Annotated in this window: 59 protein-coding genes (1 of these 59 cut by a window edge); 24 read left to right on the forward strand and 35 right to left on the reverse strand. The window is 71.6% G+C overall.

The genetic code is table 11. From position 1 onward, the window contains the following. The coding region (locus ACH45E_RS42505) for a hypothetical protein (RefSeq protein WP_361455534.1) at positions 1-233 on the reverse strand (233 nt) is incomplete at its 3' end. 126 nt (positions 234-359) lie between these two features. After that, entirely contained in the window at positions 360-1,010 is a 651-nt protein-coding gene (locus ACH45E_RS42510; protein WP_361455531.1) for a DNA-3-methyladenine glycosylase, read from the reverse strand. A 139-nt stretch (positions 1,011-1,149) separates the two neighbouring features. On the opposite strand from ACH45E_RS42510, the gene ACH45E_RS42515 reads away from it, so the two are divergent. The 3 genes from ACH45E_RS42515 (at position 1,150) to ACH45E_RS42525 (ending at position 3,190) form a co-directional block, all read left to right on the forward strand. Next, positions 1,150-1,932, forward strand: a complete 783-nt coding sequence (locus tag ACH45E_RS42515; RefSeq protein WP_361455528.1) for a sporulation protein — start codon at positions 1,150-1,152, stop codon at positions 1,930-1,932. Positions 1,933-1,983: 51 nt separating this feature from the next. Beyond that, complete coding sequence (locus ACH45E_RS42520) at positions 1,984-2,523, forward strand: YbhB/YbcL family Raf kinase inhibitor-like protein (protein WP_361455526.1); 540 nt, start codon at positions 1,984-1,986, stop codon at positions 2,521-2,523. Between the two features lie 154 nt (positions 2,524-2,677). Next, positions 2,678-3,190 carry an HNH endonuclease gene (locus ACH45E_RS42525; protein WP_361455523.1) on the forward strand — a complete coding sequence of 171 codons (513 nt, stop codon included), beginning with the start codon at positions 2,678-2,680 and terminating at the stop codon, positions 3,188-3,190. 71 nt (positions 3,191-3,261) lie between these two features. Here the strand turns inward: ACH45E_RS42525 and ACH45E_RS42530 are convergent, their stop codons facing one another. The 3 genes from ACH45E_RS42530 to ACH45E_RS42540 all read right to left on the reverse strand — a co-directional run bounded on the left by ACH45E_RS42530 (position 3,262) and on the right by ACH45E_RS42540 (position 5,621). Continuing rightward, positions 3,262-4,215, reverse strand: coding sequence for an SPFH domain-containing protein (locus ACH45E_RS42530; RefSeq protein ID WP_361455520.1), 954 nt, complete (start codon positions 4,213-4,215; stop codon positions 3,262-3,264). Between the two features lie 129 nt (positions 4,216-4,344). After that, positions 4,345-4,776, reverse strand: coding sequence for an NfeD family protein (locus ACH45E_RS42535; protein ID WP_361455517.1), 432 nt, complete (start codon positions 4,774-4,776; stop codon positions 4,345-4,347). Positions 4,777-4,823: 47 nt separating this feature from the next. After that, on the reverse strand, positions 4,824-5,621 hold the full coding sequence (locus ACH45E_RS42540; protein WP_361455514.1) for an ABC transporter ATP-binding protein: 798 nt from the start codon (positions 5,619-5,621) through the stop codon (positions 4,824-4,826). A gap of 150 nt (positions 5,622-5,771) precedes the next feature. Here ACH45E_RS42540 and ACH45E_RS42545 point away from each other — a divergent pair, with 150 nt between their 5' ends. After that, entirely contained in the window at positions 5,772-6,560 is a 789-nt protein-coding gene (locus ACH45E_RS42545; RefSeq protein WP_361455511.1) for a hypothetical protein, read from the forward strand. Positions 6,561-6,725: 165 nt separating this feature from the next. On the opposite strand, the gene ACH45E_RS42550 is transcribed toward ACH45E_RS42545, so the two are convergent. From ACH45E_RS42550 to ACH45E_RS42560, 3 genes are all read right to left on the reverse strand, one after another. Beyond that, positions 6,726-6,974 carry a chaplin gene (locus tag ACH45E_RS42550; RefSeq protein WP_361455508.1) on the reverse strand — a complete coding sequence of 83 codons (249 nt, stop codon included), beginning with the start codon at positions 6,972-6,974 and terminating at the stop codon, positions 6,726-6,728. Positions 6,975-7,089: 115 nt separating this feature from the next. After that, positions 7,090-7,731 (reverse strand): response regulator transcription factor, encoded by a 642-nt coding sequence (locus tag ACH45E_RS42555; RefSeq protein ID WP_361455505.1) that lies wholly within the window; start codon positions 7,729-7,731, stop codon positions 7,090-7,092. After that, positions 7,724-8,869 (reverse strand): GAF domain-containing sensor histidine kinase, encoded by a 1,146-nt coding sequence (locus tag ACH45E_RS42560; protein WP_361455502.1) that lies wholly within the window; start codon positions 8,867-8,869, stop codon positions 7,724-7,726. The genes ACH45E_RS42555 and ACH45E_RS42560 overlap by 8 nt, the downstream gene beginning before the upstream one ends. Positions 8,870-9,108: 239 nt before the next feature. Between ACH45E_RS42560 and ACH45E_RS42565 the strand changes: the two genes are divergently transcribed. From ACH45E_RS42565 to ACH45E_RS42575, 3 genes are all read left to right on the forward strand, one after another. Then, positions 9,109-9,804, forward strand: coding sequence for an SDR family oxidoreductase (locus ACH45E_RS42565; protein WP_361455499.1), 696 nt, complete (start codon positions 9,109-9,111; stop codon positions 9,802-9,804). Further along, positions 9,801-10,907: an S-adenosylmethionine:tRNA ribosyltransferase-isomerase gene (locus ACH45E_RS42570; RefSeq protein WP_361455496.1), complete on the forward strand. Its 1,107-nt coding sequence runs from the start codon at positions 9,801-9,803 to the stop codon at positions 10,905-10,907. The genes ACH45E_RS42565 and ACH45E_RS42570 overlap by 4 nt, the downstream gene beginning before the upstream one ends. A 324-nt stretch (positions 10,908-11,231) precedes the next feature. Continuing rightward, complete coding sequence (locus tag ACH45E_RS42575) at positions 11,232-11,996, forward strand: transglycosylase SLT domain-containing protein (RefSeq protein ID WP_361455493.1); 765 nt, start codon at positions 11,232-11,234, stop codon at positions 11,994-11,996. Positions 11,997-12,088: 92 nt separating this feature from the next. Here the strand turns inward: ACH45E_RS42575 and ACH45E_RS42580 are convergent, their stop codons facing one another. Continuing rightward, positions 12,089-14,623 (reverse strand): FHA domain-containing protein, encoded by a 2,535-nt coding sequence (locus ACH45E_RS42580; protein ID WP_361455490.1) that lies wholly within the window; start codon positions 14,621-14,623, stop codon positions 12,089-12,091. Between the two features lie 239 nt (positions 14,624-14,862). Between ACH45E_RS42580 and ACH45E_RS42585 the strand changes: the two genes are divergently transcribed. Both ACH45E_RS42585 and serB read left to right on the forward strand, forming a co-directional pair. After that, positions 14,863-16,596, forward strand: a complete 1,734-nt coding sequence (locus ACH45E_RS42585) for a streptophobe family protein (protein WP_361455487.1) — start codon at positions 14,863-14,865, stop codon at positions 16,594-16,596. A 120-nt stretch (positions 16,597-16,716) separates the two neighbouring features. Further along, complete coding sequence (serB, locus tag ACH45E_RS42590) at positions 16,717-17,940, forward strand: phosphoserine phosphatase SerB (protein WP_361455484.1); 1,224 nt, start codon at positions 16,717-16,719, stop codon at positions 17,938-17,940. 43 nt (positions 17,941-17,983) lie between these two features. Here the strand turns inward: serB and ACH45E_RS42595 are convergent, their stop codons facing one another. From ACH45E_RS42595 to ACH45E_RS42610, 4 genes are all read right to left on the reverse strand, one after another. Then, a complete protein-coding gene (locus ACH45E_RS42595) occupies positions 17,984-18,502 on the reverse strand; it encodes a histidine phosphatase family protein (protein ID WP_361455481.1) in 519 nt (172 codons plus the stop codon). A 104-nt stretch (positions 18,503-18,606) separates the two neighbouring features. Beyond that, entirely contained in the window at positions 18,607-18,813 is a 207-nt protein-coding gene (locus tag ACH45E_RS42600) for a hypothetical protein (RefSeq protein ID WP_361455478.1), read from the reverse strand. 172 nt (positions 18,814-18,985) lie between these two features. Beyond that, the gene (locus ACH45E_RS42605; protein WP_361455475.1) at positions 18,986-19,102 is read right to left on the reverse strand and encodes an SGM_5486 family transporter-associated protein; all 117 of its coding nucleotides are present in this window, start codon (positions 19,100-19,102) and stop codon (positions 18,986-18,988) included. Between the two features lie 68 nt (positions 19,103-19,170). Next, positions 19,171-20,484 carry a CynX/NimT family MFS transporter gene (locus tag ACH45E_RS42610; RefSeq protein ID WP_361455472.1) on the reverse strand — a complete coding sequence of 438 codons (1,314 nt, stop codon included), beginning with the start codon at positions 20,482-20,484 and terminating at the stop codon, positions 19,171-19,173. 70 nt (positions 20,485-20,554) lie between these two features. On the opposite strand from ACH45E_RS42610, the gene ACH45E_RS42615 reads away from it, so the two are divergent. Continuing rightward, entirely contained in the window at positions 20,555-21,247 is a 693-nt protein-coding gene (locus ACH45E_RS42615) for a FadR/GntR family transcriptional regulator (RefSeq protein ID WP_361455469.1), read from the forward strand. Here the strand turns inward: ACH45E_RS42615 and ACH45E_RS42620 are convergent. The 3 genes from ACH45E_RS42620 to fabG all read right to left on the reverse strand — a co-directional run bounded on the left by ACH45E_RS42620 (position 21,225) and on the right by fabG (position 23,234). After that, a complete protein-coding gene (locus tag ACH45E_RS42620; protein ID WP_361455466.1) occupies positions 21,225-21,575 on the reverse strand; it encodes a hypothetical protein in 351 nt (116 codons plus the stop codon). The genes ACH45E_RS42615 and ACH45E_RS42620 overlap by 23 nt on opposite strands. Positions 21,576-21,756: 181 nt before the next feature. After that, positions 21,757-22,524 (reverse strand): enoyl-ACP reductase FabI, encoded by a 768-nt coding sequence (fabI, locus tag ACH45E_RS42625; RefSeq protein ID WP_361455463.1) that lies wholly within the window; start codon positions 22,522-22,524, stop codon positions 21,757-21,759. Between the two features lie 5 nt (positions 22,525-22,529). Next, positions 22,530-23,234, reverse strand: coding sequence for a 3-oxoacyl-[acyl-carrier-protein] reductase (fabG, locus tag ACH45E_RS42630; RefSeq protein WP_361455460.1), 705 nt, complete (start codon positions 23,232-23,234; stop codon positions 22,530-22,532). A 293-nt stretch (positions 23,235-23,527) separates the two neighbouring features. Between fabG and ACH45E_RS42635 the strand changes: the two genes are divergently transcribed. Genes ACH45E_RS42635 through tyrS form a run of 3 tightly spaced genes read left to right on the forward strand, consistent with a single transcriptional unit; the run spans position 23,528 to position 27,764 of the window. Beyond that, on the forward strand, positions 23,528-25,051 hold the full coding sequence (locus ACH45E_RS42635) for a TldD/PmbA family protein (protein WP_361455457.1): 1,524 nt from the start codon (positions 23,528-23,530) through the stop codon (positions 25,049-25,051). Next, the gene (locus ACH45E_RS42640; protein ID WP_361455454.1) at positions 25,048-26,442 is read left to right on the forward strand and encodes a metallopeptidase TldD-related protein; all 1,395 of its coding nucleotides are present in this window, start codon (positions 25,048-25,050) and stop codon (positions 26,440-26,442) included. Before ACH45E_RS42635 ends, ACH45E_RS42640 begins: the two co-directional genes overlap by 4 nt. Positions 26,443-26,495: 53 nt before the next feature. Then, positions 26,496-27,764: a tyrosine--tRNA ligase gene (gene tyrS / locus ACH45E_RS42645; RefSeq protein WP_361455451.1), complete on the forward strand. Its 1,269-nt coding sequence runs from the start codon at positions 26,496-26,498 to the stop codon at positions 27,762-27,764. 71 nt (positions 27,765-27,835) lie between these two features. Here the strand turns inward: tyrS and ACH45E_RS42650 are convergent, their stop codons facing one another. Further along, positions 27,836-28,120, reverse strand: coding sequence for a GlsB/YeaQ/YmgE family stress response membrane protein (locus ACH45E_RS42650; RefSeq protein ID WP_361455448.1), 285 nt, complete (start codon positions 28,118-28,120; stop codon positions 27,836-27,838). Positions 28,121-28,337: 217 nt separating this feature from the next. Here ACH45E_RS42650 and ACH45E_RS42655 point away from each other — a divergent pair, with 217 nt between their 5' ends. Next, the gene (locus tag ACH45E_RS42655; protein WP_361455445.1) at positions 28,338-28,733 is read left to right on the forward strand and encodes a DUF3099 domain-containing protein; all 396 of its coding nucleotides are present in this window, start codon (positions 28,338-28,340) and stop codon (positions 28,731-28,733) included. Between the two features lie 216 nt (positions 28,734-28,949). Continuing rightward, complete coding sequence (locus tag ACH45E_RS42660) at positions 28,950-29,168, forward strand: hypothetical protein (protein ID WP_361455442.1); 219 nt, start codon at positions 28,950-28,952, stop codon at positions 29,166-29,168. 18 nt (positions 29,169-29,186) lie between these two features. Here ACH45E_RS42660 and moaA read toward each other — a convergent pair whose 3' ends face one another. The 3 genes from moaA to ACH45E_RS42675 form a co-directional block, all read right to left on the reverse strand. After that, a complete protein-coding gene (gene moaA, locus ACH45E_RS42665; protein ID WP_361455440.1) occupies positions 29,187-30,176 on the reverse strand; it encodes a GTP 3',8-cyclase MoaA in 990 nt (329 codons plus the stop codon). Positions 30,177-30,338: 162 nt separating this feature from the next. Then, positions 30,339-31,964: a cation acetate symporter gene (locus ACH45E_RS42670; RefSeq protein ID WP_361455437.1), complete on the reverse strand. Its 1,626-nt coding sequence runs from the start codon at positions 31,962-31,964 to the stop codon at positions 30,339-30,341. Continuing rightward, complete coding sequence (locus ACH45E_RS42675) at positions 31,961-32,317, reverse strand: DUF485 domain-containing protein (RefSeq protein WP_361455434.1); 357 nt, start codon at positions 32,315-32,317, stop codon at positions 31,961-31,963. Before ACH45E_RS42675 ends, ACH45E_RS42670 begins: the two co-directional genes overlap by 4 nt. 258 nt (positions 32,318-32,575) lie before the next feature. On the opposite strand from ACH45E_RS42675, the gene ACH45E_RS42680 reads away from it, so the two are divergent. Beyond that, on the forward strand, positions 32,576-34,111 hold the full coding sequence (locus tag ACH45E_RS42680; protein ID WP_361455431.1) for a S8 family serine peptidase: 1,536 nt from the start codon (positions 32,576-32,578) through the stop codon (positions 34,109-34,111). A 59-nt stretch (positions 34,112-34,170) separates the two neighbouring features. Further along, complete coding sequence (locus ACH45E_RS42685) at positions 34,171-35,544, forward strand: CoA transferase (protein WP_361455428.1); 1,374 nt, start codon at positions 34,171-34,173, stop codon at positions 35,542-35,544. A gap of 23 nt (positions 35,545-35,567) precedes the next feature. Here the strand turns inward: ACH45E_RS42685 and ACH45E_RS42690 are convergent, their stop codons facing one another. The 6 genes from ACH45E_RS42690 to ACH45E_RS42715 form a co-directional block, all read right to left on the reverse strand. Then, the gene (locus ACH45E_RS42690) at positions 35,568-36,614 is read right to left on the reverse strand and encodes a zinc-dependent alcohol dehydrogenase family protein (RefSeq protein WP_361455425.1); all 1,047 of its coding nucleotides are present in this window, start codon (positions 36,612-36,614) and stop codon (positions 35,568-35,570) included. A gap of 73 nt (positions 36,615-36,687) precedes the next feature. Next, a complete protein-coding gene (locus tag ACH45E_RS42695; RefSeq protein ID WP_361455422.1) occupies positions 36,688-37,398 on the reverse strand; it encodes a VIT family protein in 711 nt (236 codons plus the stop codon). Between the two features lie 24 nt (positions 37,399-37,422). After that, complete coding sequence (locus tag ACH45E_RS42700; protein WP_361455419.1) at positions 37,423-38,673, reverse strand: amidohydrolase family protein; 1,251 nt, start codon at positions 38,671-38,673, stop codon at positions 37,423-37,425. Continuing rightward, positions 38,670-39,953: an amidohydrolase family protein gene (locus ACH45E_RS42705; RefSeq protein WP_361455416.1), complete on the reverse strand. Its 1,284-nt coding sequence runs from the start codon at positions 39,951-39,953 to the stop codon at positions 38,670-38,672. The genes ACH45E_RS42700 and ACH45E_RS42705 overlap by 4 nt, the downstream gene beginning before the upstream one ends. 12 nt (positions 39,954-39,965) lie before the next feature. Then, positions 39,966-40,850 carry an SDR family NAD(P)-dependent oxidoreductase gene (locus tag ACH45E_RS42710; RefSeq protein ID WP_361455413.1) on the reverse strand — a complete coding sequence of 295 codons (885 nt, stop codon included), beginning with the start codon at positions 40,848-40,850 and terminating at the stop codon, positions 39,966-39,968. Beyond that, positions 40,850-41,656, reverse strand: a complete 807-nt coding sequence (locus tag ACH45E_RS42715; RefSeq protein WP_361455410.1) for an acetoacetate decarboxylase family protein — start codon at positions 41,654-41,656, stop codon at positions 40,850-40,852. Before ACH45E_RS42715 ends, ACH45E_RS42710 begins: the two co-directional genes overlap by 1 nt. A 162-nt stretch (positions 41,657-41,818) precedes the next feature. Between ACH45E_RS42715 and ACH45E_RS42720 the strand changes: the two genes are divergently transcribed. The 5 genes from ACH45E_RS42720 (at position 41,819) to ACH45E_RS42740 (ending at position 46,677) form a co-directional block, all read left to right on the forward strand. Further along, positions 41,819-42,823, forward strand: a complete 1,005-nt coding sequence (locus tag ACH45E_RS42720; protein WP_361455407.1) for a DEDDh family exonuclease — start codon at positions 41,819-41,821, stop codon at positions 42,821-42,823. Between the two features lie 127 nt (positions 42,824-42,950). Next, complete coding sequence (locus tag ACH45E_RS42725) at positions 42,951-43,184, forward strand: hypothetical protein (protein ID WP_132854627.1); 234 nt, start codon at positions 42,951-42,953, stop codon at positions 43,182-43,184. A 49-nt stretch (positions 43,185-43,233) separates the two neighbouring features. Continuing rightward, positions 43,234-44,028 carry an SURF1 family protein gene (locus tag ACH45E_RS42730; protein WP_361455403.1) on the forward strand — a complete coding sequence of 265 codons (795 nt, stop codon included), beginning with the start codon at positions 43,234-43,236 and terminating at the stop codon, positions 44,026-44,028. Positions 44,029-44,089: 61 nt separating this feature from the next. Next, complete coding sequence (locus ACH45E_RS42735) at positions 44,090-45,916, forward strand: glycoside hydrolase family 15 protein (RefSeq protein ID WP_361455400.1); 1,827 nt, start codon at positions 44,090-44,092, stop codon at positions 45,914-45,916. 5 nt (positions 45,917-45,921) lie between these two features. Continuing rightward, positions 45,922-46,677: an SDR family oxidoreductase gene (locus ACH45E_RS42740; protein ID WP_361455397.1), complete on the forward strand. Its 756-nt coding sequence runs from the start codon at positions 45,922-45,924 to the stop codon at positions 46,675-46,677. A gap of 37 nt (positions 46,678-46,714) precedes the next feature. Here the strand turns inward: ACH45E_RS42740 and amaP are convergent, their stop codons facing one another. The 5 genes from amaP to ACH45E_RS42765 are packed head-to-tail and all read right to left on the reverse strand — an operon-like array spanning position 46,715 to position 49,069. Further along, the gene (amaP, locus tag ACH45E_RS42745; RefSeq protein ID WP_361455394.1) at positions 46,715-47,302 is read right to left on the reverse strand and encodes an alkaline shock response membrane anchor protein AmaP; all 588 of its coding nucleotides are present in this window, start codon (positions 47,300-47,302) and stop codon (positions 46,715-46,717) included. Next, the gene (locus ACH45E_RS42750; protein WP_361455391.1) at positions 47,299-47,955 is read right to left on the reverse strand and encodes a DUF6286 domain-containing protein; all 657 of its coding nucleotides are present in this window, start codon (positions 47,953-47,955) and stop codon (positions 47,299-47,301) included. The genes amaP and ACH45E_RS42750 overlap by 4 nt, the downstream gene beginning before the upstream one ends. Further along, a complete protein-coding gene (locus ACH45E_RS42755; RefSeq protein ID WP_361455388.1) occupies positions 47,952-48,332 on the reverse strand; it encodes an Asp23/Gls24 family envelope stress response protein in 381 nt (126 codons plus the stop codon). Before ACH45E_RS42755 ends, ACH45E_RS42750 begins: the two co-directional genes overlap by 4 nt. Beyond that, positions 48,329-48,523, reverse strand: coding sequence for a hypothetical protein (locus tag ACH45E_RS42760; RefSeq protein WP_361455385.1), 195 nt, complete (start codon positions 48,521-48,523; stop codon positions 48,329-48,331). The genes ACH45E_RS42755 and ACH45E_RS42760 overlap by 4 nt, the downstream gene beginning before the upstream one ends. Before the next feature lie 48 nt (positions 48,524-48,571). Continuing rightward, on the reverse strand, positions 48,572-49,069 hold the full coding sequence (locus ACH45E_RS42765) for an Asp23/Gls24 family envelope stress response protein (RefSeq protein ID WP_361455382.1): 498 nt from the start codon (positions 49,067-49,069) through the stop codon (positions 48,572-48,574). Positions 49,070-49,156: 87 nt separating this feature from the next. Here ACH45E_RS42765 and ACH45E_RS42770 point away from each other — a divergent pair, with 87 nt between their 5' ends. Further along, on the forward strand, positions 49,157-49,891 hold the full coding sequence (locus ACH45E_RS42770; protein WP_361455379.1) for a nucleopolyhedrovirus P10 family protein: 735 nt from the start codon (positions 49,157-49,159) through the stop codon (positions 49,889-49,891). A 203-nt stretch (positions 49,892-50,094) separates the two neighbouring features. Here the strand turns inward: ACH45E_RS42770 and ACH45E_RS42775 are convergent, their stop codons facing one another. The 3 genes from ACH45E_RS42775 to ACH45E_RS42785 form a co-directional block, all read right to left on the reverse strand. Continuing rightward, positions 50,095-50,907, reverse strand: a complete 813-nt coding sequence (locus ACH45E_RS42775; RefSeq protein WP_361455376.1) for an enoyl-CoA hydratase/isomerase family protein — start codon at positions 50,905-50,907, stop codon at positions 50,095-50,097. Between the two features lie 106 nt (positions 50,908-51,013). Beyond that, positions 51,014-51,235 carry a helix-turn-helix domain-containing protein gene (locus tag ACH45E_RS42780; RefSeq protein ID WP_004002281.1) on the reverse strand — a complete coding sequence of 74 codons (222 nt, stop codon included), beginning with the start codon at positions 51,233-51,235 and terminating at the stop codon, positions 51,014-51,016. Positions 51,236-51,570: 335 nt separating this feature from the next. Then, complete coding sequence (locus ACH45E_RS42785) at positions 51,571-53,169, reverse strand: ABC-F family ATP-binding cassette domain-containing protein (RefSeq protein ID WP_361455373.1); 1,599 nt, start codon at positions 53,167-53,169, stop codon at positions 51,571-51,573. Between the two features lie 476 nt (positions 53,170-53,645). Here ACH45E_RS42785 and ACH45E_RS42790 point away from each other — a divergent pair, with 476 nt between their 5' ends. Next, entirely contained in the window at positions 53,646-54,059 is a 414-nt protein-coding gene (locus ACH45E_RS42790; protein WP_361455543.1) for a VOC family protein, read from the forward strand. A 20-nt stretch (positions 54,060-54,079) separates the two neighbouring features. On the opposite strand, the gene ACH45E_RS42795 is transcribed toward ACH45E_RS42790, so the two are convergent. Beyond that, positions 54,080-54,808 carry the 3' portion of a hypothetical protein gene (locus ACH45E_RS42795; RefSeq protein WP_399042708.1) on the reverse strand. Its footprint extends 690 nt past the window's final position, so the window shows 729 of its 1,419 coding nt (coding positions 691-1,419); its start codon lies beyond the right edge, outside the window; its stop codon occupies positions 54,080-54,082.

Consider the following 54,808-nt stretch of genomic DNA (forward strand, 5'->3'; position numbering starts at 1 on the left):
GAACGGTCGCTTCCTTTGTACTCACCCGAGAGACTCTCTCGTGGCTTTCCTCCGGGCGCTTCCCTTCGGTCTTGCGTTTCCGACTCTATCAGATCCTTTCGGCGTCCGATTCCCGGTCGGCGGGATTTGCCGCAGGCCTTCTCGCTTTCGCTCGTCGGCCTTTCGACATTCACTACGTTAGCCGATTCCCTCGCGAACTCATAATCGAGTTCCGCCGGTTCGAATTCGGGCATGCGGGCACGCCGAAAACGTCCCCAGCAGAGGGGAGTCGTAGGTAGTGGGTTGGCCGCTCCGGCTGCTGGCGATTGCCGTACCCGGTTCAGCGGCTCGGGCCACATTACGCACCCCGCCCACGCGAGTCAACTTCGACGGCGCCGTGGCACATGGGCCCGATAGGGGCTCACGGTCGGGTCGTCAGCGATCCAGAAGCGCCAGGGGTGGATGTCCCCGTTGCCACCGTCGCCGGCGACTCCGGTGCGCGGACCGTTGCGTACCTGGTCGGAGGGGACAGGGGCCCCGCTCAGGATCCGCAGGGGCGTCTCCCCCGCGGCACAGGCGTCCGTGCCGTCGAGGGCCCGGTCGACGCCCAGGGCCGTGGCGAGGCGGGCCGGGCCTTTGGCCAGTTCCTTGTCGTTCCGGGCCGAGAGTCGACGTCTGCGGGCAAGTTCCTTGCCCTCGATGATCTCGCCGGCGCGCAGCAGGACCGCGCTGGCGATGCCGTCGGGGCCGCACACCAGGTTCATGCAGAACCACATGCCGTACGTGAAGTAGACGTACACGTGTCCGGGCGGACCGAACATCACGTCGTTGCGGGCCGTGCGGCCTCGATAGGCGTGGGAGCCGGGATCGTTCATACCGTCGTACGCCTCGACCTCCGTGAGGCGCACCGCGATCGGGCCGTCCGCTGTCGTACGGACGAGGATGCGGCCCAGCAGGCCGGGCGCGACCTCGAGGACGGGCCGGTCGAAGAACTTCCTGGGCAGGGGCGTACGGTCCGAGGGCGCGATCATGCCGTACGAGCGTAGTCCAGACGAGTGGATCCCAAGGGCTGGTCAAGGTTCTGTCGGCTTGCCAGGGTGTGGGCGCGGAACCGGTCGTGCGTCGATCGCGTTTCTAGGGATCAAGGATCCGTTCGCAAAGGGAGAGTCAATGGCGTTCAAGAAGCTGCTCGCGAGCCTCGGGGCCGGCGGGGCGTCGGTCGAGACGGAGCTGGCCGAGGTCAACGTGGTGCCCGGTGGTGTCGTCCAGGGTGAGGTGCGGATCCACGGCGGGTCCGTGAACCAGAACATCGAGGGTCTGTCCGTCGGCCTGCAGGCGCAGGTCGAGGTGGAGAGCGGCGACGAGGAGTACAAGCAGAACATCGAGTTCACCAAGCTCCGGCTCGGCGGGGCCTTCGAGCTCCAGGCCGGGGCCGTGCACGCGGTGCCGTTCGGGCTGGAGATCCCGTGGGAGACGCCGATCACGATGATCGACGGGCAGTCGCTGCGCGGGATGCACATCGGTGTGCGGACCGAGCTGGAGATCGCGCGTGCGGTGGACTCGGGTGACCTCGACCCGATCAACGTGCACCCGCTGCCTGCGCAGAAGGCGATCCTGGACGCCTTCATCCAGCTGGGCTTCCGCTTCAAGAACGCGGACATGGAGCGCGGCCACATCCGGGGCACCCGGCAGAAGCTGCCGTTCTACCAGGAGGTCGAGTTCCACCCGCCGACGCAGTACCGGGGTCTGAACCAGGTCGAGCTGAGCTTCGTGGCCGACGAGCACGCCATGGACGTGGTGCTGGAGATGGACAAGAAGCCGGGGCTGTTCAGCGAGGGCAGCGACACCTACCGGTCCTTCCAGGTGGGGCTGCACGACTACCAGGGGACCGACTGGGCTGCGTACCTCAACCAGTGGCTGTCCGAGGTCGGCAGCAAGCGCAACTGGTTCTAGACCCCTAGGCTCGGAGTTGACTGACTCCAGAACCGTTCAGGAGGTACCGAGGTGACCGAGCTCAAGAGGCGGCCGCTCCCCCATGACTTCCACCCGCCCGTGCCGTCGTTCACGGTGACGAGCGAGGACGTCCAGGAGGGCGCGACGCTCCAGGACGCTCAGGTACACGCGGCCGGCAACACCTCACCGCAGCTGCGGTGGGAGGGCTTCCCGGCGGAAACCAAGAGCTTCGCCGTGACCTGCTACGACCCCGACGCCCCTACGGGCAGCGGGTTCTGGCACTGGGTCGTGTTCGACATTCCGGCCTCGGTGACCGAGCTGCCGGCGGGTGCGGGCGGCGGCAAGTTCGAGGGGCTGCCCGAGAGTGCCGTGCACGCGCGGAACGACTACGGGACGAAGGACTTCGGCGGTGCCGCGCCGCCGCCCGGGGACGGGCCGCACCGGTACGTCTTCACGGTGTACGCGGTGGACCAGGAGAAGCTCGGTCCGGATTCCGACGCTTCGCCTGCCGTGGTCGGTTTCAACCTGCGGTTCCACGCCATCGCACGGGCCCAGCTCGTCGGTGAGTACGAGATTCCCGGGAATGGCTGATTGAGCCCAGCGTTCATGGAACGTTTGCCCGCCTCTGGTCTTGGAATTGATCAGAGGCGGGCATTTTTTATTGCGTTGTCCATCTCGGCGCGCCCGTCCAGAGTTGATCCAAGCCCGCCGGGGGGTGGGCCGGTGCACATGGGAGGTGGGCTGGATGCGTGACACGCTGGTGCTGAACGCTAGCTTCGAGCCGCTGTCGACGGTGACCTTGAACCGAGCCGTCGTGCTGGTTCTGACGGCCAAGGCCGTCGTCGAGCAGGCCCACCCCGAACTGCGCATGCGGGGCGCCGATGTGGACATACCCGCGCCCCGGGTGATCAGGCTGTGCAGATACGTACGGGTGCCGTTCCGAAGACAAGCGCCGTGGTCGAGACGGGGTGTGCTGGTACGGGACCAACACCGGTGCGCGTACTGCGGGCGGCGGGCGACCACCGTGGACCACGTGGTGCCGCGGGCACAGGGCGGGCAGGACACGTGGCTGAACACGGTCGCCGCGTGCGCGGAGGACAATCACCGCAAGGCCAACCGGACGCCGGACGAGGCGGGAATGGCGCTGCTGCGGCAGCCGTTCGAGCCGACGCCGGCCGATGCGATGCTCTTGGCCTTGGGGCAGGAGGACTTGGGTGCGCTGCCCGAGTGGCTGGCGCAGAGCGCGGCGGCGGCCTAGGCCGTCGCGCTGGTACGTGAGTGGGGCCCGCCTTCGTGGAGAAGGCGGGCCCCACTCACGTACGCCACAGGTCAGTCGATCGACGGCTTCTCGCGGCGCTGGTCCGGGACGTTGCCGGAGTTTCCGGAGTTGCCGCCGGAACCGCCCGACAGCGGGCCGAAGTTGCCCATCGCGCCGGACAGGCCCTTGAGGGCGTCGCCGATTTCGCTGGGGACGATCCAGAGCTTGTTGGCGTCGCCCTCGGCGATCTTCGGGAGCATCTGGAGGTACTGGTAGGAGAGGAGCTTCTGGTCCGGGTCTCCGGCGTGGATCGCCTCGAAGACCGTGCGGACGGCCTGCGCCTCGCCCTCGGCGCGCAGGGCGGCGGCCTTGGCCTCACCCTCGGCACGCAGGATCTGGGACTGCTTCTCGCCCTCCGCGGTGAGGATGGCGGCCTGGCGCGTACCTTCGGCGGTGAGGATCGCGGCGCGCTTGTCACGGTCGGCGCGCATCTGCTTCTCCATCGAGTCCTGGATGGAGGTGGGCGGTTCGATGGCCTTGAGCTCGACGCGGTTGACGCGGATGCCCCACTTGCCGGTGGCCTCGTCGAGGACGCCGCGCAGGGCCGCGTTGATCTCCTCACGGGAGGTCAGGGTCCGCTCGAGGTCCATGCCGCCGATGATGTTGCGGAGTGTGGTGACCGTGAGCTGTTCGATGGCCTGGATGTAGCTGGCGACCTCGTAGGTCGCGGCCCGGGCGTCGGTCACCTGGTAGTAGATGACGGTGTCGATGTTGACGACCAGGTTGTCCTGGGTGATCACCGGCTGCGGTGGGAAGGGCACGACCTGTTCGCGCAGGTCGATGCGGTTGCGGATGGTGTCGATGAACGGGACGACGATGTTGAGGCCCGCGTTCAGTGTCCGCGTGTAGCGGCCGAAGCGCTCGACGATGGCGGCGCTGGCCTGTGGGATGACCTGGATGGTCTTGATCAGGGCGATGAAGACCAACACCACCAGAATGATCAGGACGATGATGACCGGTTCCATCGTGTTCCCCGTACCCTTCTCCGCCTCGGCGCCTTGGAAGATCCTACGGCTGTTGAAGATCTTGCTGGTCGAGTCTGACAGACCGTCGTGGAACTCGCGCGGTGTTCGCCCCAGTTGAGTCCTGCGAGGTCAGATGACGATCGCGGTGGCTCCTTCGATGTCCACGACGTCCACCTCCTGGCCCACCTCGTAGGCGCGTTCGGTGTGCAGAGAGCGCGCGGACCACACCTCTCCGGCGAGCTTGATCCGGCCGCCGGAGCCGTCGACGCGCTCCAGTACGACGGCTTGCTTCCCCTTCAACGCGTCGATGCCCGTGGCGAGTCCGGGGAGCTGTCTGCCGTGCCGGGCCGCGATGGGCCGTACGACGGCGATGAGAGCGACCGAGACGATGACGAAGGCGAGGACCTGGATCACGACGCCGAGGCCGAGGCCGGCGAAGACCGCGGCCGCGACGGCGCCCACCGCGAACATGCCGAACTCGGGCATCGCCGTGACCACGAGCGGGATTCCGAGCGCTGCCGCGCCGACGAGCCACCACACCCATGCGTCGATGTCGTTCACATGGTCATGGTAGGGCCGCGGGTCTGCCGCGGACAGGGCGCGCCGGGTCAGGACAGGGGCAGGCCCTGGGCGGTCCAGCGCTCGCCGACCTGCTCGACGACGAGCGGGAGGCCGAAGCAGAGGGAGAGGTTGCGGGAGCTGAGTTCGAGCTCCAGCGGGCCCGCGGCGAGGACCTTGCCCTGACGGATCATGAGGACGTGCGTGAAGCCGGGGGCGATTTCCTCGACATGGTGGGTCACCATGATCATCGACGGAGCGATGGGGTCGCGGGCGAGGCGGCCGAGGCGGCGGACCAGGTCCTCGCGGCCACCGAGGTCGAGTCCGGCGGCGGGCTCGTCGAGGAGCAGCAGTTCGGGGTCGGTCATCAGGGCGCGGGCGATGAGGGTGCGCTTGCGCTCGCCCTCGGAGAGGGTGCCGAAGCGGCGGTCGAGGTAGTCGCTCATGCCGAGGCGGTCGAGGAAGGCGCGGGCGCGCTGCTCGTCGATCTCGTCGTACTCCTCCTGCCAGCCGGCCGTCATGCCGTACGCGGCGGTCAGCACGGTCTGCAGGACGGTCTGGCGCTTGGGCAGCTTCTCGGCCATGGCGATGCCGGCCATGCCGATGCGGGGGCGCAGCTCGAAGACGTCGGTGCCGGGCTTGCCGAGGGTCTCGCCGAGGATGGTGGCGGTGCCCTGGCTGGGGAAGAGGTAGCTGGAGGCGACGTTCAGGAGGGTGGTCTTGCCGGCGCCGTTGGGGCCGAGGATGACCCAGCGCTCGCCCTCCTTGACCGACCAGGAGACCTGGTCCACCAGAGCTTTGCCCTCGCGGACCACGGATACGTCCTGAAGCTCCAGAACATCGCTCATGAGCGCGTTGTCTCCCCTTGCAGTGTGGCCGGTCTCGGCTGTCGCGTACGCCTGTGGCTCGGTCCGCCGCGCCGGTGGGCGCAGCCCATATGAAATCTACGCCACGAGTGCGGCGCTCCATTCCATCGGTCCGGTCCTTAGGGTGGGGGCATGCTCTCGGAACCACGTGCAGGACGACTCGCCGCCTGGGGAAATGCCCTTTTGGCCGGACTTGTCTCACCGGATGACGCCGTGCTCGCCATCGTCGGGGAGGACGCCGTCCACCGGGTGGAGGGGCTGCCGGGCGAGTCGGCGCCGGTCGGTCTCACGCTCGCGCTGGGGCGACTGCGGGCGCTGGGGACGACCGGGCTGCGGGTCGCGCTGCCCCGGCCCGGGCATCCGCTGGGGCTGAGCGGGCCGCCGGAGTTCAACGCGCGGGCTCTGGAGTCTCAGGAGGCGGTGATCGGTCACGGCGCCGCTCTCGGGCTGGTGCCGGAGGTGTACGAGGCCGGGCCGGCCGGTGATGTGCATGTCGAGGTGGTCTGGCACGTGCTTCCCGTACGGGAGGCCCCGCCGGCCGATGTGCCGTCGCTGGGTGAGGCCGAGCGTGAGCTGGCGGAGGCCTTGCGGGACGCCACCGAGGTGCTGTCGCGGCTGGACGTCGCCGGGTCTGGGCCGGTGGCGGAGGCGGCGATCGACGCGTACCGGGCTCGCGCCGAGCGGGGGCGGGAGGTGTTGGCGCCGGGGTATCCGCCGCGGGCGGTGCGGGTGCTGGAGCTGGCGCAGCGGGTGGGGTTGCTGGTGTCCCTCGCGCATGACAACGGGCACGGGGGTGCGGTGAGCTCCGCTGAGATGGCGGCGCGGGGGGAGGCGTTGCGGCCTGTTGAGCGGACGGCTCGGCGGGCGCTGGTCGCGGCGTACAACTCCGTTGTGGAGGAGCGGGAGCGGGGGGTTCGGTAAGTGCTCGGGTGCGGGAGCGTGGGGGTGCGTGTCCGTTGCTGGGGGCGCTGCCCCCAGACCCCCGTATCGGCCTGAACGGCCTCGTCCTCAAACTCCCCCAGACGGGCTGAGCAAGCCAAAGGCCCCCCGGTGCACTCGGGAGGCCTGGGTCTGGGGCGGGCGGAGTCAGTGGTTGATGCCCAGGTTGCCGAAGGCCGGGTTCAGTGCGCCGATGACGTTCACGGTGTTGCCGACCGCGTTCACGGGGACGTGCACCGGGGCCTGGATGACGTTGCCCGAGACGACGCCCGGCGAACCCTTGGCCTCGCCGCCGGCCCAGGCGCCGCCGGTGGTGGCGGAGGCCATTCCGGCACCGGCCGCGAGCAGACCGCCGGCCACCATCGTCACGGCCGCTGCCTTCTTCAGGTTCTTCACTTCTTCAACCCCTCCTCGGTGAGCACCGCGGCAGTCGCCGCAGCACGCACTGGAGAACGCCGGAGATCGCCGGAGGATGCGCCGTCAGGGCGGCATTCGCACGATGGTATGAATCTCAGCCCGTCACACCATGACGTACCGCCCACAACGCCGCCTGCGTGCGGTCCGCCAGGTCGAGTTTCATCAGGATGTTCGAGACGTGCGTCTTGACGGTCTTCTCGGAGAGGACGAGGGCGCGGGCGATCTCCCGGTTGGAGCGGCCGTCGGCTATGAGGCCGAGCACCTCGCGCTCCCGTTCGGTGAGCGAGCCGCCCCTGCCCTGGCCCGAGTTGGCCTCCTCCTGGGACAGCAGGACGTCGGCGACCTCCGGCTGGAGCAGGATGTGGCCGGCGTGGACGGAGCGGATGGCGCCGGCGAGCGCGTCGGGGTCGACGTCCTTGTACACGTATCCGGCGGCGCCCGCGCGCAGGGCCGGGACCACCGTGCGCTGTTCGGTGAAGCTGGTGACGATCAGCACGCGCGCGGGGTTGTCGAGTTCGCGGAGCCTGCGCAGTGCGTCGACGCCGTCCATGCCCGGCATCTTGACGTCCATCAGGACGACGTCGGGCCGGAGTTCCTCGGCGCGGTCGACTCCCTCGGCGCCGTCGGCCGCCTCGCCCACCACCTCGATGTCGTCCTGGACCTCCAGGAAGGTGCGCAGGCCCCGGCGGACGACCTGGTGGTCGTCGACGAGCAGCACCCTGATCGCGTCAGCCACCGGGGACCTCCATCTCGATCGCGGTGCCCTTGCCGGGCGCCGATTCCACGGTGAGTCTGCCGCCGACGCCGCTCGCCCGGTCCCGCATGGAGACCAGACCGAGGTGGCGGCCCGCGCGGCGGACGGACCGCGGTTCGAAGCCGCGGCCGTCGTCGGTGACGCGCAGGACGGCTCCGGAGCCGCGCCGGTCCACGGTCACGTCGACGTGCTCGGCCCCGGAGTGCCGCAGGGCGTTGTGCAGGGCTTCCTGGGCGACGCGCAGCATGGCCTCCTCCTGGGCGGCCGGCAGGGCGCGGAAGCTGCGGGCGGCGAACGTCACGCGTGCGCTGTGGGCGCGGTCGAGGACCTGTGTCTGGGTGCGCAGGGTGGCGACCAGGCCGTCCTCGTCGAGGGCGGCGGGGCGCAACTCCACGACCGCGGCGCGCAGTTCGTCGGCGGCCTCGGCGGCGAGCGCCGCCACCTGTTGCAGCTCGCCCTTGGCGCGGCCCGGGTCGCGGTCGACGAGCGCGGCCGCCGCCTGGGCGGTCAGGCGCAGGGAGAACAGCTTCTGGCTGACCGCGTCGTGCAGCTCGTGTGCGAGGCGGGAGCGTTCCTCGGCGATGGTCAGTTCGCGGCTGCGTTCGTAGAGGCGGGCGTTGGTGAGAGCGATCGCGGCGTGCTGGGCGAGGATGGCGAGCAGTTCCTCGTCCTCTTCCGTGAAGCCGCAGCCTCCCTGTGGTTTCTCACAGGTCTTGTTGGCCAGGAACAGCGCGCCGATGACCTCGTCGCCGTCCTTGATCGGCAGGCCCAGGAAGTCGGACATCTCGGGGTGCGCGGACGGCCAGCCCTCGAAGCGCGGGTCCTCGCGCACGTCGGCGAGGCGCTCGGGACGGGCCTCGTCCAGCATCGCGGCGAGGATGCCGTGCCGGCGCGGGAGCGGGCCGATGGCCTTCCACTGGGCCTCGCTGACGCCGTCGACGACGAACTGGGCGAAGCCGCCGTGGTCGTCCGGGACGCCGAGGGCGGCGTACTGCGCGTCGAGCAGCTCGCGGGCCGAGGCGACGATCGTCTTGAGGACGTCCCGCACCTCGAGGTGCCTGCTCATGGCCAGCAGCGCGGAGCTCACCGCGGCGAGGCCGGACCTGGGGCCTTGACTCATGACCTCACGGTACCGGCGGGGTGTGACAGTGCGGATGGGTCCGACGACGGCATCGGCCGGGCCGGTGGACCTAGGGCGGGTGGCGTAGGCCCGCGGCCTAGGACGCGGGTCCCGGACCGGTGGCGTAGGGCGAAGGGACCCACCGCATTGGGGCCCGCGTCCGAGGCGGCCCGGGCCCTGCCGTTCCTACGTTGAGGTCACCGCCGATGGAGGCGGCCGAGAACGAGGGGACGGTTGTCATGCCGGTAGGGATCATCACGGGGGCCTCGAAGGGTCTGGGGCGGGCGCTCGCCGAGGCGCTGGCCGCGCGGGGCTGGGATCTGGTGCTGGACGCCCGGGGCGCCGAGGCGCTCGGCGCGGCGGCCAAGGCCGTGGCCGGGCACGGCACGCGGGTGGAGGCGCTGGCGGGGGACGTCACGGACGCCGGGCACCGGGCCGAGCTGGTAGGTGCGGCGGTCAAGCTGGGGGGTGTCGACCTGCTGGTGAGCAACGCGAGCGCGCTGGGCGCCGAGCCGCTTCCCCGGCTGGAGCGGCTGCCGCTGGAAGGGTTGCGGCGCGCCCTGGAGGTGAATGTGGTGGCCGCGCTGGGCCTGGTCCAGAAGGCGCTGCCGCTGCTGCGGGAGTCCGCGGCGGGCACGGTGATCACGGTCAGCTCGGACGCGGCCGCGGAGGCGTACGAGACGTGGGGCGGCTACGGGGCGTCGAAGGCGGCCCTGGACCAGCTGGTGGCGGTGCTCGGCGTGGAGGAGCCCGGGCTGCGGGTGTGGGCGGTCGATCCCGGCGACATGGCGACGGATCTGTATTCGGCGGCCGTACCGGACGATGACGATCCGCGTCCGGCTCCCGCCGGTGTCGTACCGGCGTTCCTGCGGCTGCTGGACGAGCGGCCGGCGAGCGGGCGGTACGCGGCGCCGGCTCTGGTGGAGGGGCGATGACCACCGCGGTGCGGGTTCCCGAGGAGCTGTCGGCGCGGGTGCCGGCCGAGCAGCGGGGGCCCGGCCTCGACCGGGATGCCGTACGGCTGCTGGTCTCGCGCGGTACCGAGGTGGCACACCACGTGTTCGCCGAGCTGCCGCGGCTGCTGCGGGCCGGGGACCTGCTGGTGGTGAACACCTCGCCCACGCTGGCCGCCGCGGTGGACGGGCGGCTCGGGCACGCGCGCGTGGTGGTGCACTTCTCCACGCGCGGGGACGACGGGCGGTGGGCGGTCGAACTGCGGGAGCCGGACGGGCTCGGTACTACACGCGCGCGTGCGGGAGGGCCCGCGGGTGCGGAGGTGGGGTTGCCGGGCGGGGCGCGGCTGGTGCTGGAGGAGCCGCTGAGCGGGCGCGGTGAGCGGCTGTGGTGGGCGCGTCCGGACGGTGCGGAGGTCCTGGGGGTGCTGCGGGAGCACGGGCGGCCCATCCGTTACTCCTACACGGAGCGGGACCAGCCGCTGTCCGCGTACCAGACGGTGTTCGCGCTGGCGTCGGACGACGGGGCGGGCAGCGCGGAGATGCCGAGTGCCGCCCGGCCCTTCACGGCGCGGCTGGTGGCGGAGCTGGTGAGCCGGGGGGTGCGGTTCGCGCCGGTCACGCTGCACACGGGGGTGGCGTCGGCGGAGGCGCATGAGCCGCCGTATCCGGAGCGGTTCGCGGTGCCGGAGGCCTCGGCGCGGCTGATCAACGCCGCCCGGGGCGGCGACGGGCGGGTCATCGCGGTCGGGACGACGGCCGTGCGGGCCGTGGAGTCGGCGGCGGGTCCGGACGGGGTGGTGCGGGCGGCACGGGGGTGGACCGATCTGGTGGTCACGCCCGAGCGCGGGGTGCGGGTCGTCGAGGGGCTGCTGACCGGGCTGCACGAACCGGAGGCCTCGCATCTGCTGATGCTGGAGGCGGTGGCGGGGCGGGCGGCGATCGACCGCGGATACGAGGCGGCGTTGCGGGGGCGCTATCTGTGGCACGAGTTCGGCGATGTGCACCTCATCCTCCCGGAGAACCGGGCGGCGGACCGGGCGGCGGACCGGGCAGCAGACCGGGCGGCAGAGGCCCTCACGTAGAGCATTGCTCGCGCAACTGTTGGTGAGGAAGCTGTGGGACCGATGTGAGCCCGCACATAGGGCGCACATCACGTACGAACGGACATAGGAGATAAAGGGTCCATCCATGAACGGGGCAGACGTTCCAGTCTGTCCCGTTTTGCCCCTCCCTGATCCACTATCCAGGGTCGTACGTCACACCTTTGCCTGCCCGTTTTGCGGCCGCTAAGAATTGCCTCCGTCGCTCAGCGCCGTGGGTTCCGCCCGCGGCGTTCGTGCGGGAACGGAACCGACTCCCGCGCAAGCCGAGAGCGACCTCCGCGCAATTCGAAGAGGTCCAAAAACATGCAGCAGAACTTCCGCATCCGTCGTCTCAGTCCGACCCTGACCAAGCACCGCAAGATCGCCATCGCCGGCGTCTCCACCCTCGGTGCCGCGGCCATCGCCTTCTCGGCGGTGCCGAGCAGCGCGAAGACGATCACGACGGGTGCCCCGGCGTCCGCGCCCCAGGTCACGTACAGCTCCGAGCGGATCCAGGACGTCAAGGGCGCCGTCACCGACCAGCTCGCCACCCAGACCGTGAAGGTCGAGGCCATCACGGCGAAGAAGCAGGCCGCGCTGGACACGGCGACGAAGAAGGCAGCCGCGGTCACGGCGAAGAAGACCGCCGCCGCAGCCGCCGCCAAGAAGGCCGCCCAGGAGCGCGCCGCCAAGGCGCGTGCCGTGCAGGCTGCCGCCAGCCGGTCCGCCGCGCGCCCCGCCGTCAAGCCGGCCGCCGCGAAGAGCTACGCCAACAACCTGGACGGCTGGATCCGCCAGTCCCTGGACATCATGAAGGCCAAGGGCATCCCGGGCAGCTACAGCGGCCTGCACCGCAACATCATCCGAGAGTCCTCCGGCAACCCCCGCGCCATCAACGACTGGGACGTCAACGCCATCAACGGCATCCCGTCGAAGGGCCTGCTCCAGGTCATCCCGCCGACCTTCGCCGCGTACCACGTGGCCGGCACCTCGTGGAACATCTACGACCCGGTCGCCAACATCACCGCCGCCTGCAACTACGCGGCCGACAAGTACGGCTCGATGGACAACGTCAACAGCGCGTACTGAGGTCGGCGCGGACCTCTTCAGATCGCAGTAGACGAAAAGGGCGGCACCCCGTTGCGGGTACCGCCCTTCGTCGTCGTACGGCCCGGATCCGGCTACTTGCGCATGACCTCGGGCTCGTGGCGGCGCAGGAAGCGGGCCACGAGGAAGCCGCAGAGCACGCCGAGGGCGATCAGCGCGACCATGTCCATGCCCCAGGCGGACGCCTGGTGGTCCCACAGCGGGTCCGTGTTGGTCGGGTCGTCCGCGTTCGGGGCGATGTTGTTGAAGTCCAGCGTGGCGCCCGCGGCGGCCACCGCCCAGCGGGACGGCATCAGGTACGAGAACTCGTTGACGCCGAGCGTGCCGTGCAGGGTGAACAGGCAGCCGGTGAACACGACCTGGATGATCGCGAACATGACCAGCAGCGGCATGGTCTTCTCGGCGGTCTTCACCAGTGAGGAGATGACCAGGCCGAACATCATCGAGGTGAAGCCGAGCGCCATCACCGGCAGGCACAGCTCGAACAGCGTGGAGCCACCCAGGACGAGGCCCCGGTCGGGGATCTCCCGGCTGGAGAAGCCGATCAGGCCGACCATCAGGCCCTGCAGTACGGTGACCGCGCCCAGCACGACCACCTTGGACATCAGGTACGCCGACCGGGACAGGCCGGTCGCCCGCTCCCGCTCGTAGATGACCCGTTCCTTGATCAGCTCACGCACGGAGTTCGCCGCACCCGCGAAGCACGCGCCCACGGCGAGGATGAGCAGGACCGTGGTCGCCGTGCCGTTCGGGACGGGCACGTGCGTCCTCGGGTTCACCGGGTTGACCAGCAGGCCCTTGTCCGAGTCGATGAGCAGGCTGACCGCGCCGAGCACCGCCGGCAGGATCACCGTCAGCGCCAGGAAGCCCTTGTCGGAGGCGATGACCGCCACATACCGCCGGATCAGGGTCACCAGCTGCGAGCCCCAGCCCTGCGGCTTGGGCGGCTTCATCGCCTGCGGCGGGGGCATGGGTACGGACTGTGGGGCGACGGCGTCGATGTCCGCGGCGTACATCTGGTAGTGCTGCGAGCCCTTCCAGCGGCCCGCCCAGTCGTAGTCGCGGTAGTTCTCGAAGGCGGAGAAGACATCGGCCCAGGTGTCGTAGCCGAAGAAGTTCAGCGCCTCCTCGGGCGGGCCGAAGTAGGCGACCGCGCCGCCCGGCGCCATCACCAGCAGCTTGTCGCACAGCGCCAGCTCGGCCACCGAGTGGGTGACGACGAGGACCGTACGGCCGTCGTCCGCGAGGCCGCGCAGCAGCTGCATGACGTCGCGGTCCATGCCCGGGTCGAGGCCGGAGGTCGGCTCGTCCAGGAAGATCAGGGACGGCTTGGTGAGCAGCTCCAGGGCCACCGAGACGCGCTTGCGCTGACCGCCGGAGAGGGAGGTGACCTTCTTGTCCTTGTGGATGTCCAGCTTGAGCTCGCGCAGCACCTCGTCGATGCGGGCGTCGCGCTCGGCGGCCGTGGTGTCGGCCGGGAAGCGCAGCTTGGCCGCGTACTTGAGGGCCTTCTTGACGGTCAGCTCCTTGTGCAGGATGTCGTCCTGCGGGACCAGACCGATGCGCTGGCGCAACTCGGCGAACTGCTTGTACAGGTTCCGGTTGTCGTACAGGACCTCGCCCTGGTTGGCGGGCCGGTAGCCGGTGAGCGCCTTCAGGAGGGTGGACTTGCCGGAGCCGGACGGGCCGATGACCGCGATCAGGGACTTCTCCGGGACGCCGAAGGAGACGTCCTTCAGGATCTGCTTGCCGCCGTCGACCGTCACGGTCAGGTGGCGGGCGGAGAAGGAGACCTCACCGGTGTCGACGAACTCCTCGAGGCGGTCGCCGACGATGCGGAAGGTGGAGTGGCCGACACCGACGATGTCGGTCGGGCCGAGCAGCTGCGTGCCGCCCTTGGCGATCGGCTGGCCGTTGACGTACGTGCCGTTGTGCGAGCCCAGGTCGCGGATCTCGAAGCGGCCGTCGGGCGTGGCGTGGAACTCCGCGTGGTGGCGGGAGACCTGGAGGTCGGAGACGACCAGCTCGTTCTCCAGCGCGCGGCCGATGCGCATCACACGGCCCAGGGAGAACTGGTGGAACGTGGTCGGGCTGCGGTCGCCGTAGACCGGCGGCGCCCCCGCGTCACCGCTCTGCTGCTGTGGAATCTGCTGCGGTACCTGCTGCTGAACGGGCGCGGCCTGCTGCGGCTGCTGCCAGCCGGCCTGCGCGGGCTGCGGCTGGGGCGGCTGCTGCGGCGGGGCCTGCTGGGCCCAGCCGGGGCCCGCGCCCTGCGCCGCGTACGGCTGCTGCCGGGGCTGCGCGACCGCCGCCGCGGCGGCGGAGAGGTTCAGGCGCGGTCCGTCGGTCGCGTTGCCGAGGTGCACCGCCGAGCCGGGGCCGATCTCCGTCTGCTGCGGGATCCGCTGGCCCTGCACGAACGTGCCGTTGGTGCTGCCGTGGTCCTCGATGACCCAACTGCGGCCGTTGAAGCTGACCGTGGCGTGCCGCCAGGAGACCCTGGCGTCTTCGAACACGATGTCCCCCTGCGGATCGCGTCCGAGGGTATAGGTCCGGGACGCATCGAGCGTCCAGGTCCGTCCGTTTGATTCCAGTACGAGTTCCGGCACTCCATGCCCCACTGAGTTGTCCCCCGAGTTTCCCCCAACACAGGGAGTCTAGGGATGTCGAACATCGTGGGGAACTATTTCAGGCTCCGCCCTCTGACCGAAAGTCGGGCCTTGCGAAGAGCGCCGACGAGCGCTTCAACTCATCCCGTTGACGGGGTTGAAACCGGCCCGGAGAGTGGTAATCCCACGCGAGGGGGACACAGCGGCCGCCGGCCGCGCCGCGGATCGGGGGGTCTGCCATGAGCTCTGCCACGGAAGTCGGGACCGCGCGACACGGCACGAGGCTGCTGCCGTGGGGCGACATCCTGCTGTCGGCGGTCGCCGCCGTCAGCTGGGCGCTGATAGGGATGGCGGGGACGGCCGCGCTCGGGCTGCACCTCCTGCGGGCGGACACGGCGGGCTCACTGGGCCCGATGACCGCGGCTGTTGTGGCCCTGGGGGCCGGTGGTTCGGTCTCCCCGTCCGGCGATGTGTCGGCGTTCGGCCTGAAGGGCGCTCAGGCGCACACCGCCATAGAGATCACGCCACTCGGGGTGAGCCTGGTGGGCGCCCTGCTGTTGTCGTGGTTCTTCCTACGGTCCCTGCGAGCGGCCGGAGTTGTGATCGCCCCCGCCGAACTCCTGGCGCGCGCGGGCGCGGTGCTGGCACTGTTCGTGGCGATGCTGGGCGGGCTGGCCTGGGCGGGGCACGACGTCATCACGATCGACGGCGGCTCACTCGGGCTCGACCAGCTGCCGGGCGCGGGCGGCGGCAAAGGCGGCGGGGTCAGCATCCCCGGTCTCGGCGACCTCGGGGACATCGGCGGGCTGCTGCCCGACCGGATCGGCGACCTGATCCACGCCAAGGCGGCGGTCGGCTTCACCGTGGACACCGCGCCCACCGTGCTCGGCGGCCTCGGCTGGTGCGCCGGAACCCTGCTGATCGCCCTGCTCGCCTCGCGCCGCACCCCGCTGCCGAGCGGCTGGGAGGCCGTGCACCGGGTGGTACGGCCCGCGGCCTCGGCGCTCGTCACCGTGCTCCTCGTGGCCGTCGGGGCGGGCCTCGCGGCGGCGGCGTACGCGGCGATCGGCGACGACCACCCGGCGCGGATCGCGGGCGCGGCGCTCCTCGGCGCGCCGAACGGCGTGTGGCTCGGCGTGCCCATCGGTCTGTTCGTGCCGTGGGACGGCAGGGCGACGGGCGCGCTGGTGGGGCTGCTGCCCGACCCGCTGGACAAGCTCCTCGGCCCGGGGTCCGGCCGGTCGGTGACCCTGGGGAGCCTCGCCGACCTGGACGGGCGGGTATGGCTGCTGGGGGTCGCGGCGGCCCTGATGATGCTGCTGGCGGGCGTGCTGACGGCGGTACGGACCCCGGTGGAGGCCGGGTCCGGGGCGGGCGGTTTCGTGGGGCGGTGTGCGCTGCGGCTGGGCGTCGCCACCGCGCTGACGCTGCCGCTGCTGGCCTGGCTGGCCGATGTCTCCGTGGACGCCTCGCTGTCGGTGCTGGGGTTCGACGCGTTCGGCGCCGGGGTCCAGCTGCACGGCCATCTGGGCATGGCCCTGCTCCTCGGGGCCGCATGGGGCGCGGGGGCGGGGGCGGCGGGGGCGCTGCCGGCCCTGGCTTTCGGGGCGGCTGGCCGGAGGGCGTCGGTGCTGGCACTGGGTGACGAGCGCGCGCGGCCTTCGGGCTCTTCGGGGCCGGGTGGGTCGTCGGGGCCCTACGCCCCCGGCACGCCGTACCGTCCGCCGAACCCGGGCACCAATCCCTATCTGCGGATCCCGGAGGCGCTGCGGAAACCTGAGGACGCGAAGGGTGCGTACGGTCCCGGAGAGTCGCCGACGTCTTCGGCATCGTCGTCGTCGGCCGCGTCGGCGTCGGCGTCCGGTGACGTGTACGGCTCCCCCACCGTGGCCCGGCCGGTCGGCCCGCCCCCGCCTCCGCCCCCACCGTCTCCTCCGCCGCCTCCGCCGGGGAAGCGGAGAGGGCGGCCGTGAGGTGAACCGGTCGTGGCCCGCCCGTCGGCATCCGGCAACCGGAGCGACACCTACTGTTCCTGTCCGCTGGGCGGACCGCGCGGGCGGTAGGCACTGGGTGCCGGATACGGTGGATACACCATGAGCGCTTCGCAGACTGCCGCCTCGCAGACCTCTGACGTCCCCACCCTCCTCGTCAAGATCTTCGGCAAGGACCGGCCGGGCATCACGGCCGGCCTCTTCGACACCCTTGCCGCCTTCTACGTCGACGTGGTCGACATCGAGCAGGTCGTCACGCGTGGCCGCCTGGTGCTGTGCGCGCTCGTGACACAGCCGCCCCCCGGTCTGGAGGGTGATCTGCGGGCCACCGTGCACAGCTGGGCCGAGTCGATGAAGATGCAGGCGGAGATCATCTCCGGTCGTGGCGACAACCGGCCGCGTGGTCTCGGGCGCTCCCTGGTGACCGTCCTCGGGCATCCCCTCACCGCCGAGTCGACCGCCGCGATCGCGGCCCGGATCGCCAAGACCGGCGGCAACATCGACCGTATCTTCCGGCTCGCCAAGTATCCGGTGACGGCGGTGGAGTTCGCGGTGTCCGGTGCGGAGACCGAGCCGCTGCGCACCGCCCTGGTCACCGACGCGGCGGCGCTCGGCGTGGACGTCGCGGTCGTGTCGGCGGGGCTGCACCGGCGGGCGCAGCGCCTGGTGGTGATGGACGTCGACTCCACGCTGATCCAGGACGAGGTGATCGAGCTCTTCGCCGCGCACGCCGGCTGCGAGGAGAAGGTCGCCGAGGTGACGGCGGCCGCGATGCGCGGGGAACTGGACTTCGAGCAGTCGCTGCACGCGCGCGTGGCCCTGCTGGAGGGCCTGGACGCCTCGGTGGTGCAGAAGGTACGGGCCGAGGTCCGGCTGACTCCGGGGGCCCGCACCCTGATCCGGACGCTGAAGCGGCTCGGCTACCAGGTCGGTGTCGTCTCGGGGGGCTTCACGCAGGTCACCGACGATCTGAAGGACCGGCTCGGGCTGGACTTCGCCCAGGCCAACACGCTGGAGATCGTCGACGGCAGGCTGACGGGCCGGGTCACCGGCGAGATCGTGGACCGGGCCGGCAAGGCCCGGCTGCTGCGCCGGTTCGCCGCCGAGGCCGGTGTCCCGTTGTCCCAGACGGTGGCGATCGGCGACGGCGCCAACGACCTGGACATGCTGAACGCGGCGGGACTGGGCGTGGCCTTCAACGCCAAGCCGGTCGTCCGTGAGGCCGCGCACACCGCGGTGAACGTGCCCTTCCTGGACACGGTCCTGTACCTGCTGGGCGTCACCCGTGAAGAGGTCGAGGCGGCGGACACGCACGACGAGGGCTGAGCCGCCCCTGGGCGTGCCGCGTGCGCGGCACGCCCAAGGAGTGTCACTCGGAGGGAGCCCAGTAGTCGACGAGTGTGGCCTTGCCCGGTTCCAGGCTCTTCCAGGAGCCGGTGAAGGTCAGAACGGCGAAGGCGGCGGCGGGGAAGCCGCGGCGGTTCATCCGTTCGCGGGCATCGTTCTCGTCGGAGGCGGCCAGGATGTCGGCGAGTCCGTGGATGCCCGGGTTGTGGCCGATCATGATCGCGTTCTGTGTGTCGTCGTCGACTTCGTTGAGCACGGCGATCAGCTCACCGGGTGAGGCCTCGTAGACCCGCTCCTCATAGATGGTTTTCGGCCGCTCCGGGAACTCGTGGACGGCGAGCTTCCAGGTCTCGCGGGTCCGGACGGCGGTCGAGCACAGGGCCAGATCGAGGTGGAGGCCGGTGTCGGCCAGCTTGCGGCCGGCGACTGCGGCGTCCATGCGGCCCCGCTCGGCGAGCGGCCGCTCATGGTCGTTCACTTGTGGCCAGTCGGCTTTCGCATGCCGGAAGAGGACAATCCTGCGGGGTTCTGCGACGCTCATGGCACCCAGCTTCGCATGAAACAGGCCATGGGGCGCAGGGAGTTGACATGCGGATTTACGGGCGGAAGGCGTCCCTCGGCCTGGCGGACGGGGGCCTGGCGGGTCTAGCGGGTGACCAGCTGCTGGGCCCGTTCGACGAGGTGGGTGAGGGCCGGGTCGCCGGTGGCCGCCTGGGCATGCGACGGGTTGAGTATCAGCATCAGCAGGGCGACGAAGGCGAGCGCGGGCAGGGCGAGGGCCCACCAGGGCAGCCGGATGTCGACGCCGCCCATGGTCGCCGGGTGGGGCCGGGTGTGCGTACGGGCCGACATGCTCGCCTCCGCGGGTCTTCGAGTGTCCGTGGTCCGCTTGTCGCGGCCACATCTCGAAGTTACGGAATCCGCGCCCGTCGGCCCATCCGGTGACCCACCCACTCGACCCTGACCCTGGCCCCCTAGGGGATGGTGGTGCTACCCCCACCATGGCGGCCGGGAGGGGGCGGGGTCAGGGGGACGCGATGGTCGCGATGATGGCGATGATCACGAAGATGGCGAAGAACGAGCCGAAGACGATCAGCATCTTCTTCTGGCCGTTCTGGGGGTTCGGATCGAGCACTGGCATGGGGCCAGTCTCGCACCCCCGGCCCGCGGCGGATCCGCCGGGGTGAGGCCCGTACCCCGAGTGGCGGATCAGCGTGCCGCCTCGTCCTCCACCGTCCGGTCCCGGCCCGCCAGGACGCCCACGGCCATCTGCGGCAGCATGAGGCCGGCCATGAGCGCGATCGGCAGGCCCCAGCCGCCGCTGCTCTGGTACAGCACGCCGACCAGGAGCGGCCCGGGGATGGAGATCAGGTAGCCGGTGCTCTGCGCGAAGGCGGACAGCTGGGCGACGCCCGCGCCGGTGCCAGCCCGCATCCCCACCATCGTCAGCGCCAGCGGGAAGGCGCAGTTGGAGATGCCGAGCAGCAGAGCCCAGGCCAAGGCGCCGCCGGCCGGTGCGAGGTACAGGCCGGCGTACCCGGCGAGGCCGCAGGCGCCGAGCGCCAGCACGATCGGGCCCTGGTGCGGCAGCCGGGCGGCCAGGCGCGGGATGACGAAGGCCAGCGGCACGCCCATCACCATGGTGAGGGCGAGCAGCAGTCCGGCCGTGCCCGCGGCGACGCCGGCGTCCCGGAAGATCTGCGGCATCCAGCCCATCGTGATGTAGGCGGCGGTGGCCTGGAGCCCGAAGAAGACCGCCAGCGCCCAGGCGGTACGGCTCCGGGTGATGCGCAGCGCCGGTCCCCGCCGCTCCTGGTGGGCCTGGCGCGCGGGCGCCCGGCCGGCGGGGGCCGGCCCCCGGTCCCGTACCAGTGGCAGCCAGGGCAGCACCGCGACGGCGGCGAGGGCCGCCCACGCGGCGAGCCCGGAGTGCCAGTTGCCGCCCAGCGTGTCGGTCAGGGGCACGGTCGCCGCGGCGGCGACCGAGGTTCCGGCGGCGAGTGCCATCGAGTACAGGCCGGTCATGGTGCCCACGCGGTCGGGGAACCAGCGCTTGACGATGACCGGCATCAGGACGTTGCTGACCGCTATGCCCATGAGGGCGAGTGCGCTGGCGGCCAGGAATCCGCCGGTGCCCCCGGTATAGGGCCGTATCAGGAGCCCCGCGGCGATGGCGACCATGCCGGCGCACACCACGGCGGAGGGGCCGAAGCGGCGGGCGAGGCGCGGGGCGGTGACGCCGAAGACGGCGAAGCACAGCGGCGGGACGGAGGTGAGGAGTCCGGCCACGGCGCCGCTCATGCCGAGGTCGCCGCGGACCTCCTGCAGCAGGGCGCCGAGACTGGTGATGGCGGGGCGGAGGTTCACCGCGGACAGCACGATGGCGACGACGACCAGACGCGTCGCCCACGCGCGCGTGAGGGGCGCGGCCGAACCGGATCCGCCGGCGGCCGTCGGGGGGCGGGGTGTGCGGGGTGTGCGGGATGTCGTACGTGTTTCCTCGCGTGCCATGCGGACCATCATAGAATCATAGGATGATTGGTTGTCCATCCTTGGGTCGCTCGCTCCCCGTCCGCCTGTGCGAAGGTGTGCCATGCCCCTGAGCCATCCCCGTCGTTCCGCGCTGTCCGAGCAGGTCATCGCCGAGCTGCGCAACCAGATCACCTCGGGCGAGTGGCCGGTCGGTTCGCGCATCCCCACGGAGCCCGAGCTGGTCGAGCAGCTCGGGGTCGCCCGCAACACGGTCCGCGAGGCCGTCCGCGCGCTCGCGCACAACGGCCTGCTGGACATCCGGCAGGGCTCGGGCACCTATGTCGTGGCCACCAGTGAGCTGGCGGGCGTGATGCACCGCCGCTTCGCCGGCGCCGACCCGCGGCACATCGCCGAGCTGCGCTCCACACTGGAGTCATCGGCGGCGAGGCTGGCCGCCGAGCGGCGCACCGAGAAGGACCTCAAGCAGCTCGACGCGCTCCTGGTACGGCGCGAGGAGGCCTGGGAGTCGGGTGACGCGGAGGCTTTCGTGACGGCGGACGCGACCTTCCACCTTGCCGTGGTGGCCGCCTCCCACAACGACGTCATGACGGCGATGTACGCGGACCTGGGCGAGGTGCTGCGGGACTGGCTGCGCGCGGACGTCGGCGCGGAGCTCACGCCCGAGGCGCACATGGACCACACCCGGCTCGTGGACGCCATCCGCGCGGGCGATGCGCAGGCGGCCGCCACGGAGGCCGCGAGCTATCCCTTCCTGTGCCGTCCGGGGCGGTTCAGCTCACCTTCTGGTGGCTGATCCACACCGAGCGGACCTCCTTCCAGCACCGACCCGCCAGCCGGACGGTCATCGCGGGGTCGGTGTCGACGGGATCGCCGTCGGTGTCGAGGTCCCACCAGCGGTCGCACTCGATGTGCAGGCGCACGCGGTCGATGCCGACGTACGGGTTGTGGCAGTACGCCACCACCTGCGAGCCGCTGACGGCCGTACGGCACTCCGCCCCGAACAGCTCCGGGAACGGCTGCTTGCCGCCCTTCACGCGCGCGTGCGGCATCGCCTCGTACGGCAGGGAGAGCACGAGAGCCACTGCTACGGTCACCGAGGTCAGGCTGCGGGACAGGCGCACAAGAAGACCTCCTCGGCCGTGCTGGGGAGGGCATTCGCGAGGTGGACGCGCAATCCAGAGTGCGCCGCCCCGCACCGGGGCGCCCGGCTGGTGGGCCGAACGGGTGAAGCCAAAAAGCCCCGAGGCCCGCACCCCGGCAAGGGGTGCGGGCCTCGGAACGGTAAAGCCCCAGCGGCAGCGGTCAGGCGCCGACGGCGTGCAGACCGCCGTCCACGTGGACGATCTCGCCGGTGGTCTTCGGGAACCAGTCGCTCAGCAAGGCGACCACGCCGCGGCCGGCCGGCTCCGGGTCCTTGAGGTCCCACTCCAGGGGCGCGCGGTTGTCCCACACGGACGCCAGCTCCGCGAAGCCCGGGATGGACTTGGCGGCCATGGAGCCGATGGGACCGGCGGAGACGAGGTTGCAGCGGATGTTCTGCTTGCCCAGGTCGCGGGCGATGTAACGGCTGGTGGCCTCCAGGGCGGCCTTGGCCGGGCCCATCCAGTCGTACTGCGGCCAGGCGAACTTGGCGTCGAAGGTGAGGCCGACGACGGAGCCGCCGTTCTGCATCAGCGGCAGGCAGGCCATGGTCAGCGACTTCAGGGAGTACGCCGAGACGTGCATGGCGGTGGCCACGGACTCGAACGGCGTGTTGAGGAAGTTGCCGCCGAGCGCGTCCTGGGGCGCGAAGCCGATCGAGTGCACGACGCCGTCGAGGCCGCCGAGCTCCTCGCCGACGACGTCGGCCAGACGCGCGAGGTGCTCGTCGTTGGTGACGTCGAGCTCGATGACCTTGGTGGGCTTGGGCAGCTTCTTGGCGATGCGCTCGGTCAGCGTGGGCCGCGGGAAGGCGGTCAGGATGATCTCGGCGCCCTGCTCCTGGGCCAGCTTGGCGGTGTGGAAGGCGATGGAGGACTCCATCAGCACACCGGTGATCAGGACGCGCTTGCCCTCGAGAATTCCGCTCATGGTGATCAGTGACCCATTCCCAGTCCGCCGTCAACGGGAATGACGGCTCCAGTGATGTACGAGGCGTCGTCCGAGGCGAGGAACCGCACCGTCGCGGCGATCTCCTCCGGCTGCGCATAACGACCGAGCGGCACCTGCGACACGATGCTCGTGCGCTGCTCGTCGGTGAGCGCCTTGGTCATGTCGGTGTCGACGAAGCCGGGGGCGACGACATTGAACGTGATGTTGCGCGAGCCGAGCTCACGGGCGAGGGAGCGCGCGAAGCCGACCAGGGCCGCCTTGGACGCGGCGTAGTTGGCCTGTCCCGCCGAGCCGAGCAGGCCGACCACGGACGAGATCAGGACGACACGGCCCTTCTTGGCGCGCAGCATGGCGCGGTTGGCGCGCTTGACGACGCGGAAGGTGCCGGTGAGGTTGGTGTCGATCACCGAGGTGAAGTCCTCCTCGGACATGCGCATCAGGAGCTGGTCCTTGGTGACGCCCGCGTTGGCGATCAGGACCTCGACCGGGCCGTGCTGCTCCTCGATCTCCTTGTAGGCCTGCTCCACCTGCTCGGGGTCGGTGATGTCGCACTTGACGGCGAGGAAGCCGGCTGGCGGCTCACCCGAGCGGTACGTGATCGCGACCTTGTCGCCGGCGTCGGCGAAAGCGCGGGCGATGGCGAGGCCGATGCCCCGGTTTCCTCCGGTGACGAGAACCGAGCGGCTCAACGGATCACCCTTTCGATAGCGGTCTGACACACCGCCCGGACACCTGGACGGCAGGCGGCTTCCCTCGAAAACCTATCGGTCCGGCCGCGCCGGGGGGCAAGCGGGCACCGACAGTGGCTCGCGCCGCTCACTGTCGGATCCCTACAGTCGGCACCGAGGGGTACGACCGCCCATTCACTTCTCGCCGTATCGGCAGGAACAGTCGTGTGTATTTCCGAGGAATGCGCTACGTGAGACGTGATTCACTGCTCGCGACGGTCATCACAGGCGAGTAGTCCGGAGGGATCCCACCCGTGCCCCACGAAGTCGATCAGTCATTTCTGGCACTTCCCCTACGCGCCCTGGCCGACGCCGCGCTCGCGCGTGCGCGGGCGCTGGGGGCCGAGCACGCGGACTTCCGGTTCGAGCGGGTGCGCAGCGCGTCGTGGCGGCTCAGGGACGCCAAGCCCGCCGGTTCGTCGGACACCACCGACCTGGGGTACGCGGTGCGGGTCGTGCACGGCGGGACGTGGGGCTTCGCGTCCGGGGTCGATCTGAGCCTCGACGCCGCCGCCAAGGTCGCCTCGCAGGCCGTGGCGATGGCGAAGCTCTCCGCGCAGGTGATCAAGGCGGCCGGGGCGGACGAGCGCGTGGAGCTGGCCGGCGAGCCGGTTCATGCCGAGAAGACGTGGGTCTCGTCGTACGAGATCGATCCGTTCAGCGTGCCCGACGAGGAGAAGCCGGCGCTGCTGGCGGACTGGAGCGCGCGGCTGCTGGCGGCGCGGGGGGTCGACCATGTCGACGCCTCGCTGCTCACCGTGCACGAGAACAAGTTCTATGCGGACACCGCGGGGACCGTGACGACGCAGCAGCGGGTGCGGCTGCATCCGCAGCTGACCGCCGTGTCGGTGGACGAGTCCAGCGGCGAGTTCGACTCGATGCGGACCATCGCGCCGCCCGTCGGGCGCGGCTGGGAGTACCTCACCGGCACCGGCTGGGACTGGGACACCGAGCTGGAGCGGATCCCGGAGCTGCTGGCCGAGAAGATGCGTGCGCCGAGCGTCGAGCCGGGGCTGTACGACCTGGTCGTGGACCCGTCCAACCTGTGGCTGACCATCCACGAGTCGATCGGGCACGCCACCGAGCTGGACCGGGCGCTCGGCTACGAGGCCGCCTACGCGGGCACCTCCTTCGCCACCTTCGACCAGCTCGGCAAGCTGAAGTACGGCTCGGAGCTGATGAACGTGACCGGCGACCGCACCGCCGAGCACGGACTGGCGACCATCGGGTACGACGATGAAGGTGTCGAGGCGCAGTCCTGGGACCTGGTGAAGGACGGCACGCTGGTCGGCTACCAGCTGGACCGGCGGATCGCGAAACTGACCGGGTTCGAGCGGTCCAACGGGTGCGCGTACGCCGACTCCCCCGGGCACGTGCCGGTGCAGCGCATGGCCAATGTGTCGCTCCGGCCGGATCCGGCCGGGATGTCCACGGAGGACCTGATCGGGGGCGTCGACCGGGGCATCTACGTCGTCGGCGACCGGTCCTGGTCCATCGACATGCAGCGCTACAACTTCCAGTTCACCGGACAGCGCTTCTTCAAGATCGAGAACGGGCGGATCACCGGTCAGCTGCGGGACGTCGCCTACCAGGCGACGACCACCGACTTCTGGGGCTCCATGGCGGCCGTCGGCGGCCCGCAGACATACGTCCTGGGCGGCGCCTTCAACTGCGGCAAGGCCCAGCCGGGACAGACCGCCTCCGTGTCGCACGGCTGCCCCTCCGCCCTCTTCAAGGGCGTCAACATCCTCAACACCACGCAGGAGGCCGGTCGATGAGCGCCCGTAGCAACAAGCCGCACGAAATCGTCGAGCGCGCTCTGGAGCTGTCGCGGGCCGACGGCTGCGTCGTGATCGCCGACGAGCACTCGACGGCCAACCTGCGCTGGGCGGGCAACGCGCTGACGACCAACGGCGTCACGCGCGGGCGTACGCTCACGGTGATCGCGACCGTGGACGGACAGGAGGGCTCCGCCTCCGGTGTGGTGTCGCGGTCCGCGGTGACCGCCGAGGAGCTGGAGCCCCTGGTGCGGGCCGCCGAGGCCGCCGCTCGCGGCGCCGGGCCCGCCGAGGACGCGCAGCCGCTGGTCACGGGCGTGCCGGAGTCCCCGGACTTCACGGACGCCCCCACCGAGACCTCCTCCGCCGTGTTCGCGGACTTCGCACCGGCGCTCGGCGAAGCGTTCGCACGCGCGCGTGCGGGCGGCCGGGAGCTGTACGGCTTCGCCAACCACGAGCTGGTCTCGACGTACCTGGGCACATCCACGGGCCTGCGCCTGAGGCACGACCAGCCCAACGGCACGCTGGAGATCAACGCCAAGTCCCCGGACCGTACGCGCTCGGCGTGGGCGGGGCGCTCCACGCGGGACTTCAAGGACGTCGACCCGGGGGCGCTGGACGCCGAGCTGGCCGTACGGCTCGGCTGGGCCGAGCGGCGGATCGAGCTGCCCGCGGGCCGTTACGAGACGCTGCTGCCGCCGACCGCGGTGGCCGACCTGCTGATCTACCAGCTGTGGTCGGCGTCCGGCCGGGACGCGGCCGAGGGCCGGACGGTGTTCTCCAGGCCGGGCGGCGGCACCCGTGTCGGCGACCGGCTGACCGAGCTGCCGCTGACGCTGCGCAGCGACCCGAACGAGCCGGGTCTGGAGTGCCCGCCGTTCGTGATCGCGCACTCCTCCGGGGGCGATCAGTCGGTGTTCGACAACGGGCTGCCGGTCGGCGGCACCGACTGGGTCGGCGAGGGCCGGCTCGAGCATCTGACGACCACCCGGCACAGCGCCGGCCTGACCGGGCTGCCGGTGGCCCCGGCGGTCGGCAATCTCATCCTGGACGGCGGTGAGGACCGCTCCCTGGAGGAGATGGTGGCGGCCACCGGACGCGGGCTGCTGCTGACCTGTCTGTGGTACATCCGCGAGGTCGATCCGGCGACGCTGCTGCTGACCGGGCTGACCCGGGACGGCGTCTACCTCGTGGAGAACGGCGAGGTGACCGGCGAGGTGAACAACTTCCGGTTCAACGAGTCGCCGGTGGACCTGCTCGGGCGGGCCACGGAGGCCGGGCGCACGGAAAAGACGCTGCCGAGGGAATGGAGCGACTGGTTCACCAGGGCTGCGATGCCCGCGCTGCGGGTGCCCGACTTCAATATGAGCTCTGTCAGCCAGGGCGTATAACCTCGTACCTGATTCGTACCTGGTACGCGCCCACTCAAGGAGATACGAGAACCGTGACGGACATCGTCGACGAGCTGAAGTGGCGGGGGCTGTTCGCCCTGTCCACTGACGAGGACGCTTTGCGCAAGGCGCTCGCGGACGGTCCCGTCACGTTCTATTGCGGTTTCGACCCGACCGCGCCGTCCCTGCACGTGGGGCACCTGGTGCAGGTGCTCACCGTGCGCCGGCTCCAGCAGGCCGGTCACCGGCCGTTGGCGCTGGTCGGCGGCGCCACGGGTCTGATCGGCGACCCGCGCCCGACGGCGGAGCGCACGCTGAACGCCCCGGAGACGGTCGCCGGCTGGGTGGACAAGCTGCGCCACCAGATCGAGCCGTTCCTCTCCTTCGAGGGGGAGAACGCGGCCGTCATGGTCAACAACCTCGACTGGACCGGGGGCCTGTCCGCGATCGAGTTCCTGAGGGACATCGGCAAGCACTTCCGTGTCAACAAGATGCTCACGAAGGACTCCGTGGCCCGCCGCCTGGAGTCCGACCAGGGCATCAGCTACACGGAGTTCAGCTACCAGATCCTGCAGGGCATGGACTTCCTGCAGCTGTTCCGGCGGTACGGCTGCACGCTCCAGCAGGGCGGCAGCGACCAGTGGGGCAACCTCACGGCCGGCCTGGACCTGATCCACCGGCTGGAGCCGCACGCCAATGTGCACGCGCTGGCGACGCCGCTGATGACCAAGGCGGACGGCACCAAGTTCGGCAAGACCGAGGGCGGCGCGGTCTGGCTCGACCCGGAGATGACGACGCCGTACGCGTTCTACCAGTTCTGGCTGAACGTGGACGACCGGGACATCTCGACGTACCTGCGGATCCTGTCCTTCAAGTCCCGCGAGGAGCTGGAGGAGCTGGAGAAGCAGACCGAGGAGCGTCCGCAGGCCCGGGCCGCGCAGCGCGCGCTGGCCGAGGAGCTGACGACGCTGGTGCACGGCGCCGGCCAGACGGCCGCCGTGATCGCCGCGTCCAAGGCGCTCTTCGGCCAGGGCGAGCTGGCCGAGCTCGACGACCGTACGCTGGCGGCGGCCCTGTCCGAGGTGCCGCACGTCCAGGTCGCCGAGCTCGGTCCGGTGGTCGACCTGTTCGCCGAGGTCGGTCTGGTGGCCAGCAAGTCGGCCGCGCGGCGCACGGTCAAGGAGGGCGGTGCCTACGTGAACAACGTCAAGGTCGCCGCCGAGGACGCCGTTCCGGCGAAGGAGGACCTGCTGCACGGGCGGTGGCTGGTGCTGCGGCGTGGGAAGAAGAACCTGGCGGCGGTCGAGGTCACCGGCGCCTGAGACGCACCGAGCCTGTAAGACGCGCCGGAGGGCGGCTTCCCGCGGGGAGCCGCCCTCCGGCGTACCCGCGGTCAGACGTGCTGCTGCTTCTTCCGGGTCCCCCACAGCGCCATGTACGCCATGTCGCCGACGGCCACGATGATGATCGCGGCGACCAGCTGGAAGAGGTGCCGGGTCCAGTCGATGCCCGGGGTCGCCCCGACGCCGAACGCGCGGGCGATCGCGTTGCCCGCGACGGCGCCGAGGATGCCGAAGATGGTGGTCAGCCAGAGCGGGCTGTGCTGCTTGCCCGGGATGACCGCCTTGGCGATCAGACCGAGCACGAATCCGACGATGATCGCCCACAACCAGCCCATGACTGCCTCCTCGTACGGCTCGACGTGAGCACTACGCCCAGTCTCGGCGTGTCCGCCGTACGACGCATGTCGGGTACGGCCGGGCGATGTACGGTCCTACGCGTCCCGGCGGACCGCGTTCGCCCAGGCGGCAGGGTGCCCCGGTCTCGAAGGCGGCGCAGCCGCGGCGTACCGTGGAAGGCGGGGAGAGGCCGATGCGGGCGGATGGTGGAATGTGATGCGGAAGCAGCATGGCGGCGGCAACGTCCAGGTGTTCCGGATCACCGGAGCCCGGACGGGGCTGGCCGAGGACGTGCGCGGCCGGCAGCGCCGGTACGTCATCTCCATGGCGATCCGCACGGTCGCGGTGATCCTCGCCGCCACCCTCTGGAACGTCGAACGGCACGTGGCGATCGTGGCCTTGGTGCTCGGGGCGACCCTGCCCTATATCGCCGTGGTGGTCGCCAACGCGGGCCGCGAGCGGGCGCCGGGGCTGCCGTCGACCTTCGTGACCGCGCCGACCCCCCCGATGATCGCTCCGCCCGCGAACGACACGCAGACGGAACCCGTGCCGGAGGACGTACCGGCGGAGCCCACGGCGGGAGTACGGGGTGAGCGGTCCGACCCCGTGTGACCATCACCGATGGCCGGCGGGCGGACGTAGGCTCCGCGCCAAGCTCAAGAAAAGCTCAGATCAATCATGCTGTTCCAGTGCCGGGCGAAGGGTTACCCGTGACATACTTCGTACGCGCTCCGCATCCCCCGTCGGAGCGACGGACCGACGCCGGGCAGCTCCCCCCGTGGCTGCTCGGCGTCGCCTTTTTTGTCTGCCGTGTGTGAGAACGAAGCCGTGACTGACGAGACCCCCATCTGCTCCGCCAAGGGCTGCCGTGCCGATGCCGTGTGGGTGCTGGCGTGGAACAACCCGAAGATCCACACGCCGGAGCGGCGCAAGACGTGGCTGGCGTGCGAGGAGCACCGCGAGCACCTGTCGCAGTTCCTCTCCGTACGCGGTTTCCTGAAGGACGTCGTCCTGCTCACCGAGTGGGAGCCGGCCGGGCAGGCCTGACCCACTGAACCTGACCGGTCAGCCTCCGATGGCTGACATCGGCCGGTCCGGCTGGACGAACGACGGGTCGTCCAGACCGGCGCCCGCCTTCTTGCCCCACATGGCCAGGCGCCAGATGCGGGCGATCTCCTCGTCGGGGGCGCCGGAGCGCAGGGCGGCGCGGAGGTCCGTCTCCTCGGTGGCGAAGAGGCACGTGCGTATCTGGCCGTCGGCGGTGAGGCGGGTGCGGTCACAGGCCGCGCAGAACGGGCGGGTGACGGAGGCGATGACGCCGACGCGGTGCGGGCCGCCGTCGACCAGCCAGCGTTCGGCCGGGGCCGAACCCCGTTCACCTTCGCCCTCGGGGGTCAGCTCGAAGCGGGTGCGCAGCGAGGCGAGGATGTCTCCCGCGGTGACCATGCCCTCGCGCCTCCAGCCGTGCTGGGCGTCCAGGGGCATCTGCTCGATGAAGCGCAGTTCGTAGTCGTGCTCCACTGCCCAGGCGAGGAGGTCCGGGGCCTCGTCCTCGTTCAGGCCCGGCATCAGGACCGTGTTGACCTTCACCGGGGTCAGTCCGGCCTCGCGGGCGGCCTGGAGGCCCTCGATGACGTCCTTGTGGCGGTCGCGGCGGGTGAGCCTCTTGAACACGTCCGGGCGGAGGGTGTCGAGGGAGACGTTGACCCGGTCGAGGCCGGCCGCCTTCAGGGCGGTGGCGGTGCGCCCCAGGCCGATGCCGTTGGTGGTGAGGGACGTCTGAGGGCGGGGCTCCAGGGCCGCGACGCGCTCGACGAGGCCGACGAGGCCGGGGCGCAGCAGGGGCTCGCCTCCGGTGAAGCGGACCTCGGTGATGCCGAGGGAGGTGACCGCGATGTCGATCAGGCGGACGATCTCGTCGTCCGTGAGCAGGTCGGGCTTGGCCAGCCACTGCAGGCCCTCCTCGGGCATGCAGTACGTACAGCGCAGATTGCAGCGGTCGGTCAGCGAGACCCGCAGGTCGGTGGCCACCCGGCCGAATGTGTCGATGAGCACGTGGGACCCCTCCCCTGTGGTGGATCGTGGCGATCACTCGTCTGCCGTCACTTGTGAGCCTACGCGACACCACTGACAGCGACACAGATCCGATCCCATCACAGTGGACACGTCCGCGTCATGGGGCCCTACGTCCCCACGACGCGGCCGCTCGTACCACGCTCAGTGCGCCCCGGTTCCGGTCAGGGACCGCACCTCCAGCTCCGCGTACTTGCCGGCGTCCGGTGCCTCCTTCGACAGGAGGGTGCCCACGACGCCCAGCAGGAAGCCGACCGGGATCGAGATGATGCCCGGGTTCTCCAGCGGGAACCAGTGGAAGTCGACGTCGGGGAACATCGACGTCTCCTTGCCGGAGACCACCGGGGAGAACAGCACCAGGCCGACCGCGGTGACCAGGCCGCCGTAGATCGACCACAGGGCGCCGGAGGTGGTGAACCGCTTCCAGAACAGGCTGTAGAGGATGGTCGGCAGGTTGGCGGAGGCGGCGACCGCGAAGGCCAGGGCGACCAGGCCGGCCACGTTCAGGTCGCGGGCGAGGGCGCCCAGCAGGATCGAGACGGCGCCGATGCCGACCGTGGCGTACCGGGCCGCGTTGATCTCCTGCTTCTCGGTGGCCTGGCCCTTCTTGATGACGTTGGCGTAGATGTCGTGGGCGAAGGAGGAGGACGAGGCCAGGGTCAGGCCCGCGACGACCGCGAGGATCGTGGCGAAGGCGACCGCGGAGATGGTGGCGAGCAGGATGGCGCCCCAGTTGGAGTCCACCCCGCCGAGGTGGAGGGCCAGCAGGGGCGCCGCCGTGTTGCCGGCCTTGTTGGAGGCGATGATCTCGTCCGGTTTGATCAGCGCGGCGGCGCCGAAGCCGAGGGCGAGGGTCATCAGGTAGAAGGCGCCGATCAGGCCGATGGCCCAGATGACCGACTTACGGGCGGCCTTGGCGGTGGGGACGGTGTAGAAGCGGATCAGGATGTGCGGCAGCCCCGCCGTGCCGAGGACGAGGGCGATGCCCAGGGAGATGAAGTCCAGCTTGGTGGTGCCGGTGGCGCCGTACTTCAGGCCGGGCTCGAGGAACGCGGAGCCCTTGCCGCTGTTGTCGGCGGCCTTGCCCAGCAGATCGGAGATGTTGAAGTGGAACTTCAGCAGGACCAGGAAGGTCAGCAGCAGGGCGCCCGCGATCAGCAGCACGGCCTTGACCATCTGGACCCAGGTGGTGCCCTTCATGCCGCCGATGGTGACGTAGACGATCATCAGGAGGCCGACGAGTGCCACGATGCCGATCTTGCCGCCGTCGCTGGTGATGCCGAGCAGCAGCGAGACCAGGACGCCGGCGCCGGCCATCTGGGCCAGCAGGTAGAAGATCGACACGACGATCGTGGAGGTGCCGGCCGCCGTGCGGACGGGGCGCTGGCGCATGCGGTACGCCAGTACGTCGCCCATGGTGTAGCGGCCGGAGTTGCGCAGCGGCTCGGCGACCAGGAGCAGGGCGACCAGCCAGGCGACCAGGAAGCCGATGGAGTACAGGAAGCCGTCGTAGCCGAAGAGGGCGATGGCGCCCGCGATGCCGAGGAAGGACGCGGCGGACATGTAGTCGCCGGAGACGGCGAGGCCGTTCTGGAAGCCGGTGAACTGCCGTCCGCCGGCGTAGAAGTCGGCGGCGTCCTTGGTCTGGCGGCCGGCCCAGACGGTGATGACGAGGGTCGCGGCGACGAAGACCGCGAACAGGGTGATGATCAGTGTCCGGTGCTCACTCGCCTCGCCGGCCGCCAGCAGGCTCTGCTGCCCGATGTTCATGCGCCGCCCTCCATCCGGGACTTGATGGCCTCCGCCTTGGGGTCGAGGTCAGCGGCGGCGCGCCGCGCGTACCACCAGGCGATCAGGAACGTGGTGAGGAACTGGGCGAGGCCCAGCACGAGGGCGACGTTGACGTTGCCGGCCACCTTGGTGCCCATGAAGTCGCCCGCGTAGTTGGAGAGCAGGACGTACAGCAGGTACCAGGCGATGAAGGCGACGGTCAGCGGGAAGGCGAAGGAGCGGTGGGAGCGGCGCAGTTCCCCGAACTCCGCGCTCTCCTGCACCGCGGCGAACTCCTCGGTGGAGGGGAGTCGGGGCTGGGTCTTCGAGGGGGGCGGTGTCTCGGTGGCCACGGAGTCTCCTCGTGTCGCGGGCGGTTTGCGGCGGGGGGCTCGATCCTGTTCGGGGTCCCCGTCGAAGGTCCACGGCGCCACGCGAGGACCGGTTCAAGTCGTATGAGTTCTTTCGGAAGTCGTCTCCCGTGGTCATTGCTGGCCGACGAGACGCCGGGATAGCTTCGCCCTGCACCACTAGTCATGTACCTGCCCGAGAAACACCTGTGTCCCGGGCGGGTTTCGTTCTCGGATGACCTCGGACGATGTGGAGATCCCATGTCTCATCTGCGCTCCGGACGCCGGCTCGCCCTCGCCGTGCCCGTCGTGCTGTCGCTGACCGCGTCGCTCGGCTTCCTCCCGTCGGCGGCGTCGGCGGCGTCGACCGCCCCGTCGACGGCTGGGGCGACGCGCGCGGCGGACGGCCCGAACCTCGCGTACCTCGTCAACACGAGGACCGACCGCCGCACCATCGCGTCGGTGCAGAAGGCCATCAAGGCGGCCGGCGGTTCCGTCGTGGTGACGTACGACAGGATCGGTGTGATCCTCGTCCACTCCGCGAACCCGGACTTCGGCAAGCAGATCCGCGCGGTGCGCGGAGTGCAGTCGGCGGGCGCCTCGCGGACCGCGCCGCTCAGCGCGGCGGGGACGACGGACGAGGGCGCGGTGCAGGTCCTGTCGAAGGCCCAGGCGGCGAAGCTCGCGAAGAGCGCGGCGGTGGGCGAGGAACCGCTGGAGGCCGACCAGTGGGACCTGCGGGCGATCGGCGCCGACAAGGCCGCACGGATCGACCCGGGCAGCAGACGGGTGACCGTCGGCATCATCGACACCGGCGTCGACGACACCCATCCGGACATCGCCCCGAACTTCTCCGCCTCCCAGTCCGCGAACTGTGTGAGCGGCAAGGCGGACACGACGTACGGCGCGTGGCGGCCGGTGGACGCCGACCACTACCACGGCACGCATGTCGCCGGTGAGATAGCCGCGGCCCGCAACGGCATAGGCGTGGCGGGGGTGGCCCCGGGGGTGAAGGTCTCGAGCATCACCGTGGCCCAGCCGGACGCGAACTCGCTGTTCTTCCCCGAAAGCGTGGTCTGCGCCTTCGTGTTCGCCGCCGATCACGGCATCGAGGTCACGAACAACAGCTACTACGTTGATCCGTGGCAGTACAACTGCATGGACGACCCCGATCAACGTGCCATCGTCGACGCGGTCAACAGGGCCCAGCTGTACGCCCAGCGCAAGGGCACGCTCAATGTGGCCGCCGCGGGCAACTCCAACGACGATCTCGACTCGGACGCCCTGGTCGACGCATCCAGCCCCGACGACTCGACGCCCACGACCCGGACGGTCGACCCGCACAAGTGCTTCGACGTGCCGACCCAGCTGCCCGGCGTGGTCACGGTGAGCGCGACCGGCGTCAAGGGCGCCAAGTCGTACTACTCCAGCTACGGCCAGGGCGTCGTCGACGTGGCGGCCCCCGGCGGCGACAAGTTCCAGATCCCGGACACGCCGTCCAAGAACGGCCGCATCCTGTCGACCCTGCCGAACGACCAGTACGGCTTCCTCCAGGGCACCTCGATGGCCACCCCGCACGTGGCCGCCGTGGCCGCGCTGCTGAAGTCCGCCCACCCGCACGCCACCCCGGCGCAGTTGCAGGCGTTGCTCAAGGCCGAGGCGGACAACCCCGGCTGCCCGAGCGACCCGTACGACGGGGACGGCGACGGTGTCGTGGACGCGACCTGCGTGGGCGGCAAGCACGTCAACGGCTTCTACGGGTCCGGCGTCGTCAACGCGCTGCGCGCGGTCAAGTAGCCCCGGCATCGACGAACCCCGTTCATATATTGATTCAGTCAATACTGCATAGTGCAGTCATGACGGAAATCAACTTCACCTGGTCCGCCCTGGGCGGCGACCCCGCCCTCCTGACGCGGGTCGGCACCGTGATCAGGGAAGGCGCGCTCCAGTCGCGCCTTCCCGTACGGGAGATGGCCCGCTCCTGCGTGGGCGCGTGCGCGCTGGCCGCCGCCGAGCTGGGGGCGCGGCGGGGCGGGCTCGTCGAGGTGCCCGGGGTGGGGGTGGACGACGGGGCGGTGGCGGCCGCCTTTCACAGTGAGCGGCTGCTCACGGTCGACGGGCGGGCGCCGGTCGTGTTCGCACCGCTGTCGCGATTCTGGCGTACGGCCGACGGGTGGGTGCGCACGCACGCCAACTATCCCCACCACCGGGCGCGGCTGCTGGGCGCGCTGGGGCTGCCTGAGGACACCTCCGTGGAGGCCGTGGCCGAGCTGCTCGCCGAGCGGCCCGCGCGGGAGGTCGAGGAGACGGTGTACGGCGCCGGGGGCCTCGCGGTCGCGCTCCGTACGCCCGAGGAGTGGGCCGCGCACGAACAGGCCGCCGCCGTGGCCGCCCGGCCGCTGGTCGAGCGCGGGCGGCTGGGCTCGGCACGCGCGCGTGCGCTGCCGCCGCTGGGGGCCGCCTCTCCCCTGCTGCCCGCCGCCGGGCTGCGCGTCCTGGACCTGACCCGGGTCCTCGCAGGCCCGGTCGCCACCCGCACGCTCGCCCTGCTGGGGGCGGACGTGCTGCGCGTGGACTCCCCGCGGCTGCCCGAACTGGCCGACCAGCACGCCGACACCGGCTTCGGGAAGCGGTCGGCGACGCTGGACCTGGCCACGGACCGGCAGGCCTTCGAGGAGCTGCTGGCCGAGGCGGACGTGGTGGTCACCGGGTACCGGCCGGGCGCACTGGACCGGCTCGGCCTCTCCCCCGAGGCGCTGGCCGAGCGGCGGCCCGGGCTGATCGTGGCGCAGGTGTCGGCCTGGGGCGCGTACGGACCGTGGGGCGGGCGGCGCGGCTTCGACAGCCTGGTGCAGGTCGCCACCGGCATCGCGGCCGTCGAGGGGGCGGCCGACCGGCCCGGTGCGCTGCCCGCGCAGGCGCTCGATCACGGCACCGGCTATCTGCTGGCCGGGGCCGTACTGCGGGCGCTGACCGAGCAGTCGTACGACGGCGGTGGCCGCCTCGTCCGGCTGGCGCTCGCCCGGACCGCGCGCTGGCTGACGGACGAGGCGGCGCCGGGCGCGGACGGTGACCTGCCGTACGACGGGCCGGACGCCTGGCTCGCCGAGACGGACAGCCGGCTGGGGCGGCTGCGGTACGCACGCCCGCCCGTGTCCTTCGCGGGCGGCCCGGCCGACTGGGCGCGGCCTCCGGTGTCCTGGGGGACGGACGCCGCCCGCTGGGCCTGACGCCAACGGTCGGCTGGTGCCGGTCAGCCGTTCGTGACCAGCACCTTGAGGGCGGTGCGCTGGTCCATCGCCTTGTAGCCGTCCGGGACGCCCTCGATGTCGACCGTCATGTCGAAGACGGGCGACGGGTCGATCGTGCCGTCCAGGACGTCGGGCAGCAGGTCGGGGATGTAGGCGCGGACCGGTGCGACTCCGCCGCGCAGCGCGAGGTTCCGGTCGAACATGACGCCGAGGTCGAGGCCGGTACCGCTGCCGTGCGGCACGCCCACGAAGCCGATGGCGCCGCCGTCGCGGGCGATGTTGACGGCGGTCCGCATGGACTGCTCGGTGCCGACCGCCTCGACGACGCCGTGCGCGCCCTGCCCGCGGGTCAGCTCGCGGACGGCCTCGACGGCCGCCTCCCCGCGCTCGGCGACGACGTCGGTGGCGCCGAAACGACGCGCGATGTCCGTACGGACCTGGTGCCGGCCGAGGGCGATGATCCGCTCGGCCCCGAGCCGCTTGGCGGCCAGCACGGCGCACAGGCCGACCGCGCCGTCCCCGACGACGGCGACCGTGGCACCGGGGCGGGCGCCCGCGCCGAGGGCCGCGTGGTGGCCGGTGCCCATGACGTCGGACAGGGTCAGCAGCGCGGACAGCAGGTGGTCGTCGGAGGCCGCCTCCTTGGGCAGCTGGACCAGGGTGCCGTCGGCGAACGGCACCCGGACGGCCTCGCCCTGGCCGCCGTCGTAACCGACCGAGCCCCAGAAGCCGCCGTGCTCGCAGGAGGTGGTCAGGCCCTCGCGGCAGTAGTCGCAGACACCGTCGGACCACATGAAGGGCGCGACCACCAGGTCCCCGCGCCGTACCGTGCTCACCGCGGAGCCGGTCCCCTCCACGACACCGAGGAACTCGTGCCCGATGCGCTGCCCCGGCTGCCGGGCCGCCTCGCCGCGGTACGCCCACAGGTCGCTGCCGCAGACACAGGCGCGCAGCACCCGTACGACGGCGTCGGTGGGCAGCTGCACCACGGGCTCGGGCACGTCCTCCACGCGCATGTCGTACGGGGCGTGGATGGTGGTGGCGCGCATGGCGGGGGTTCCTTCTTCCTGCGTGAGTGAGTGGTCGGGCGCACCTCACGGTACGCGTCGCCGCTGTGCGCCCTCACACCCCCGCCGCGCCCAGCAGCGTCCCCGCCGCGTATGTCACCCCCATGGCCAGCGCCCCGCCCGCCACGTTCCGCAGCACCGCCCGGCCCGGCGCCGCGGCACCCAGGCGGGCGCTGCTGAAGCCGGTGAGGACGAGGGCGGCGAGCACGGACGCCACGGTCACCGCCAGCCGCAGGCCGGCCGGCGGGAGGACGATCGCCAGCAGCGGCAGCAGGGCGCCCACGGTGAAGGCCAGGAAGCTCGCCCAGGCCGCGTGCCACGGGTTGGTCAGTTCGTCCGGGTCGATGCCCAGCTCCACGCGCGCGTGGGCCCTCAGCGCGTCCCGCGCGGTGAGCTGCTCCGCCGCCTCCCGCGCCACCTCCCGGGACAGCCCGCGCTCTCGCAGGAGCTCGGTCAGCTCCTCCAGCTCGGCCGCGGGCTGCTCCCTCAACTCCCGTTTCTCCAACGCCAGGGCGGCCATCTCCGAGTCGCGCTGGGTCGAGACCGACACGTACTCGCCCGCCGCCATCGACATGGACCCGGCCAGCAGCCCGGCCAGGCCCGCGGTGAGCAGGGCGGCCCGGGAGTCCGTGGCGCCGGCCACGCCGACGACGAGGCCGGCGGTGGACACGATGCCGTCGTTCGCGCCGAGGACGGCCGCCCGCAGCCAGTTCAGGCGGGAGCCCAGCGCGCCGCCGTGCGCCTCGTCATGGGTCGGTTCCGTCACACCAGGAGGATTCCATCCCGGCGGTCACCACACCCGTACCGACGCTCCCCGCGCGAACACGGGGCTGGTCGCGTCCGCGGGCGGCTCCAGGAGCGGCTCGCTGAGCTCCGCGAACGTCGGGCCGGCCTTCGCCGCGATCGGGTCCAGGAAGTCGAGGTCGAAGCCGTACACGCGGGCGGCGTTGCCCCCGAGCATCGCCGTGAGCTCGTCCCGGGGCACGCCCGCGTAGGCGAAGCGCAGGGCCTGGCGGGAGTAGGGGTGGGTCCCCTCGTCGTGGGGGTAGTCGCTGCCCCACATGATCTTGTCGATGCCGATGCGGTCGCGCAGCGGCACCTCGTGCGGGCGCATGAAGCTGGCGCCGACGAAGCAGTTGTCGCGCCAGACCCGCGAAGGGGCCCCGCCCATGCCGGCGGCCAGCCCCGCGCCGAACTTGGCCTCCGCCGTGGCCGCCTTCGTCGCGGCGGCGACCAGGCGGCCGTGGTAGTAGTCCAGCATGTCCAGGACCCCGGGGATCCAGCCCGAGCCCTGTTCGGTCAGGACCAGCCTCAGCTCCGGGTGCCGGCGGAAGGCGCCGCCGAAGACGAGGTGCCACAGCGCGCGGTGGGAGAACCAGGTCGTCTCGACCATGAAGACCGCGCGGGCGGCCGGTTCGTCGCCGAGCGGCGGGGAGGCCGAGCCCGCGTGGTGGTTGACGGGCACGCCGAGTTCCGCGCAGACGGCCCAGATCGGGTCGTACGCCGACGAGTACAGCTCGGGCAGCCCCGAGCCCGGCGGTGTGCCCGGCAGCAGCACTCCCCCCTTCAGGCCCGCGCCGGCCGCCCACCGGATCTCCCGCACGGCCTCCTCGACGTCGTTCAGGAGGATCTGGCAGACGCCCGCGCGGCGGCCCGGCGCGGCCGCGCAGAAGTCCGCCAGCCAGCGGTTGTGGGCGCGCAGCCCCGCCCACCGGCGGTCGAACTCCTCCGCGGTCGGCGTGGGCGCGCTCAGGGAGCCGGACGGGAAGAACGGCGGGATGGTGTTCGGGAAGACCACCTCCGCGACGATCCCGTCCGCCTCCAGCTCGGCCAGACGCAGCTCGGAGTTCCAGTTCCGGTCGGCCGAGTCGGCGAGCAGGTCCTCGTACGGGTTGACGTACGTGGCCGCCCAGGCGTCGAAGTCCTCGTGGTAGCGCCGCTCCAGGTACGGCTTGTAGTCGAGGAGGTCCGCGCCCGCGTGGCAGTCGGCGGAGATGACGGTGCAGCGGTCCTCGCCGAGGTCCGGGTCCGTGGAGTTCACGGGGTCACCCCCAGGTCCGGGAAGTCGTGGCCGGTCAGCCAGTGGCGGCCCACCTCGCGCGAGCGCGCCCAGGACGCCTCGACGGCCGCCTGGTCGTCCGGCTGGCCGAGGTCGGCGGGGGTGGGGCCGATCCGCCGGGCGAGCGGGGTCAGCCGCGCCACGTCGAAGCCGAAGGCCTCGGCCGCCGCGAGGCCCAGCATGCGGCGGGTCTCGGTCACCGGGATGTCGTGGAAGGTGCGGCGCAGCCACGCGCGCGTGTCGGGCCAGGTGCCCTCGGGGTGCGGGAAGTCGCTGCCCCACAGGATGTTGTCCACGCCGATCTCGTAGCGCTGGGCCAGTTCGCGGCGCTTGGTGTTGGTGGCGCAGACGAACACCTGCCGGTCGAGGTACTCGTGCGGGGGACGCTTGAGTTCCTGGAAGGGCGAGAGTTTCTTTCCGCCGTGCGCGCCCAGGTAGAGGCGGTCCATGAACCACAGCAGGTTCGGCAGCCACCAGCAGCCCGACTCCGCCACCCCGAACCTGAGGCCGGGATGGCGTTCGAAGACCCCGGACCACAGCAGGAACCACAACGGCCGGGCGGGCCACCAGGTGACCTCGGAGACGTAGATCCCGAGGTGGTCGCCGTACTCGTGCCGCGGAGCCGCTCCGGAGTGCGTCAGCACCGGCATCCCGCACTCGGCGGCCGCCGCCCACACCGGGTCGTAACGGCGGTCGTGGTACGGCTCCTTGTCGACCCACATGGACGGGATCATCAGGGCGCCGAGCCCGGCCTCCTTGGCACGGTGGACCTCGGCGACCACCCGCTCGGCCGGGGCCGTGACGGGCAGCAGGGCCACTCCGCAGTGCCGTTCGGGGTGCTCGGAGACGAAGTCGGCCAGCCAGCGGTTGTGCGCCCGCGCACCCGCCATGCCCAGTTCGGGGTCCTGGTCGCCGGACAGGCCGAGGCCCACGCCGAAGGGAGCGGCCGTACGGCTGTCCACGGCGTCGGCGTCCGGGAAGACCACCTCGGCGGCCACCCCGTCGCCGTCGAGTTCCTTCAGCCGCCGGCCGGTGTCCCAGCCGCCGCGCAGGCCCTCCTCGTTGTCCTGGAACCACTTGTCCGCGAAGGCCTCGTTGCGGATGCCGAGCCGGGTCATCTCCTCGCGGCGCCGGCCCTGGCCCGCGAGGAACTCGTCGAAGTCCCGGTGGAACCGGGCCTCCAGGTAGGGCCGGTACTCCTCGGTGGGCAGCCCGGCGTGGCAGTCGGAGGAGATGATCAGGTACGGGTCCTGGTCAGTCACGTCGGTCTCCTGTCAGTCCAGGACGAAGCTCTCGAGATACGACGGGTTCGCGCGCTCGAGCATGGACCGTGCCCGCGCGCGGATCTGCCGGTCGCTGTGCTCGCCGGCCGGCAGCAGCCAGAAGCGGTCGGCGCGGATGCCGTCCACGACGAGGCCGGCGACCTCCTCGACGGGTGTGAAGCTGACCTCCTTGCCCGCCGCGCGCATCGCCGCCTCCCACTGGTCGAGGCTGCGGTACGGGGTCTTGCGCGGCCTCTGTTTCGCGTACCGCTCGGGCCGGTTGCGGTGCGACTCCCACAGGCCGGTACGCAGCATGTGCGGGCCTGGGAAGAGCACCGAGGCGCCCACGCGCGCGTGTTCCGCCTTCAGGTGGGCGTACAGGGACTCGGTCAGCGTGACGACGGCCGCCTTGGTGACGGCGTACACGGAGGCGGTGGGCAGCGGGGCGATGCCGCCGTCGCCGGAGGACGTGTTGACGACATGACCGGGTTGACCCGACTTGATCATCCGTGGCACGAACGCCTGGACGCCGTGGAAGACGCCCCACACATTGACGGAGAACGCCCACTTCCAGTCGTTCGGGTCGTGCTCCCACATGCGGCCCTCGGCGCCCGAGCCCACCCCGGCGTTGTTGCACAGGACGTGCACGGCGCCGTACGTCTCGTACGCCGACTCGGCGAGCTCCAGGACCTGTTCGCGGACGCCGACGTCGACCACGCGCGCGTGCACGTCCGCGCCGTCCGCGCGCAGGTCGTCGGCGGCCTTGTCCAGGGCGGCCCCCTCGACGTCGGCGAGGACCACCTTCAGGCCCTCGGCCGCGAACCGCCGGGCCATGGCGAGGCCGATGCCGCTCGCGGCGCCGGTGACGACGGCGACCTGTCCCTCCCTCAGCTCCATCACAGGCCTCCCTCGGAAGTCTCGGGCGGGGCGTCCAGGACCTGGCGCGGATCGTCGTACCGCTGGTGGACGTACGGCAACAGCGCCTGCGGATCGACCCGCTCGGCGACCCGGCCGCGCTGGTCGCTGGTCTTGCGGCCGAGGGTGATCTCGACGAGGCGCAGGACCGGCAGGTCGGCGACGGGGTCGTATCCGGACTCGCGCAGCACCACGTTCCCGGTGACCGCCTCCAGTCCGCTCACCTTCTCGTGGCGCACGCAGTGCACCAGCAGCGGGTCGCCGTCGAAGCCGGAACCGTCCACCGCGGGAAGGAACTTGAAGTAGAAGTCGGTCTTCCGCGACGGCTCGGGCAGGGGCAGCCGGCCGCTCACCGTGCCGTGCACCTCGACGAAGGCGATGCCGTGCCGGGCCAGCGCCGCGCGCACCACGGGGCCGTCGCGCTCGACGGTCACCTCACCGAGCTTCTTGGGCTCTCCGAAGACCTCCCGGCCGCCGGTGAGGGCGCGTTCGTGGGTCATCGGCATCACCAGCGGATACCAGCCCTCGGTCCCGCCGTGGGCGGCGGCGACCGCGAACGAGCCCGCGCCGAGCGGATATCCGGGCAGGTCGACCTTGCTGATGCTGACCCGGACCAGGGGGCGCCCGGTCGGTTTGAGCGGGGGCGGCAGCACCGCGGCCACCGCGTCCGGATCGGTCTCCCAGAGGGCCACCACGCCGGTGGACCAGATGTCGGGGAGCTTCGCGCTCGCGGTGCGCGCGGCCGTGGCCTCCGCCTCGGTCCGTGCGCCGTACCGTACGCGTGCCATACGCCGTACCGCCCTTCCCTGGGCCGTCAACCGCCGGGCGGCAGCACGGTCGCACCGTGGGGTGAAGGTGTCCATAGCCGCGCACAGGGAAGGGACATGTGCGGTGGCGGACCCGAACCTCCGGGAGAGGGCTGTCAGTCGCGGCCCGTATCCTCAGTGACCATGCTCGAAGACCGAACGACCGCAGCGTCCTCCCCCACCCGGTGGCCGGCCGCGTATCCCCGGGGATACGCGGTCGTTGACGTGGAGACCACGGGCCTGGCCCGGGACGACCGGATAATCTCCGCGGCCGTCTACCGGCTGGACGCGCGCGGTGAGGTCGAGGACCACTGGTACACGCTCGTCAATCCGGAGCGGGACCCGGGCCCGGTGTGGATCCACGGTCTGACGAGCGAGGTACTCGAGGGCGCGCCGCTGTTCGCGGACGTCGCCGAGGAGTTCGCCGCCCGGCTCGCGGACCGGGTGCTGGTCGCGCACAACGCCGTCTTCGACTGGCAGATGATCGCCCGGGAGTACGCGCGCGCGGAGCGCGAGGCTCCGGTGCGGCAGCGGCTGTGCACGATCGCGCTGTCGAAGGAACTGGGTCTGCCGCTGCCCAACCACAAACTGGAGTCGCTGGCGGCCCACTTCGGCGTCGTGCAGCGGCACAAGCACCACGCGCTGGACGACGCGCGCGTGCTCGCGGAGGCGTTCCGGCCCAGTCTGCGGGCCGCGGCGGAGGGCGGGGTGCGGCTGCCGCTGCTGGAGTGCCGGCCGCTGACCGAGTGGCAGGACCGGCCCGCGCCCCGCATCGGCCAGCAGGCCGGCGGCGGGGGTGGGGGGTACGGCGGATACCGGCCCGGCACCTGGCGTCCGGCCCGCAGGCGGCCCGCGTGCCCGTATCCCAACCCGGGCCGGTACGAAGAGGGCAAACGTCTCAAGCAGGGCATGCGGGTCGCGTTCTCCGGGGACACCTCGGTCGAGCGTGACCTGCTGGAGGACCGGGCGACCGAGGCGGGACTGCATGTCGCGACCAGCCTGTCCCGGCTGACCAGTCTCCTGGTGACCAACGATCCGGACTCGGGCACCTCGAAGGCGGTCAAGGCGCGGCAGTACGGGACGCCGGTGGTGGACGAGGCGGCGTTCGGACAGCTCCTCGCGGATGTGGAGCCCGCGTCGGAGAAATGACCGTACGGACGGACGACCGTATGGAGAAACGACCGTATGGAGGAATGACCGTACGGATGGGTGATTGCCGTGCGACTCGCCCGGCGGCCGCTCGCCCGGGCGGCGGCGACGGCTCACTCTGTGGCGCATGGCGAGATGTGAAGTATGCGGCAATGACTACGGCATGACCTTCGAGGTGCACGCCCAGGGCGCGGTGCACGTCTTCGACTGCTTCTCCTGCGCGATCCACCGCATGGCACCGATCTGCGAACACTGCCGGGTGCAGATCATCGGCCAGGGCGTCGAGGTCGAGGGCCACTGGTACTGCGGCGCCCACTGCGCGCGCTCCGAGGGCAAGGTGGGCGTCGTGGACAAGGTGTGACCCGGTACCCGCGCGATTGCGCCCCACGACCGAGTTGTACCGTCGTGGGGTGCACCGCTACCGCTTTCTGCTGACCCGCCAGTGGGTGATCCTCACCCTGGTGGCCCTGCTGCTGATCCCCACCATGATCTGGCTGGGCATCTGGCAGAAGCACCGGTACGAGATGCGCAGCGCCCGCAACCAGCTGGTCTCCGAGGCACTGGCGGCCAAGCCGGTGCCCGTGGAGCGGCTGAGCTCCCCGGGGCACGCCGTCACCCGCACCGAGAAGTACCGCAGGGTCACCGCGACCGGCACCTTCGACACCGCGCGGGAAGTGGTCGTCCGGCGCCGCGTCAACGCCGACGACGAGGTCGGTTTCCACGTCCTGACGCCGTTCGTGCTGACGGACGGCAAGGTGCTGCTGGTCAACCGCGGCTGGATCCCGGCGAACGGCGCGCAGACCGCCTTCCCCGAGATCCCCGCACCGCCCGCCGGCCGGACCACCGTCACCGGGCGGCTGATGGCCGACGAGACGACGGCGGCCAGCGGCATCAAGGAGATCAAGGGGCTGCCGAACCGGCAGATCATGCTGATCAACAGCGCGGAGCAGGCCCGGCGGCTGCACGCCCAGGTGCTCGGCGGCTACATCCAGCAGACCGCTCCGGAGCCCAAGGGCGACACCCCGGAGCTGCTCTCCGACCCCGGCAAGGAAGACGCCCCGCTGAACTACGCGTACATGATCCAGTGGTGGCTGTTCGCCGCGGGCGTCCCGTACGGCTGGTTCGTTCTGGTCCGCCGCGAGGACCGGTCCCGGGCGGAGGCGGCGGCGCAGACGAGCGAGGAACCCGCGACCGCCGGGGTGTGAGGTCACCTTCCCGGACCAGCCGGCTGATTGTGGCCGCGCCACACCGGGAATCCGGAAACCCGTGCAACCGCGCATCGAGGACTACGCCCTCATCGGTGACGAGCAGACCGCGGCCCTGGTCGGCAGGGACGGCTCCGTCGACTGGCTGTGCCTGCCCCGCTTCGACTCCGCCGCCTGCTTCGCGCGGCTCCTGGGCGACGAGGAGCACGGTCACTGGAGGATCGCTCCCAAGGGGGCCGGCCCCTGCACCCGCCGCGCCTACCGCCGCGACACCCTCGTCCTCGACACCGAGTGGGACACCCCTCAGGGGTCCGTCCGGGTCACGGACCTGATGCCGCAGCGCGACCACGCACCCGACGTCGTACGCGTCGTCGAGGGGCTGTCCGGCCGGGTCACCGTCCGCAGCACCCTGCGCCTGCGCTTCGACTACGGCTCGATCGTGCCGTGGATGCGCCGGTCCGGCGGCCACCGGGTCGCCGTCGCGGGGCCCGACTCGGTGTGGCTGCGCAGCGAACCGTCGGTGCGCACCTGGGGCGAGGACTTCGGCACGTACTCGGAGTTCACCCTCGCCGCGGGCGAGCGGGTCGCGTTCGTGCTCACCTGGCACCCATCGCACCAGCCGCGCCCCCCGCTGGTCGACCCGTTCGCCGCCCTGCGGGACAGCGTCACGGACTGGCGGCGCTGGGCGTCCCGCTGCCGCTACCAGGGGCCGTACCGGGACGCGGTGGTCCGTTCCCTGATCACCCTCAAGGCCCTCACCTACGCGCCGACCGGCGGCATCGTCGCCGCGGCCACCACCTCGCTCCCCGAGGAACTGGGTGGCGTACGCAACTGGGACTACCGCTACTGCTGGCTGCGCGACTCCACGCTCACCCTCGGCGCCCTGCTGGCCGCGGGCTACCGCAAGGAGGCGGAGGCCTGGCGCGACTGGCTGGTGCGCGCGGTCGCGGGCGACCCGGCGGACCTCCAGATCATGTACGGCCTCGCGGGCGAGCGCCGGCTGCCCGAGTTCGAGCTGCCCTGGCTGCCCGGATTCGCCGGTTCGGCGCCCGTACGGATCGGCAACGACGCCGTGCGGCAGCTGCAGCTCGACGTGTACGGGGAGGTCATGGACTCGCTGTCGCTGGCCCGGCGCGCGGGCATGCCTCCCAAGCCGCACATGTGGTCGCTCCAGGGCGTGCTGCTGGAGTTCCTGCGCTCGGCGTGGCGGCAGCCGGACGAGGGCCTGTGGGAGGTGCGCGGCGGGCGGCGGCAGTTCGTGCACTCCAAGGTGATGGTGTGGGTGGCCGCCGACCGTGCCGTGCGCACGCTGGAGGAGAACCCCGAGCTGCGCGGCGACCTCGACGGCTGGCGCGCGTTGCGCGACGAGGTGCACCGGGAGGTGTGCGAGAAGGGCTACGACCCCGAGCGGAGGACCTTCACGCAGTACTACGGCTCGCGTGAACTCGACGCGGCCGCGCTGCTCATCCCGCGCGTCGGCTTCCTGCCGCCCGACGACCCGCGGGTGATCGGCACGGTCGACGCCGTCCGCGCCGGACTCGGGCAGGGCGGCTTCGTACGCCGTTACGACACCGACTGCGACACCGACCTCGGCTCCGACACCCGCTACGACGCCGGCGGGGCGGCCGTCGACGGGATGCCCGGCGGGGAGGGCGTGTTCCTGGCGTGCTCCTTCTGGCTCGCGGACGCCCTGCATCTGACGGGCCGGACGAAGGAGGCCCGGGAGCTGTTCGAACGGCTGGTGGGCCTCGCCAACGACGTGGGGCTGCTGTCCGAGGAGTACGACCCGGTGGCCGGCTGCCAGCTGGGCAACTTCCCGCAGGCGTTCAGCCATATCGGCCTGGTGAACACCGCCCTCGCCCTGTTCGGGAGCGACGAGGCAGGATAGGGGCCATGGATCTTGGACTGAAGGACCGGGTGTACGTCGTCACCGGAGCCACGCGCGGCCTGGGCAACGCCGCCGCGCGCGAGCTCGTCGCCGACGGGGCGAAGGTGGTCATCACGGGGCGGGACGAGCAGCGGGTCGCCGACGCGGCGGCCGAGCTGGGTCCGAACGCGGCCGGTGTCGCCGTCGACAACGCCGACCCGCAGGGCGCCGAGCGGCTGATCGCGGCCGCCCGCGAGCGCTTCGGCGGCTTCGACGGCGTCCTGATCAGCGTCGGCGGGCCGCCCCCGGGGTTCGTCGCCGACAACACGGACGAGCACTGGCGGGGCGCGTTCGAGTCGGTGTTCCTGGGTGCGGTACGGCTGGCTCGCGCGGCGGCAGCGGAGCTGGAGCCGGGCGGGGTCATCGGGTTCGTGCTGTCCGCCTCTGTGCACGAGCCGATCCCGGGACTGACCGTCTCCAACGGGCTGCGGCCCGGGCTCGCCGGGTTCGCCAAGTCCATCGCGGACGAGCTGGGGCCGCTCGGGATCCGGGTGGTGGGGCTGCTTCCGTCGCGCATCGACACGGATCGCGTGCGCGAGCTGGACGGGTTGTCGGCGGACCCGGAGGCCACCCGGGCGGCGAACGAGTCCCGGATTCCGTTGCGGCGGTACGGGACGCCCGAGGAGTTCGGGCGGGTGGCCGCGTTCCTGTTGTCTCCGGCCGCGTCCTATCTGACGGGGATCATGGTGCCCGTCGACGGCGGGATGCGGCACGGTTTCTGAGGGTTCCGAGGGTTCCGAGTTTTCGGGTCACCCTCTCTCACGTCACCCTTTCGGCCTTGTGCTTGACCGCCCGCAGGCGTACCTCCGCCGGGAGCTTCGCCAGCCCCGCCGACTCGCGCGCGTGGGTCAGTGCCTGGGCCGTCAGGTAGTGCAGGACCGTGCCGGGGTCGACGTCCGGCTCCAGTTGCAGCCACACCCGCGCGCGGGGTGCCGTACGGCGGCCGGTCAGCAGGAGGCGGGTGTGGGCCACGCCCTCCTGGCGGCCCGCGTCGGCGGCCAGGACGCCTTCCAGGGCCCGGCCGCGCAGCAGCGCGCCCGCACCGTCGCCGGTGTCGACGCGCACCTCGGCGAGCCGGCGGCGGCGCAGTACCGCCGTCAGCCACCACAGGGCGAGCAGGACCAGGAGGGCGAGCGCGGCGATGACGGCCGGCCACCACCAGCCGGCGTCCCGCCAGTGCGTCCGCTCGGCGTCGCTGAGCAGGACGTCGTGCCGGCCGACGTGGATCCACCAGTGGGGCGGCCGGACGCCCAGGCCGACGGCCAGCACCGCGCCGCCGAGGGCGGCCAGCAGCAGTCCGATCAGTCCGAGGAGCGTGCGGTTGACGGTCCTGAGCACCGCGCTCACCCCTTCCGTCCGGGGCGGCTGACGCGCACCGACAGCGCAGGCTGCCGGGTCAGGCCCAGGCCCTGGACGGCCGCGGTGAGGGCGGTGTCCAGGTCGGCGCGTACGTCGTCGAGTTCACGGAAGTGCGCGACCGCGCGGACGACGGCCTTCCTGCGGCCCATCCGCACCCGTACCGACCGCACGCCCGAGATCTCCATGGCCCGGTCGCGCAGCACCAGGGCCGCCGCCGCGCGCTGCAGTCCGGCGCGGACGTCGGGGTGCGGGCGCCGCATCGGCAGGAGGTCGCGCAGGCCGGGCGTGAGCGCGAGCAGGAGCAGCCAGAGGCCGAGGGCCAGCGCGACGCCCGCGCCGACCAGCACCCAGGTGTCGTCGAGCCGGCGTTCGGCGAGCTGCCGGGCCAGGTCGCGGCGCCAGCTCATGGCGGGCCGGTGGGCGCGGACGGCGGCGATGTCGTAGAGGAAGACGCCCGAGCCGAGCAGGAGCAGTACGGCGACGACGGCCGCCGGGACGCGGCGCGCCGACCAGAAGCGGCCGTCCCTTCCGCCGTCCGCCACCGGCGGGGGCGCCGCCGGCGGAGGGGAGGCCTCATCCGGCTTCTCCATGACGACCGGCAGTGGCTGGGTGGTGCCCTCGGTTCCCCGGGGTTCGCTCATCGCGGCCTCCCCTGTGCCGTCCCCTGCGGATGCGTCAGATGCAGCCGTTCCACGTGGACGGCGACCTCCGGCACCTCCATTCCCGCCAACGCGGTTACCCGCTCGGTGACCCGGCGACGCACCGCGCGGCAGTGGGCGGGGATGTCGGCCGGATAGCCGAGTTCCAGGCGGACACGGACACGGACGGTGCCGTGGTGGACGTCGACGGTGGCACGCGGCGGTTCCGCCTGCCCCGGCAGCGGGCCGAGCGCCTCGCGTGCCGCCTGCGCCGCGATCTTCTCCACGACCCCGTCGGCGATCCGCAGGGCGCCGCGCTCGCCGGGCGCGACGACGGACACGGGACCGCGCGCCTCACCGACCCCGCTCACGGACGTCACCGCCGCCGGTCACGCCGGTCGTCCCGGGTGTGGAAGAAGTCGCCGAGCTCCCAGTCCCCCTCCAGGAACCGGCCGGCGACGAACCCGACGGCGCCCAGGGCGGCCACCAGCAGGAAGGCACCGAATCCGCCGAAGTATCCGGCGAAGCCCAGGGCCATCCCGGCGATCATGCCGACCACGGCCATGCTCATGCTGTGCTCCTCAGCTCCTCAGCCGTGCGTTGTCCGGGCCGCCGGGCGTCACTGGATCCGGGGCTCCGGCTCCTCTTCCTCTTCCTCCGGAAGCTTGACGTCGCTCACCGCGATGTTGACCTCCACGACCTGGAGCCCGGTCATCCGCTCCACCGCCGTGATCACGTTCTCCCGCACGGCATGGGCGACGTCGGCGATCGCCACGCCGTAGTCCACGACGATCTCCAGGTCGAGCGCGGTCTGCACCTCGCCGACCTCGGCCTTCACTCCCCGGGTCACCGACTTCTGGCTGCCGGGCACCCGGTCGCGCACGGCGCCGAAGGTCCGGGCGAGTCCGCTGCCGAGCGCGTGCACGCCGACCACGTCCCGCGCGGCCAGCGCCGCGATCTTCTCCACGACCCCGTCGGCGATGGTGGTCCGTCCGCGGGTCGCGGGGTCGCCGCCCCCGCGCCGTGTCGGTTGCGCCCTGCGGGCCCCCGTTGTCTCGGGCACCTCCTTGGCGCCCGTGGGATCCGCCGTCCAGTCCTGATTCGTCATCTCGGTCATGGCCGTACGTCCTCTTCGGTCGTCCTCCTTCGACCACGGTAAGCGTGCTTGCGCCATCCCGCCCCGGGGATACGGCAGGCTGGAGCAATGACGGCGGAACGATGGGCGCGTGCGGTGCGACAGCAGCTGGGCCTCGGCAGGCTGCTTCCGCTGGGCGGCGCGCGGGACGGCGCGTGGATCGCGGAGGGGGCGGCCACGGAGGTGCTGCGGCGCGCGGTGCGGGAAGTGACGGGTGTGCGTCTGGGCACGCTGCGGCTCGGGCTCGCCGGGCCGGAGGACACCGAGGAGCCCGCCGTGCCCCTGCCGCCGAGCGCGCTGCCGCCGGGGCCGCTCCGGCTGACGGCCGACTTCTCGGCCACGGCGGACATGCCCCTGCCGGACACGGCGTCCCGTCTGCGTCTGGTCCTGGCGACGGCCGCGGCGCAGGGGCTCGGCCTCGCGGTCACCGAGGTGGACCTCAGGGTGACCGGCCTGCTCGACGACGAGGAGCCGCCCGCCCCGGCCCCTCAGGCCGTGCCGCCGGTGCCGGCCCGGGAGACGGCGGACCCCGACGAGACCCGGGCCGCCACGGCCGCCCGCTCCGTCCCCGGCGTCACCCGGCTGACCGGCGCACTGGGCGGCCCGAGCCGCGCGGTGCACATCGAGGAACGGCAGCACGACGCCCCGGCCGAGGCCGCACTCGCGCACCGCCACGTCCGGGTGGAAGTGGCGGTGGACACCGCGTACCGCGCCCTGGACGTGGCCCGCCAGGTCCGCGCAGCCGTCTCCGACGCGCTTCGGGACCACCCGACGGTGGCCGTACTGGTGACGGCCGTCGGCTGACCCCGTATGACGGCCAGATCCGTCGACCGCCGTCAGCGGACGTGCTTCAGGCCCAGCCGACCGCGCCCTTGCCGGTGACGGCCGTCGGCCGACCCGTACGGGTCACTCGCCGAGGCCGGCCCGATCCGTCGACCGCCGTCAGCGGACGTGCTTCGGGGTCACCCGACCGCGCCCGTGATCGGCCGTCGGCCGACCCCTACGGGTCACTCGCCGAGGCCGGCCAGGTCCCTCAGACGCCGGGCCTGGGCCTGGCGTTCCGCGGCGCGCTGGTCTTCGTAGGTGCGACCGGTCGCTCCGCGGAGCAGGGCCTTGGTCTCGACGACCGCGTCGCGGGGTGCCGCGAGCAGGGCCGCCGCGAAGTCGCGGACCGTGCCGTCGAGTTCGTCCACCGGCACGGCGATGTTGGCCAGCCCCGAGCTCACCGCTTCCTCGGCCTGCACGGACCGTCCGGTCACGCAGATCTCCAACGCCCGGGCGTACCCGACCAGTTCCACCAGCGGGTGCGTGCCCGTGAGGTCGGGCACGATCCCGAGGCTGGTCTCGCGCATGGCGAACTGCACATCGTGCGCGACGACGCGCAGATCGCAGGCGAGAGCCAGCTGGAAGCCGGCACCGATGGCGTGCCCCTGGACAGCGGCGACGGACACGATGTCGTTCCGCCGCCACCAGGTGAACGCCTCCTGGTAGCCCGCGATGGTCGCGTCGAGCTCGGCGTCGTCACGGCGCGCGAGGTCGACGAAGGTCGGCTCGCCCTCGATCCCCTCGGGCGTGAACATCTGCCGGTCGAGCCCGGCGGAGAAGGACTTGCCCTCACCGCGCAGCACGACCACCCGGACGGAGCCCGGCAGCAGCCGGCCCGCCTCGGCCAACGCCCGCCACAGAGCGGGGCTCTGCGCGTTGCGCTTGGCCGGGTTGGTCAACGCCACCGTGGCGAGCGCGTCGTCCACGGTGAGTCGTACGCCGTCCTGGTCGAGCAGGGGAACCAGGGACGCAGGGTCCTTCTCGGGCGAAGCCATGGGACGCCTCCGATGCGTGCGGTCAGCTAAGTGACTGCACAGTAACCACCCGGCCGATCACCCGACCGACCGGGTGGCCACCATCGAAGCCGATGGGCCGCCCGGATCAGGACGATGCGGCCTTTTTGCCCCTGGTCGCTCCGCCACGCCCACGGAGCGTGACGCCCGACTCACTGAGCATCCGGTGTACGAAGCCATACGAGCGGCCGGTTTCCTCGGCCAGCGCCCGGATGCTCGCACCGGAGTCGTACTTTTTCTTCAGGTCTGCCGCGAGCTTGTCGCGCGCGGCGCCGGTCACCCGGCTGCCCTTCTTCAGAGTCTCGGCCACCCGTGCCTCCTCATGGGAAGTGCGCTCTGGTCTCCTCATGATCACCCCTCCGGGGCTCGATGGCCACCCATTCGGCAAGGTCCGTGAGACACGGTTTTGACGACAGGAGCACATCCCCACAAGCGGAACTGACGATTCCAGACGTGTGCGTCCGTACGGCCGAACGGGTTCTTTCGCGAATCAGCAGGTCAGAGACGCGCGACGGCCGACCCTTCCGCAACGGAGGGGTCGGCCGCGAAATCGATGTAGGACACACCTCGATACGAGGAGATCTCACACAGATGATGGATCACGGATCGGCCGAATGATCCATACCCAGTGGATCATCCATTCGATCAAGCCAGGGCGACGAGATCCGCGTAGTCGGAGCCCCACAGGTCCTCGACGCCGTCCGGCAGCAGAATGATCCGCTCCGGCTGGAGCGCCTCGACGGCGCCCTCGTCGTGGGTGACGAGGACCACGGCCCCCTTGTAGGTGCGCAGCGCGCCGAGGATCTCCTCGCGGCTGGCCGGGTCGAGGTTGTTGGTGGGCTCGTCCAGGAGCAGCACGTTCGCCGAGGACACCACCAGGGTCGCCAGGGCGAGGCGGGTCTTCTCGCCGCCCGAGAGGACACCGGCCGGCTTGTCGACGTCGTCGCCGGAGAAGAGGAACGAGCCGAGCACCTTGCGCACCTCGACGAGGTCCATGTCGGGGGCGGCCGAGCGCATGTTCTCCAGCACGGTGCGGCCGGGGTCCAGGGTCTCGTGCTCCTGCGCGTAGTAGCCGAGCTTGAGGCCGTGGCCGGGGACGACCCCGCCGGTGTCCGGCTGCTCGACGCCCCCGAGGAGGCGCAGCAGGGTGGTCTTGCCGGCGCCGTTGAGGCCGAGGATGACGACCCGGGAGCCCTTGTCGATGGCCAGGTCGACGTCGGTGAAGATCTCCAGCGAGCCGTACGACTTCGACAGGCCCTCGGCCATCAGCGGGGTCTTGCCGCAGGGCGCGGGCTCCGGGAAGCGGAGCTTGGCGACCTTGTCGGACTGCCGGACCGCCTCCAGGCCGGAGAGCAGCTTGTCCGCGCGGCGGGCCATGTTCTGCGCGGCGACGGTCTTGGTGGCCTTGGCGCGCATCTTGTCGGCCTGCGAGTGCAGTGCGGCGGCCTTCTTCTCGGCGTTGGCGCGCTCGCGCTTGCGGCGCTTCTCGTCGGCCTCGCGCTGCTGCTGGTAGAGCTTCCAGCCCATGTTGTAGATGTCGATCTGGGAGCGGTTCGCGTCCAGGTAGAAGACCTTGTTGACGACCGTCTCGACCAGGTCGACGTCGTGGGAGATCACGATGAAGCCGCCGCGGTAGGTCTTGAGGTAGTCCCGCAGCCAGATGATCGAGTCGGCGTCGAGGTGGTTGGTCGGCTCGTCGAGCAGCAGCGTGTCGGCGTCGGAGAACAGGATCCGGGCCAGCTCGATACGGCGGCGCTGACCGCCGGAGAGCGTGTGCAGCGGCTGGCCGAGGACGCGGTCGGGCAGGTTGAGCGCGGCGGCGATGGTGGCGGCCTCGGCCTCGGCGGCGTATCCGCCCTTGGTGAGGAACTCGGTCTCCTGGCGCTCGTACTGCTTGAGGGCCTTCTCCCGGGTGGAGCCCTGGCCGGTGGCGATGCGCTGCTCGTTGTCGCGCATCTTGCGCAGCAGTACGTCGAGGCCGCGCGCGGAGAGGATGCGGTCGCGGGCGAGGACGTCGAGGTCGCCGGTGCGGGGGTCCTGGGGGAGGTAGCCGACCTCGCCGGAGCGGGCGATGTTGCCGGCGGCCGGCATGCCCTCGCCGGCGAGGCACTTGGTGAGGGTGGTCTTCCCGGCGCCGTTGCGGCCGACCAGGCCGATGCGGTCGCCCTTGGCGACGCGGAAGTTGGCGTTCTCGAGGAGGATGCGGGCACCGGCGCGCAGCTCGATACCGGAGGCGGAGATCACGGACAGACTCCAGAGCGGAGGTAGTGGCGGGTGGGCGGCTGAGGACGTTCCCGCCGTCTAATGCGCGAGGAGAATGGCCATGGGCCAAGTCTAACGGGGCCCGGCAAGCGCTTTTTCTGCGTACGGGTGTTCGGACTCGCGGTACGGGGCGATACGGCCCAGGTCGCCGCCGCCGACGTGATGTACGGCACGTCCGCGACGGATGTCCCGCGCCCGGCGACGCGGAACACCGGTGTCGCCCTGGGACGGCTGCCGGCCGGCGTCCGCCGGCAGGGCGCGGTGCCGGCGGACGGAGCGACCGTCGCATGCGGCTCGCCGGTGCGTGCGGCTCACCGGTCGCCGGGGCGTACGTCTCCACGACCGCCGCCTCCCGGAGAAGGCGCCGTGTGCTCCGGTTGCCGTGGGCGTTGTCGGTGGCGGGTGTCACACTGGGCGGCGAGGCGGGCGGAACGGGGCGGGTGGAGGGAGTGGTGGGCATGGCTGGTACGGGTGGCGCGCGGCCGAGTGTGTATCCGACGCTGCTGTACGCGGACGCGAAGGCGGCGATCAGACAGCTCACGGAGGCCTTCGGCTTCACCGAGCTGTCGCTGTACGAGGGTGCGGACGGCACGGTCCTGCACGCCGAGCTGGTGCAGGGCAACGGCGGGGTGATGCTCGGTTCCAAGGGCCGGGACGGCGTCTTCGCGGAGGCGATGGGCGAGGCGGGCCCGACGGGGGTGTACGTCGTGGTGGACGACGTCGACGCCCACCACCAGCGCGCCGTGGACCACGACGCGGAGATCCTGATGCCCCCGACCGACCAGCCGTACGGCTCGCGGGACTACATGGCCCGGGACGTCGAGGGCAACATCTGGAGTTTCGGGACGTACGCCCCCGAGATCGGGATCTGACGGCCGCCCTGGGCCAGGCTCTATCCCCCGGTGTGCACCTGGAACGCGGCCCGGCGCACCGCTTTGGCGAGGGCGGGGTCGGGGTGGGCTGCGGCGAGGGCGACCAGGACCTGCACGGTGCGTGGATGGCCGACCGCGCGGACCTCGTCCAGCAGTTGGGGGACGGTGGGCTGGACCGCGGACTCCAGATGGCGGACGAGCATCGGGGCCTCGCCGTGGTCGGCGACGGCGGCGGCGGTGTCCACCCACAGCCAGGTGGCCTCCTGACGGGTGAGGACCTCGTGGGCGTCCTCCGGGTCGGCCCCGTCGTGCTCGGCGAGCCACAGCAGGGCGTACGGCCGGAGTGCCGCCTCGTCGACGACGGCGTGCACGTCCGCCTCGGCGGGCGCGCCGACGACGCGCAGCGCCTCGAAGGCGAGGCCGCGCAGCAGGGCGTCCTCGCCGCGGGCGGCGTCGATGAGCTCGGTGACGGCGCTGCCGACGGGCCGGGCGGCGAGCCAGGCGCGGTATTCGGCGCGGGCCGCGTTGGGGCGCAGCTGGGCGCAGCCGCGCAGCATGTCCTCGGCGCCCTGTTCGATGTTCCCGGCGGGGCTCTGCGCGGCCACACAGATCTGCTCCAGCTTGACCCACACCGCCCAGCTGCCCAGCGGGGTGAGCGTGGCCTGACCGTCGCCGTCGGTGAGGGCGCCGACGGAGGCGAGGGCGTGCAGGGCCCAGTCGAGCAGCGGCGCGAGGTCGGGTGTGGGCTC

This window comes from Streptomyces sp. NPDC020299, assembly GCF_044387825.1.
GTDB lineage: Bacteria > Actinomycetota > Actinomycetes > Streptomycetales > Streptomycetaceae > Streptomyces.

What these genes read in the sequence shown, in the direction of transcription:
- ACH45E_RS42525 (WP_361455523.1), top strand. Translation starts at nt 2,678, where the DNA reads ATGCGTGACACGCTGGTGCTGAACGCTAGCTTCGAGCCGCTGTCGACG.
- ACH45E_RS42515 (WP_361455528.1), top strand. Translation starts at nt 1,150, where the DNA reads ATGGCGTTCAAGAAGCTGCTCGCGAGCCTCGGGGCCGGCGGGGCGTCG.
- ACH45E_RS42765 (WP_361455382.1), bottom strand. Translation starts at nt 49,069, where the DNA reads ATGACCGAGATGACGAATCAGGACTGGACGGCGGATCCCACGGGCGCC.
- ACH45E_RS42725 (WP_132854627.1), top strand. Translation starts at nt 42,951, where the DNA reads ATGGCGAGATGTGAAGTATGCGGCAATGACTACGGCATGACCTTCGAG.
- ACH45E_RS42510 (WP_361455531.1), bottom strand. Translation starts at nt 1,010, where the DNA reads ATGATCGCGCCCTCGGACCGTACGCCCCTGCCCAGGAAGTTCTTCGAC.
- ACH45E_RS42530 (WP_361455520.1), bottom strand. Translation starts at nt 4,215, where the DNA reads ATGGAACCGGTCATCATCGTCCTGATCATTCTGGTGGTGTTGGTCTTC.
- ACH45E_RS42690 (WP_361455425.1), bottom strand. Translation starts at nt 36,614, where the DNA reads ATGCGCGCCACCACCATCCACGCCCCGTACGACATGCGCGTGGAGGAC.
- ACH45E_RS42640 (WP_361455454.1), top strand. Translation starts at nt 25,048, where the DNA reads ATGAGCGCCCGTAGCAACAAGCCGCACGAAATCGTCGAGCGCGCTCTG.
- ACH45E_RS42540 (WP_361455514.1), bottom strand. Translation starts at nt 5,621, where the DNA reads ATGAGCGATGTTCTGGAGCTTCAGGACGTATCCGTGGTCCGCGAGGGC.
- ACH45E_RS42680 (WP_361455431.1), top strand. Translation starts at nt 32,576, where the DNA reads ATGTCTCATCTGCGCTCCGGACGCCGGCTCGCCCTCGCCGTGCCCGTC.
- ACH45E_RS42685 (WP_361455428.1), top strand. Translation starts at nt 34,171, where the DNA reads ATGACGGAAATCAACTTCACCTGGTCCGCCCTGGGCGGCGACCCCGCC.
- ACH45E_RS42720 (WP_361455407.1), top strand. Translation starts at nt 41,819, where the DNA reads ATGCTCGAAGACCGAACGACCGCAGCGTCCTCCCCCACCCGGTGGCCG.
- ACH45E_RS42565 (WP_361455499.1), top strand. Translation starts at nt 9,109, where the DNA reads ATGCCGGTAGGGATCATCACGGGGGCCTCGAAGGGTCTGGGGCGGGCG.
- ACH45E_RS42740 (WP_361455397.1), top strand. Translation starts at nt 45,922, where the DNA reads ATGGATCTTGGACTGAAGGACCGGGTGTACGTCGTCACCGGAGCCACG.
- ACH45E_RS42655 (WP_361455445.1), top strand. Translation starts at nt 28,338, where the DNA reads ATGCGGAAGCAGCATGGCGGCGGCAACGTCCAGGTGTTCCGGATCACC.
- ACH45E_RS42750 (WP_361455391.1), bottom strand. Translation starts at nt 47,955, where the DNA reads ATGAGCGAACCCCGGGGAACCGAGGGCACCACCCAGCCACTGCCGGTC.
- ACH45E_RS42610 (WP_361455472.1), bottom strand. Translation starts at nt 20,484, where the DNA reads ATGATGGTCCGCATGGCACGCGAGGAAACACGTACGACATCCCGCACA.
- ACH45E_RS42770 (WP_361455379.1), top strand. Translation starts at nt 49,157, where the DNA reads ATGACGGCGGAACGATGGGCGCGTGCGGTGCGACAGCAGCTGGGCCTC.
- ACH45E_RS42790 (WP_361455543.1), top strand. Translation starts at nt 53,646, where the DNA reads ATGGCTGGTACGGGTGGCGCGCGGCCGAGTGTGTATCCGACGCTGCTG.
- ACH45E_RS42605 (WP_361455475.1), bottom strand. Translation starts at nt 19,102, where the DNA reads ATGCCAGTGCTCGATCCGAACCCCCAGAACGGCCAGAAGAAGATGCTG.
- fabI (WP_361455463.1), bottom strand. Translation starts at nt 22,524, where the DNA reads ATGAGCGGAATTCTCGAGGGCAAGCGCGTCCTGATCACCGGTGTGCTG.
- ACH45E_RS42570 (WP_361455496.1), top strand. Translation starts at nt 9,801, where the DNA reads ATGACCACCGCGGTGCGGGTTCCCGAGGAGCTGTCGGCGCGGGTGCCG.
- ACH45E_RS42585 (WP_361455487.1), top strand. Translation starts at nt 14,863, where the DNA reads ATGAGCTCTGCCACGGAAGTCGGGACCGCGCGACACGGCACGAGGCTG.
- ACH45E_RS42650 (WP_361455448.1), bottom strand. Translation starts at nt 28,120, where the DNA reads ATGGGCTGGTTGTGGGCGATCATCGTCGGATTCGTGCTCGGTCTGATC.
- ACH45E_RS42760 (WP_361455385.1), bottom strand. Translation starts at nt 48,523, where the DNA reads ATGAGCATGGCCGTGGTCGGCATGATCGCCGGGATGGCCCTGGGCTTC.
- ACH45E_RS42560 (WP_361455502.1), bottom strand. Translation starts at nt 8,869, where the DNA reads ATGAGTCAAGGCCCCAGGTCCGGCCTCGCCGCGGTGAGCTCCGCGCTG.
- ACH45E_RS42670 (WP_361455437.1), bottom strand. Translation starts at nt 31,964, where the DNA reads ATGAACATCGGGCAGCAGAGCCTGCTGGCGGCCGGCGAGGCGAGTGAG.
- serB (WP_361455484.1), top strand. Translation starts at nt 16,717, where the DNA reads ATGAGCGCTTCGCAGACTGCCGCCTCGCAGACCTCTGACGTCCCCACC.
- ACH45E_RS42775 (WP_361455376.1), bottom strand. Translation starts at nt 50,907, where the DNA reads ATGGCTTCGCCCGAGAAGGACCCTGCGTCCCTGGTTCCCCTGCTCGAC.
- ACH45E_RS42615 (WP_361455469.1), top strand. Translation starts at nt 20,555, where the DNA reads ATGCCCCTGAGCCATCCCCGTCGTTCCGCGCTGTCCGAGCAGGTCATC.
- ACH45E_RS42715 (WP_361455410.1), bottom strand. Translation starts at nt 41,656, where the DNA reads ATGGCACGCGTACGGTACGGCGCACGGACCGAGGCGGAGGCCACGGCC.
- ACH45E_RS42710 (WP_361455413.1), bottom strand. Translation starts at nt 40,850, where the DNA reads ATGGAGCTGAGGGAGGGACAGGTCGCCGTCGTCACCGGCGCCGCGAGC.
- ACH45E_RS42595 (WP_361455481.1), bottom strand. Translation starts at nt 18,502, where the DNA reads ATGAGCGTCGCAGAACCCCGCAGGATTGTCCTCTTCCGGCATGCGAAA.
- ACH45E_RS42575 (WP_361455493.1), top strand. Translation starts at nt 11,232, where the DNA reads ATGCAGCAGAACTTCCGCATCCGTCGTCTCAGTCCGACCCTGACCAAG.
- ACH45E_RS42545 (WP_361455511.1), top strand. Translation starts at nt 5,772, where the DNA reads ATGCTCTCGGAACCACGTGCAGGACGACTCGCCGCCTGGGGAAATGCC.
- ACH45E_RS42600 (WP_361455478.1), bottom strand. Translation starts at nt 18,813, where the DNA reads ATGTCGGCCCGTACGCACACCCGGCCCCACCCGGCGACCATGGGCGGC.